Annotated in this window: 50 protein-coding genes (1 of these 50 only partly in view); 23 read left to right on the top strand and 27 right to left on the bottom strand. The window is 71.3% G+C overall.

Annotated features, from left to right (window positions below):
* Window positions 1-126 precede the first annotated feature (126 nt).
* Complete coding sequence (locus tag EJK15_RS74195) at window positions 127-252, bottom strand: hypothetical protein (protein WP_420847019.1); 126 nt, start codon at window positions 250-252, stop codon at window positions 127-129.
* A gap of 143 nt (window positions 253-395) precedes the next feature.
* Here EJK15_RS74195 and EJK15_RS05205 point away from each other — a divergent pair, with 143 nt between their 5' ends.
* Both EJK15_RS05205 and EJK15_RS05200 read left to right on the top strand, forming a co-directional pair.
* The gene (locus tag EJK15_RS05205) at window positions 396-1,148 is read left to right on the top strand and encodes a FadR/GntR family transcriptional regulator (protein ID WP_138709208.1); all 753 of its coding nucleotides are present in this window, start codon (window positions 396-398) and stop codon (window positions 1,146-1,148) included.
* Between the two features lie 213 nt (window positions 1,149-1,361).
* A complete protein-coding gene (locus EJK15_RS05200; protein ID WP_240776783.1) occupies window positions 1,362-2,333 on the top strand; it encodes a glycosyltransferase family 2 protein in 972 nt (323 codons plus the stop codon).
* On the opposite strand, the gene EJK15_RS05195 is transcribed toward EJK15_RS05200, so the two are convergent.
* The 10 genes from EJK15_RS05195 to EJK15_RS05150 form a co-directional block, all read right to left on the bottom strand.
* Window positions 2,323-3,558, bottom strand: coding sequence for a glycosyltransferase family 4 protein (locus EJK15_RS05195; protein WP_138709207.1), 1,236 nt, complete (start codon window positions 3,556-3,558; stop codon window positions 2,323-2,325). The genes EJK15_RS05200 and EJK15_RS05195 overlap by 11 nt on opposite strands.
* Complete coding sequence (locus EJK15_RS05190; protein ID WP_138709206.1) at window positions 3,555-4,835, bottom strand: lipopolysaccharide biosynthesis protein; 1,281 nt, start codon at window positions 4,833-4,835, stop codon at window positions 3,555-3,557. Before EJK15_RS05190 ends, EJK15_RS05195 begins: the two co-directional genes overlap by 4 nt.
* Entirely contained in the window at window positions 4,823-5,575 is a 753-nt protein-coding gene (locus EJK15_RS05185; RefSeq protein ID WP_240776782.1) for an NTP transferase domain-containing protein, read from the bottom strand. Before EJK15_RS05185 ends, EJK15_RS05190 begins: the two co-directional genes overlap by 13 nt.
* Entirely contained in the window at window positions 5,576-6,331 is a 756-nt protein-coding gene (locus EJK15_RS05180; RefSeq protein WP_240776781.1) for an HAD family hydrolase, read from the bottom strand.
* Window positions 6,328-7,494, bottom strand: coding sequence for a 2-phospho-L-lactate transferase CofD family protein (locus tag EJK15_RS05175; RefSeq protein ID WP_138709205.1), 1,167 nt, complete (start codon window positions 7,492-7,494; stop codon window positions 6,328-6,330). Before EJK15_RS05175 ends, EJK15_RS05180 begins: the two co-directional genes overlap by 4 nt.
* Window positions 7,491-8,273: a glycosyltransferase family 2 protein gene (locus EJK15_RS05170; protein WP_138709204.1), complete on the bottom strand. Its 783-nt coding sequence runs from the start codon at window positions 8,271-8,273 to the stop codon at window positions 7,491-7,493. Before EJK15_RS05170 ends, EJK15_RS05175 begins: the two co-directional genes overlap by 4 nt.
* A gap of 3 nt (window positions 8,274-8,276) precedes the next feature.
* Entirely contained in the window at window positions 8,277-8,960 is a 684-nt protein-coding gene (locus EJK15_RS05165; protein WP_138709203.1) for a hypothetical protein, read from the bottom strand.
* 455 nt (window positions 8,961-9,415) lie between these two features.
* Window positions 9,416-10,951, bottom strand: a complete 1,536-nt coding sequence (locus tag EJK15_RS05160; RefSeq protein ID WP_138709202.1) for a multicopper oxidase family protein — start codon at window positions 10,949-10,951, stop codon at window positions 9,416-9,418.
* An 11-nt stretch (window positions 10,952-10,962) separates the two neighbouring features.
* Window positions 10,963-11,427 (bottom strand): hypothetical protein, encoded by a 465-nt coding sequence (locus tag EJK15_RS05155; RefSeq protein ID WP_138709201.1) that lies wholly within the window; start codon window positions 11,425-11,427, stop codon window positions 10,963-10,965.
* A 196-nt stretch (window positions 11,428-11,623) separates the two neighbouring features.
* A complete protein-coding gene (locus tag EJK15_RS05150) occupies window positions 11,624-12,460 on the bottom strand; it encodes a FadR/GntR family transcriptional regulator (protein ID WP_240776780.1) in 837 nt (278 codons plus the stop codon).
* 150 nt (window positions 12,461-12,610) lie between these two features.
* On the opposite strand from EJK15_RS05150, the gene EJK15_RS05145 reads away from it, so the two are divergent.
* From EJK15_RS05145 to EJK15_RS05100, 11 genes are all read left to right on the top strand, one after another.
* Window positions 12,611-13,513, top strand: a complete 903-nt coding sequence (locus tag EJK15_RS05145) for a proline iminopeptidase-family hydrolase (protein WP_138709199.1) — start codon at window positions 12,611-12,613, stop codon at window positions 13,511-13,513.
* Between the two features lie 14 nt (window positions 13,514-13,527).
* Window positions 13,528-15,270, top strand: a complete 1,743-nt coding sequence (locus EJK15_RS05140; protein ID WP_138709198.1) for an ABC transporter substrate-binding protein — start codon at window positions 13,528-13,530, stop codon at window positions 15,268-15,270.
* Complete coding sequence (locus EJK15_RS70220) at window positions 15,267-16,304, top strand: ABC transporter permease (RefSeq protein ID WP_171074124.1); 1,038 nt, start codon at window positions 15,267-15,269, stop codon at window positions 16,302-16,304. The genes EJK15_RS05140 and EJK15_RS70220 overlap by 4 nt, the downstream gene beginning before the upstream one ends.
* The gene (locus tag EJK15_RS70215) at window positions 16,305-17,273 is read left to right on the top strand and encodes an ABC transporter permease (RefSeq protein WP_171074123.1); all 969 of its coding nucleotides are present in this window, start codon (window positions 16,305-16,307) and stop codon (window positions 17,271-17,273) included.
* Window positions 17,266-18,261 carry an ABC transporter ATP-binding protein gene (locus tag EJK15_RS05130; RefSeq protein ID WP_138709197.1) on the top strand — a complete coding sequence of 332 codons (996 nt, stop codon included), beginning with the start codon at window positions 17,266-17,268 and terminating at the stop codon, window positions 18,259-18,261. Before EJK15_RS70215 ends, EJK15_RS05130 begins: the two co-directional genes overlap by 8 nt.
* A 41-nt stretch (window positions 18,262-18,302) precedes the next feature.
* A complete protein-coding gene (locus tag EJK15_RS05125; protein WP_138709196.1) occupies window positions 18,303-19,280 on the top strand; it encodes an ABC transporter ATP-binding protein in 978 nt (325 codons plus the stop codon).
* Between the two features lie 167 nt (window positions 19,281-19,447).
* Window positions 19,448-19,756, top strand: coding sequence for an Rv3488 family transcriptional regulator (locus EJK15_RS05120; RefSeq protein ID WP_138709195.1), 309 nt, complete (start codon window positions 19,448-19,450; stop codon window positions 19,754-19,756).
* A 52-nt stretch (window positions 19,757-19,808) separates the two neighbouring features.
* Window positions 19,809-21,083, top strand: a complete 1,275-nt coding sequence (gene chrA, locus EJK15_RS05115; protein WP_206060656.1) for a chromate efflux transporter — start codon at window positions 19,809-19,811, stop codon at window positions 21,081-21,083.
* Between the two features lie 202 nt (window positions 21,084-21,285).
* The gene (locus tag EJK15_RS05110) at window positions 21,286-22,260 is read left to right on the top strand and encodes a VWA domain-containing protein (RefSeq protein ID WP_138709194.1); all 975 of its coding nucleotides are present in this window, start codon (window positions 21,286-21,288) and stop codon (window positions 22,258-22,260) included.
* A 168-nt stretch (window positions 22,261-22,428) separates the two neighbouring features.
* Window positions 22,429-23,622, top strand: a complete 1,194-nt coding sequence (locus tag EJK15_RS05105; RefSeq protein ID WP_138709193.1) for an FAD-dependent monooxygenase — start codon at window positions 22,429-22,431, stop codon at window positions 23,620-23,622.
* Entirely contained in the window at window positions 23,615-25,174 is a 1,560-nt protein-coding gene (locus tag EJK15_RS05100; protein WP_138709192.1) for a hypothetical protein, read from the top strand. The genes EJK15_RS05105 and EJK15_RS05100 overlap by 8 nt, the downstream gene beginning before the upstream one ends.
* Here the strand turns inward: EJK15_RS05100 and EJK15_RS05095 are convergent.
* From EJK15_RS05095 to EJK15_RS05075, 5 genes are all read right to left on the bottom strand, one after another.
* A complete protein-coding gene (locus tag EJK15_RS05095) occupies window positions 25,154-25,867 on the bottom strand; it encodes an alpha/beta fold hydrolase (protein WP_138709191.1) in 714 nt (237 codons plus the stop codon). The two genes, EJK15_RS05100 and EJK15_RS05095, sit on opposite strands and share 21 nt — an antisense overlap.
* A 70-nt stretch (window positions 25,868-25,937) precedes the next feature.
* Window positions 25,938-28,823, bottom strand: coding sequence for a carbohydrate binding domain-containing protein (locus tag EJK15_RS05090; RefSeq protein WP_138709190.1), 2,886 nt, complete (start codon window positions 28,821-28,823; stop codon window positions 25,938-25,940).
* 80 nt (window positions 28,824-28,903) lie between these two features.
* Entirely contained in the window at window positions 28,904-30,478 is a 1,575-nt protein-coding gene (locus EJK15_RS05085) for an extracellular solute-binding protein (protein ID WP_138709189.1), read from the bottom strand.
* Between the two features lie 28 nt (window positions 30,479-30,506).
* A complete protein-coding gene (locus EJK15_RS05080) occupies window positions 30,507-31,370 on the bottom strand; it encodes a carbohydrate ABC transporter permease (protein ID WP_138709188.1) in 864 nt (287 codons plus the stop codon).
* Window positions 31,367-32,272, bottom strand: a complete 906-nt coding sequence (locus tag EJK15_RS05075) for an ABC transporter permease (protein WP_206060655.1) — start codon at window positions 32,270-32,272, stop codon at window positions 31,367-31,369. The genes EJK15_RS05080 and EJK15_RS05075 overlap by 4 nt, the downstream gene beginning before the upstream one ends.
* Before the next feature lie 331 nt (window positions 32,273-32,603).
* On the opposite strand from EJK15_RS05075, the gene EJK15_RS05070 reads away from it, so the two are divergent.
* Complete coding sequence (locus EJK15_RS05070; RefSeq protein ID WP_138709186.1) at window positions 32,604-33,596, top strand: hydroxyacid dehydrogenase; 993 nt, start codon at window positions 32,604-32,606, stop codon at window positions 33,594-33,596.
* Between the two features lie 54 nt (window positions 33,597-33,650).
* Here the strand turns inward: EJK15_RS05070 and EJK15_RS05065 are convergent, their stop codons facing one another.
* From EJK15_RS05065 to EJK15_RS05030, 8 genes are read right to left on the bottom strand one after another with little or no spacing between them, the layout of a single operon-like run.
* A complete protein-coding gene (locus tag EJK15_RS05065; protein WP_240776779.1) occupies window positions 33,651-35,012 on the bottom strand; it encodes a glutamine synthetase family protein in 1,362 nt (453 codons plus the stop codon).
* Between the two features lies 1 nt (window position 35,013).
* Window positions 35,014-36,819 carry an IucA/IucC family protein gene (locus EJK15_RS05060; RefSeq protein WP_138709184.1) on the bottom strand — a complete coding sequence of 602 codons (1,806 nt, stop codon included), beginning with the start codon at window positions 36,817-36,819 and terminating at the stop codon, window positions 35,014-35,016.
* A complete protein-coding gene (locus EJK15_RS70210) occupies window positions 36,816-38,108 on the bottom strand; it encodes a hypothetical protein (RefSeq protein WP_171074122.1) in 1,293 nt (430 codons plus the stop codon). Before EJK15_RS70210 ends, EJK15_RS05060 begins: the two co-directional genes overlap by 4 nt.
* Window positions 38,105-39,451, bottom strand: coding sequence for a lysine N(6)-hydroxylase/L-ornithine N(5)-oxygenase family protein (locus EJK15_RS05050; protein WP_138709183.1), 1,347 nt, complete (start codon window positions 39,449-39,451; stop codon window positions 38,105-38,107). Before EJK15_RS05050 ends, EJK15_RS70210 begins: the two co-directional genes overlap by 4 nt.
* Window positions 39,448-41,202, bottom strand: a complete 1,755-nt coding sequence (locus EJK15_RS05045; RefSeq protein ID WP_138709182.1) for an IucA/IucC family protein — start codon at window positions 41,200-41,202, stop codon at window positions 39,448-39,450. The genes EJK15_RS05050 and EJK15_RS05045 overlap by 4 nt, the downstream gene beginning before the upstream one ends.
* Window positions 41,199-42,743, bottom strand: a complete 1,545-nt coding sequence (locus EJK15_RS05040; RefSeq protein ID WP_240776778.1) for a pyridoxal phosphate-dependent decarboxylase family protein — start codon at window positions 42,741-42,743, stop codon at window positions 41,199-41,201. Before EJK15_RS05040 ends, EJK15_RS05045 begins: the two co-directional genes overlap by 4 nt.
* Complete coding sequence (locus EJK15_RS05035) at window positions 42,740-44,125, bottom strand: diaminobutyrate--2-oxoglutarate transaminase (RefSeq protein WP_138709181.1); 1,386 nt, start codon at window positions 44,123-44,125, stop codon at window positions 42,740-42,742. The genes EJK15_RS05040 and EJK15_RS05035 overlap by 4 nt, the downstream gene beginning before the upstream one ends.
* Window positions 44,126-44,172: 47 nt before the next feature.
* Window positions 44,173-45,402 (bottom strand): alanine racemase, encoded by a 1,230-nt coding sequence (locus tag EJK15_RS05030; protein ID WP_138709180.1) that lies wholly within the window; start codon window positions 45,400-45,402, stop codon window positions 44,173-44,175.
* A 407-nt stretch (window positions 45,403-45,809) separates the two neighbouring features.
* Between EJK15_RS05030 and EJK15_RS05025 the strand changes: the two genes are divergently transcribed.
* On the top strand, window positions 45,810-47,903 hold the full coding sequence (locus EJK15_RS05025) for a PQQ-dependent sugar dehydrogenase (RefSeq protein WP_138709179.1): 2,094 nt from the start codon (window positions 45,810-45,812) through the stop codon (window positions 47,901-47,903).
* Between the two features lie 10 nt (window positions 47,904-47,913).
* Window positions 47,914-48,807, top strand: coding sequence for a sugar phosphate isomerase/epimerase family protein (locus EJK15_RS05020; RefSeq protein ID WP_138709178.1), 894 nt, complete (start codon window positions 47,914-47,916; stop codon window positions 48,805-48,807).
* A 109-nt stretch (window positions 48,808-48,916) separates the two neighbouring features.
* On the opposite strand, the gene EJK15_RS05015 is transcribed toward EJK15_RS05020, so the two are convergent.
* Entirely contained in the window at window positions 48,917-50,275 is a 1,359-nt protein-coding gene (locus EJK15_RS05015) for an acetamidase/formamidase family protein (protein ID WP_138709177.1), read from the bottom strand.
* 190 nt (window positions 50,276-50,465) lie between these two features.
* On the opposite strand from EJK15_RS05015, the gene EJK15_RS05010 reads away from it, so the two are divergent.
* From EJK15_RS05010 to EJK15_RS04995, 4 genes are all read left to right on the top strand, one after another.
* Window positions 50,466-50,936 carry a PPOX class F420-dependent oxidoreductase gene (locus tag EJK15_RS05010; protein WP_138709176.1) on the top strand — a complete coding sequence of 157 codons (471 nt, stop codon included), beginning with the start codon at window positions 50,466-50,468 and terminating at the stop codon, window positions 50,934-50,936.
* A gap of 94 nt (window positions 50,937-51,030) precedes the next feature.
* A complete protein-coding gene (locus tag EJK15_RS05005) occupies window positions 51,031-51,468 on the top strand; it encodes an anthrone oxygenase family protein (RefSeq protein WP_138709175.1) in 438 nt (145 codons plus the stop codon).
* Window positions 51,469-51,599: 131 nt separating this feature from the next.
* Complete coding sequence (locus EJK15_RS05000) at window positions 51,600-52,424, top strand: intradiol ring-cleavage dioxygenase (RefSeq protein ID WP_138709174.1); 825 nt, start codon at window positions 51,600-51,602, stop codon at window positions 52,422-52,424.
* A 149-nt stretch (window positions 52,425-52,573) separates the two neighbouring features.
* Window positions 52,574-53,443, top strand: coding sequence for a hypothetical protein (locus EJK15_RS04995; RefSeq protein ID WP_138709173.1), 870 nt, complete (start codon window positions 52,574-52,576; stop codon window positions 53,441-53,443).
* Between the two features lie 73 nt (window positions 53,444-53,516).
* Here the strand turns inward: EJK15_RS04995 and EJK15_RS04990 are convergent, their stop codons facing one another.
* Window positions 53,517-54,158 carry a TetR/AcrR family transcriptional regulator gene (locus tag EJK15_RS04990; protein WP_338089845.1) on the bottom strand — a complete coding sequence of 214 codons (642 nt, stop codon included), beginning with the start codon at window positions 54,156-54,158 and terminating at the stop codon, window positions 53,517-53,519.
* Between the two features lie 157 nt (window positions 54,159-54,315).
* Here EJK15_RS04990 and EJK15_RS04985 point away from each other — a divergent pair, with 157 nt between their 5' ends.
* The gene (locus EJK15_RS04985) at window positions 54,316-55,098 is read left to right on the top strand and encodes an NAD(P)-dependent oxidoreductase (RefSeq protein WP_138709171.1); all 783 of its coding nucleotides are present in this window, start codon (window positions 54,316-54,318) and stop codon (window positions 55,096-55,098) included.
* Window positions 55,095-55,811 carry a DUF4386 domain-containing protein gene (locus EJK15_RS04980; protein ID WP_138709170.1) on the top strand — a complete coding sequence of 239 codons (717 nt, stop codon included), beginning with the start codon at window positions 55,095-55,097 and terminating at the stop codon, window positions 55,809-55,811. Before EJK15_RS04985 ends, EJK15_RS04980 begins: the two co-directional genes overlap by 4 nt.
* A gap of 2 nt (window positions 55,812-55,813) precedes the next feature.
* Here EJK15_RS04980 and EJK15_RS04975 read toward each other — a convergent pair whose 3' ends face one another.
* Complete coding sequence (locus EJK15_RS04975) at window positions 55,814-56,854, bottom strand: LLM class F420-dependent oxidoreductase (RefSeq protein ID WP_138709169.1); 1,041 nt, start codon at window positions 56,852-56,854, stop codon at window positions 55,814-55,816.
* Window positions 56,855-57,235: 381 nt separating this feature from the next.
* Here EJK15_RS04975 and EJK15_RS04970 point away from each other — a divergent pair, with 381 nt between their 5' ends.
* Window positions 57,236-57,671, top strand: the 5' portion of a protein-coding gene (locus tag EJK15_RS04970) for an ABC transporter ATP-binding protein (RefSeq protein WP_138709168.1). It continues 347 nt past the right edge of the window; only the first 436 of its 783 coding nucleotides appear in the window; the start codon lies at window positions 57,236-57,238; the stop codon falls past the right edge of the window.

Here is a 57,671-nt window from a genome sequence, read left to right as displayed (position 1 = left end):
ACGCGGCAGCGTGGAAACCGTACAAGAGTGCGCCGTCTTCGCGTACCAGCGTCTTGCACGGATCGTCCGGCCGGCAGATCAGTGTCCATGAGCTGGCGGGCGCGTGGCGGAAGTCGATGGCGGGCATTACTTGACGGCTCCTGTGGTGAGTCCGGAGACGATGCGGCGTTGGGCGAGCAGGACGAGCAGCACGACGGGCAGCGTGATGAGGACGACAGCCGCGTTGATGGTTTCAAGGGTGACGATCCTCACGGGCGTCCTTTTCGGTCCAACTGGTAAGACCGGTTATGCCACGTTACGGTGAGGCATCGTCGACACGCTCGTCAAGCATGGGAAGTGTTGCGGATACATCACAGTCTGACTGGTAAGACCAATCCTGGGGCTACGGTGTGGGCATGGACAGGGGCCTCGGGAAGGACGACATAGCGGCACGACTGGAGCTGGAGTTGCTGTCCGGGCATTTGCCGGCGGGCTCGAAGCTGCAGTCGGAGCGGCAGCTGGCGGAGCGGTTCGGCGTGAGCCGGCCGATGGTCCGCGAGGTGCTGCGCACGTTGGAGGAACGGGGTCTCATCGAGGTGCGGGCGGGCCGGGGGGCGTACGTCCGCGCCGCGGGTCCCGCGGTGTCGGTACGTCCCTTCGACACGGCCTACCGGCAGCGCAAGCCGACGCCGCGCCACCTGGTCCAGGCCAGGATGATGCTGGAGCGGGAGACGGCGCGGCTGGCCGCCGAGCACGCCACGGAGGCCGACCTGGCGGCCATGCGGGCCGCGCTCGACCGCTGTGACCAGGCCCGCGACGTGGTCTCGAAGGCCCGGGCGGATCTCGATTTCCACGCCGCGGTGGCCCGCGCCTCGCGCAACCCGGTGATCGAGACGATGTTCGATTCGATCTCCCCGCTGGTGTTCGAGCTCATGCTCCGCAGCCTCAGCGATCCGGCGATCTCCCGGGAGGGCCTGCCGTACCACGACCTCGTCCTGCGGGCGATCGAGGACGGCGACCCCACGGCCGCGCGGGCGGCCATGGAGCGGCACCTCGACCTGGCGCTGACTCTCTTCGGCAACGACCTGGACCAGAGCCTCGACCTGCTCGCGCAGCGGCGCATCGAGCAGTTGCTGGCGCTGACCGACTCAGTCGAACTGAAACAGTGAGCAGCCGCCGCCAGCCTTCGAGGTCACGTGCCATGGTCACTCCCGCGCTGGTCTCACCACACAGCCACATCCGTGCAGCGTCGGGCCGCCCGCACTGAACGTCCTGAGCCGGGACAGGAAAGGTGTGCGGGCGAGGGATTGTGCGAGATCATGGTGGTGGCCACGGCGCCGCCGTCCGGCCGCAGGAGGAGCCGTTCGCGAGGGGCCGCACCCGTGACGAGAGTTTCGCTGATCGTGCCGTGCTACAACGCCGGCAAGACCCTGCGCCTGTGCCTGGAGTCCGTGCTCTCCCAGACCCGCCTGCCCGACGAGATCGTGGTGGTGGACGACGCCAGCTCCGACGGCTCCCCGGCCATCGCCGAAGAGCTGGGCTGCCGGATGGTGCGGCTGCCGGAGAACCGCGGCGTCTCGGCGGCCAGGAACGCGGGCGTGGAGCACACGACCGGCGAGGTGATCTTCTTCCTCGACAGCGACGTGGCGCTGCGGCCCGACGCGGTCGCGGGCGCCCTGGAGATCCTGGAGCGCGACCCCGGCGTGGGCTGCGTGCACGGCGTGTACGACACCGAGCCGCTCATCGACGACGGCCCGGTCGAGTGGTACCGGCTGCTCCACCAGGTCCACTGGCGGCGCCGCCATCTCGGCGAGGTCAACAGCGTGGTCTTCGCGCTCGCCGCCATCCGCCGCGAGGTGCTGCTGGAGGCGGGCAGACTCGACGAGAGCCTGCGCGACTGCGAGGACGTGGAGTACAGCAGCCGCCTGGCCGTCCGCACCAAGATCGTGCTGACCGACGCCGTCATGGGCCGCCACGACGAGGGACACCGGCTGCTGCCGGTGCTCACCGAGCAGTGGCGGCGCGCTCTGCCGCTGATCCCGCTCGCCCTGGCCACGGCCAGGCGCGGCGCGGCCAAGCCGGAGAACGCCAACAGCCGCGCCGGGATCATCGCCTGCGCGCTCGCGCTGGCCTGCCTGCCGCTGGGCCTGCTCTCCCCGGCGCTGCTGGCGGTGCCCGCAGCGCTGGTCGGATGGTTCGTGCTGGCCGATCCCGCGCTGCTGCGGTTCGTCCACCGGCAGCGCGGCGCCGGCTTCACCGCCTACTTCATGGCCGTCCACCTGGCCGTGCATGTGGTACTCGTCACCGGCCTGGCGGTCGGCTCCCTGCGGGTGCTGCGCCCCCTCAGGGCTTGACGGCCGACCGGTAGACCTCGATGGTCTCGGTGGCGGCGCGCTCCCAGCTCAGACTCTCCTGTACGAACCGCTCGCCCCGTTCGGCCAGCCCCCGCCGCAGCCGCGCGTTCGACATCACCTCGATCACGCCGCGCGCGATGTCGGCGGGCTCGCTCGCCCGTACGAACCGCACCACGGGCCGGGCCGGATCGGGCCCGAGGAAGATCCGCGAGAAGCCGTCGCCCAGGATCGTCGCCCGGCCCAGCGCCATGGCCTCGGTCGCCACCAGCCCGAACGGCTCGAACAGCGACGGGAACACGCACGCGTCGGCCAGCTCGTAGTACTCCAGCAGCTCCCGCCCCTGGACGAACCCGCCGGAGGTCAGCACCCGCCCCCGCAACCCGGTCGAGGCCACGATGCGCCGCACGCCGACCTCGTCGCCCTCCCCGACGATCACCAGGTGCAGCCCCGGCACCGCGGCCGCCGCCTCCCGCATCGCCTCGAGCAGCTGGTAGACGCCCTTCTGCCGTTCGATCCTGCCCACGAACAGCAGCACCCGGTCCCGCTCCGACAGTCCCAGCCCGCGCCGCAGCGCGGCGGCCCCGGCACGCAGCGCGTCGCGGTCGAAGCCCGGGTCGGCCAGGACCGGCTCGAACGTCCCGCCCAGCGGCACCACGTCGATCGGCGTCCGTCTCCAGCCCGCGGCCACGAGCTGGTCGCGTACCTCCGGCGTGGCCACCACCACCCGGCGGGAGATCCTGGCCAGCCACCGCTCCAGCCTGGCGAACAGGTTGAGCGGATCGGTGATGCTGCGCTGCGGCGCGACGCCGTACTCGGTGGTGTGGACGTGGAAGATCACCGGAAGCCGCAGCACGTAGTGGCAGAGCAGGCCGGACAGGAAGTTCGTCGAGTCGTGCACGGCCACCAGGTCCGGCCGCTCCTGGCGGCGCAGCCGCAGGAAGTAGCGCCAGTTGCTGGCCACGACGTTCAGCGCGAGCAGCAGGAACTCCGAGCGGCGGGTGCGGTTGAGCCTGCGCCCGCGGCCGATCGCTCCCAGCAGGCGGGTGCGCGGCCGGTGGACGTCGATGCCGCCCACCCGCTCGTCCACCGGCTGGTGGCCGTCGTTGAGCGTGTGGACCGCCAGTTCGTGGCCGCGAGCCAGGTAGGGCGTGATGAGATCGACGTACCTGCCCAGACCGGCGGTGATGTTGGGCGGGAACTGGTTGACGATGAAGGCGATCCTCATGCCGCACCCTTTTCTCGATAGCTGCGGGCGGCGGTCACTGCCACGACGGCCAGCAGGATGAGGTTGGCCAGCGCGAAGCCCACCAGCCCGCCGGCCAGCCCCTGCCACCGGATGCACGCCGCCAGCGCGGCCAGCGCGAACGGCGTGCCCACCACCAGGCAGCCGATGAGCACCTTCGCCCCCCGCACGCCGTCCATCGACAGCGCGACCGAGTACAGATTGAAGGCCGTGTGCGCGCCGATGCCCAGCGCCGACAGCGTCATCAACCCCAGCGAGTACGGATACTCGCCGCTCATCAGCAGGAAGAACACCGTGCTGACGGCGAAGGAGAACACCGCCGTGACCCCGGCGACGGCCGGCACGAGCCGGGCAATCCGCCGCATCAGCAGGGATTTGTCCGTGGTGGCCATCATGGGCAGCAGCGCCAGCCCGATCCCGTCGGTGAACACCACGCCCATCAGCCGCTTGGGGAAGCCGTTGTAGACCGAGTACACGCCGACGTCGGCCGGGGCCGCCCAGTGGTTGAGGAAGATCACGTCCACGCCGAACAGCACGCCGGTGAGCGCGGCGATGCACGTCACGTACGCGCCGTGCCGGTACAGCGACCGGGCCAGTCGCGCCGACCAGGCCCGCGGCCGCACCCCCACCGCGGCCACCGCCACCAGCGCGAAGGCCGCGTTCGTGACGATCAGCGCGACCAGGTACGCCTCGGCGTCCCCGACTTCGAGCACCAGCAGGCAGAAGCAGGCCCCGGCCAGGTACACGACCGCGATCACCAGCTTGAGCCCGGCCACGAACGCGAACCTCTTCATCCCCCGAAGGAAGCTCTCGGCGAGCTGGTTCAGCGTCATCGACAGCGCCAGCGCCAGCCCGAAGGCCAGCGTCCGCGTGTCCACGTTCAGCACGGAGGTGAGCAGCGGCGCCGTCAGCATCCCCAGCGTGGCCAGGGCGGCGCTGACCGCCAGCGTGGACAGCATCGCCGTCGTCATGAGCGCGGGCCGCCGCTCGGGCGCCGAGCGCGGCAGCTCCTGCAGCATGACGTAGTGGAGGCTGGTCAGCATGCCGACGGTGACGATCAGTGCGATCGTCAGCACCACCGTGAAGTGGCCGAACGCCGCCGCACCCGCGCCGCGCGCGATGACCAGCGTGGTCGCCGCCGCGATGCCGCTGGCCAGCGTGCTCACCAGGGTCGGTCCCGCCGCCCACTTGTGCCCGTCCACCAAGCGCGCCACCCGGTCGCGCACGCCTTCGCCCTCGCGGGCGCTCAGTCCGGGCACCGCAGGTACGCCTGCCGGGCGAACTCCAGGTCGTCGGCGGTGTTGACGCCGCGCGCCTCGGCCGGGTCGGACACGGGCACCACGGTCACCGGCCGGCCCTCGACCTGCGACAGGTGCGGCAGGAACGGCAGGAAGTTCACCTCGCCCGTGCTCGCCCCGCGTCCGGCCGCGGCCGCATACCGCTCCCAGGCCGCCCGCAGCCCGTGGGTGGCCAGGCAGAACACGCCGACGTCGCTGAGCCCGCCCGGGCGGCACTCCTCGCCCTCGCGCGACTGCCGCACCCGTACGAGCTCGCCCCCGGACAGCTCGTACTCCACGTACGGATCGGGCATCGGCACCAGCGGCACGGTCAGCCCCTTGCCCGGGTGGGCGGCCATGACCTCGCGCACGGTCGCGAGGGACAGGTTCGCCTGGTCGCCCCAGACCACCAGGATCGTCTCGTACGCCGCCCAGTGCCCGGCCGCGCCGAAGATCGCGTCCCCCATGCCGGTCGGCTCCCGTTGCACGCTCACCGACACCGCCCCGCCGTCGATCTCCGCCGCCGCCAGCTCACGGAACGGGCTCTCGCCCTCGGGGGAGACGACCACGTGGACGTGCTCGGCCCACGGCCGCAGCCGCCGGTGCAGCAGATGCCAGACGGTGACGCCGTCCGCGATCTCGATCAGGATCTTCGGAACGCCGTGGCCCAGGCGGGTGCCGCGCCCGGCCGCCGGGATCACCGCGCAGACGCGCGTGTTCACTCATCCACCTCCAAGAAGGGACACGATGTCGTGCAGGCTGCCCGCCGCCACCGCGCCGGGAGCGGGCTCGGCGGTATGGACGTGGAGGGTGGCCAGCCCCGCACCGACGGCGGAGGCCACGCCGTGCGCGGAGTCCTCCAGCGCCACGGCTTCGGCCGGGTCCACGCCCCAGCGGCGGCAGGCCAGGCCGTAGAAGCGCGGATCGGGCTTGCTCACCGGCACGTCGTCGGCGGTGAGCACGCCGCGGAAGGCGTCGCCGAGCGAGCAGGCCGTCAGCACCCGCTCGACCGATCCGCGGCTGCCGCTGGTGACCAGGTACGCCACCCGCCCGGCGGCGGCCAGCCGGTCGAGCAGGCCGCGCGCCCCTGGGAAGGGCCGGACCAGGCCTGATTCGGCGTATTCACGGTAGAGCCGCTGCTTGCGCCGCGCCAGCCGCCCGGCCACGTCCGGGTCCCCGGTCAGGCCGGCCGCCACCGCAGTGGTGCTCGCCCCGGCGTGGTCGGCGTACCGGAAGCCGGGCAGCCGGTCGGGGACGAGCTCGGCGATCGCCTGGCTGAAGGCGGCCTCGTGCGCGGGGGAGGAGTCGACGAGCGTGCCGTCGAGATCGCACAGCCACACCCGCCGCCCGGCGACCACCCCGGCCAACCCCGGGCTCACCCGCTCCGCGCCGGCAGCGCGGCCCGCGCCCGTAGCGCCGCTCGACCGGCCTGTGCCGGTAGCGCCGCTCGCCCGGCCCGCGCCCGCAGCGCTGCTCATCCGGCCCGTGCCAGCGGGGTCTCGCCCAGCAGCGCGTGCAGCGCCTCGGCCGTGCGCGAGCCGCTGTGGGTGCCGGGGCGCCCCGCCTCCTCCAGGTCCGCGCTGACCCAGCAGGCCCCGGCCCAGGAGCCGCGCTCGAGGACGCCGCGTGGCACCGCGGGGCCGCCGGACGCGCCGCGGTGGCTGAGGACGTGCGTGATCGTACGCCGCTCGTTGCCCGGATCGCCCAGGTACGCCAGCGCCCGGTCCACCAGGTCGGTGGCCGACAGCCCCTGGATGTCGTGGTCGCCCCCGATGTTGACCACGAACACCCGGGCCGCGGCCCGGCTCTCTTCGATCGCCCCGGCCACGCCGCTGGTCAGGTAGCTGGGCAGCAGCGATGAGTGCGGCGTGCCCGGGCCGTACACGATCAGATCGCTGTCCCTGATGGCCTGCAGCGCCTCCGGGTTGGGCGCGGCCGGCACGTCACGGCGCGACAGCAGCTCGCGCACCCGCTCGGCCGGCTGTCCGGCCAGCTCGGCCCGATCCCGCTCGGTCAGCGGCTCGGGCAGCAGGAACAACCCCGTGATGGCCCCCGCGTCCTGTGGCGCCACGATGTCGGCCTCGTCGGCCAGCACCCGCCCGTCCTGCTTGAGCGCGACGAGGAAGGCGTTGGTGCCGTCAGTGACGTTCAGCAGCCGCACCGGCGAGCCGAACGTCCGCGCGCACTCGCGCACCGCCGCGTTGAAGTCCTCGCCCAGCCGCAGGTACGCCCCCGCGAACACGAGGTTGCCCAGCGCGCAGTCGGCCAGGTCGAGCCCGTGCGGGTCGGCGGTAAGCCGCTCGGCGAACACGCGCAGGTCCCGGACGACCGCCTCCGCCCCCTGCGGCCCGGAGACGGCGATGCGGTCGATCAGCTCCGCCAGGTCCCCGGCCGTGGTCCCGAGCGGGAGCCGCTGCTCCAGCAGTGTCTGCCGCGGGTCGTCGCGCTCCAGGTGGAGCAGGAGGTTCTTGCGGAAGTCCGACGGGCCGAGCATGCCCGGCAGGTAGCGGCGCAGTGCCCCCGTGGACAGGCCGTTGTCGTACCCGTTGATCAGCAGGGACAGGTCCAGGCCGGACGTGCGCAGCAGGGCGCGCGCGATGCCGGCACCGCCGCGCCCGCCGCTGAACATCGCCACCCTCATCGAAGTTCCTGCAGGGAGGCCGGGACGTGCGCCGGTGGGGTCTGGGCACGCAGCACGCCGCGACGCAGCAGCCAGTGGCGCAGCCCGAGGTATCCCACGAACAGCGCCCGGTCGCGCGCCCCTCGCCAGAACCGCCAGCCCCGGCTGCCGCCGCCCCGTTCGCGATGCTCGATCGGCAGCTCCACCCAGGCGTGACCCAGCTCGGCGACGCGGGCCGTGATCTCGGTCGAGCAGTTCATGCCGGCCGACTCCAGCGGCAGCGCGCGGAACAGCGGGCCGCGCACCACTTTGAAGATCGAGTTGAAGTCGCGGTAGCGCGTACGGTGCAGCAGGTTGCTGACCGCGCCGCTGGCCGCCGACCCCCACCGGTACGGCAGGCTGTCGGCCTTCCTGATCCGTGCCCCGGCGAAGGCGGGCCCGCCGCCGGCCTGGATCCGCTCGATGAAGGGGTCCAGATTGGCAATGGGGAACTGGCCGTCGGAGTCGAGCAGCACCACCCAGTCCAGCCGCGTGCGGGCGATCGCCGCGGCGATGGCCGCACCCGCGCCCCGGTTGCGCTCGAACGTGACCACGACGAGCTGGGGGCACTCGGCCTGCAGGTCTTCGAGTATCCGCCCGGTGCCGTCGCCGCTGCCGTCGTCGCACACGACGATCTCCCACGCGCCTACCGCCGGGTGGCGCTCCAGATACTCCCGCCATTCCGTCACGGCGGCCGCGATGTTCTCCGCCTCGTTGTAGGCGGGGGCTGCCACTGAGATCTCGATGGGCGTGTTCGGCAACGGTCACCTCTTCCGAGTGGCGTTCGTGTCGGCGCCGATCCCCGTCAGGCGCCCGATCCAGCGATCCAGGGGAAGCAGGTTGATCCCGGCGATGATCGGCACGTGCGCGAGCGTGAACACGATCGCCCCGCCGAACGAGACCGGCCCGCCGGTGAACAGGTTGATGTGCGGGGCGTCGATGACCTCGGGGATCCGCACCGGATTGACCACGTGCCACATCACGTCCAGGAAGCCCGAGAACACGATCAGCACCCCGCTGGCCATGATCTTCAGGCAGCGCCCGGGCGAGCCGCCGCCGATCCGGTACGCGGCGGCCACCGTGAGCACGATGCCCGGATAGAGCAGCAGGTACAGGTGGGTGTAGAAGCTGTCGCCCTGGGCCCGCGCGCCGTCGCCGTAGTAGAACCAGCTGATCCGCGGGATCAGGTAGCCGGTCAGGAAGACGAACGGGACGTACAGCAGCCAGTGCAGGCGCGCTGACACCCAAGGGAAGAACGCGATGGCGCAGCACAGGCAGGCGAAGGCCAGCAGCCTGGCGCCCAGCTGCCAGGCCGCCTCGATCTCCCGGGTGTGCGGGGTGGCCAGCCAGACGAAGGCGAAACCGGCCGCCCCGATGGCCAGCGCGATCCACCAGATGTGCGCGGCCCACGGGCGTGGGGCGTTGAGCAGGGGGGCGGGATGATTCACTGCCGATCCTCGGGTGTCATGAAAGGCTGCGGGAGCGCTCCCAACGGAGTATGACACGCGTTCGGACAATGCCGATCTCAATATCAGATAACGGACCCGCCGGAACTTGCACCCTTGCTGACTAACAGTAGAGAAAGGGCAAAAGTCCAGGTCAGAGGAATTCAGGCGGCATATCCGAAAAAATGGAACGTTTTACAATCAAATCGCCTGGGTCCGCCTGCCTGCGATGTCAAGCCCTCATCCAAGGGCGGATGCATGGGCCCTTGGGGATTGTTGTGCCGCATTGAACTTTCAACCATACGCGTATTCGCAGGTAGAAGGCCTTGAGCGCAATTGGGAACGCTCCCGGAAACCGGAGTCAATTGGACCCGAAACCTTTGTTTCGGTAAGCCGAAATCCCGCCCGGAATGGGCGGGTTCGAGCGCCGGCGCCTTACAGGCAGAGCCCGGCGGGACTCACTCCGGTTCGTTCCCGGCCGGGCCGCCCACGGTGAACGGGGTGGTGACGCCCTCGTACATCAGGTGGGCGGTGAGCCCTTCGGAGGCGTGGGGCAGGTTGTGGCAGTGGTCCATCCAGACCCCGGGGTTGTCGGCGACGAAGGCGATCTCGTACGACTCACCCACGCCGACCTCGAGGGAATCCACCCACCAGGGGCTACCGGTGGCGGGCACACCGCCGCGGCTGAGCACCACCGCGTGGTGGCCGTGCAGGTGCATGGGATGGGCCTCGCCGCTGTTGTTGGCGATGCGCATCCGCACCACGTCGCCCTCGGCCACGTGGAACATCGGCACGTCGGGGTAGAGGCGGCCGTTGATGGTCCACCACAATCCGGGGACCCCGTCGAGGAAGCCGGGGCGGCGCCCCATGTCGTACTGGAACCGCCGGTCGGGCTTGCCGGGGTCGAAGGCGAGCGGCGCCCGGGTGCCGTACGTGAGCAGGTCGAGCGTCGCCGCCGGCCGGGAGACCGGGGGTGCGTCGTACGACTTGGAGCCGAGCACGACGCCGGTAGGGCCGCCGAGGTGGACCCGGACCGGTGAGCCGTCCTCGGGCATGGTCACCTCGATGTCGGCGCGTCCTCCGGCGGCCACCCCCACGGCCTTGTCCTGGACCGGTGCGGGCCCGTTGATCTCTGTGCCGTCGACGGCGGCGAGCCGGTACGGCGCACCGCTCACCCATGCCGGCATGACGCCGTACTCGGTGTTGATCAGCCGTACCCGCGCCCGCGCGCCGGGTGGCACTTCGACGCGGACGTCGCCCTCGAGCCCGTTGACGGTGCGGACTCCGTTGTACAGGTGCGCCAACGCCACGACGTCGGTCACCTCGCCCGTGCCGGCGGTCCTACGCGGCGCCGGCTCGACCACCAGGGCCCCGAGCAGGCCCCCTCGGACCTGCTCGTGCGACATCTGGTGAGAGTGGTACCAGAAGGTGCCCGCCTGGTCGGCGACGAACCGGTAGGTGAACTCCTTGCCGATGCCGACCGCGTCCTGTGTGACGCCGGCGACACCGTCGGCGGCGTTGGGCACGTCGACGCCGTGCCAGTGCAGCGTGACGCCCCCCGGCACCGACTCGTTGATCAGCCGAACTTGGACCAGTTGCCCCTTGGTCGCCTTGATGACCGGGCCCGGCGACTGGCCGTTGAGCGTGTAGCCCTCGAAGGCGCGGCCGGAGGGCAGCTGGAACCGCTGCTTGCGGGCGACCATGGTCACCGCCACGTCGGCCGGCAGGTCCGCGTCGGCGATCAGTCGCGTGACGTCACGCCCGGCCTCCGCCTGCCGCCCATGGCCCGACGCGCCTCCACCCGAATGCGCTTCGTGCCCCGACGAGCCGGGCGGCCCGCCTCCGTAGTCCGCGTACCCCATGTCCGCGACCGAGTACGCCTCCGGCAGCAGGCTGTCCTGCCAGAGCCAGATCAGCGGCCCCAGTACGCCCATGGTGGCGGCGCACGCGACGGCGAGCCGGACGCGGCCACCACCCCGGCGATTGCGATGCATGGGACGCGCCGTCAGCCGCGAGTCGCGAACTGCGATTCCGGCGTGACCGACGCCTTCCCGGCCGCGCCGCGACGTGCCGCGTACAGCGCCGCGGTGAACAGCAGCAGCGCGTTGAGGCCGTGCACGGCACCCACCAGCGGGATGCTGTGGCCGAGGATGCCGAAGGTGACCTGCAGCACGACGAGCAGCAGCACCAGCCCGGCCGCCTTCACGGCTCCGGGGACCTTCGCCCAGAACGAGGAGATCAGCAGGAGCAGCGCGAGGACCGGGATGGCGATCATCCCGTTGATGCCGTGGATGATGAGGCCGATGAACTCGGGAAACGGTGCCGTGCCGCTCTCGGCGAGCGTCTTGTCGACCACGCCACCCTCGTCCACCCATTTGCCGAGCCCGGCGTCACCGTAGACCATCACCGCCGCCTGCACGGCCACCTCGATCGCGACCAGGTAGGCCAAGACCTTGTAGATATTTTTCATGACATCCTCCCCTCCGAAGGCCGGCTACCGCGCGGCCCTTACCCATCGCGTGTCAGGTTAGGGAGCGCGACTTGGGGCGGAATGGTCAGCGACTTGGAACGGGCTCAGACAAGTCGTCGATCCACGGACGGCTGACATCGCGTGCCATGCGTCGACGATCCAGAGGCGCAGCGCGGCGCGCCGGTGGCCGGGAGCGTCAGGAGCGGTTCTCGCCCAGGCCGCGGGCCAGGACTTCGCGCAACGCCTCGTTGGTGATGGCGAAGTGCCCCTGCGCGATCTCGCCCGCGCGCTGCGCGTCGCCGGCCTCGATGGCGTCGCACAGCGCGCCGTGCTCGGTCAGGGCGCGCTGGTAGACGGCCGGCGCCCCGTCGTACGGCTCGATCGGGAAGCCCAGGCTGACCCGGCTGAGCAGGTCGTGGCTGAGCCGGGCGATCTGCGGGTTGCGGGTGGCCTCCACGACGGCCTGGTGGAAGGCGATGTCGGCGGCGTGCTCCTGGTGGGGTGAGCGGGCCGAGCCGTACCGGTCGAGCGCCTCGCGCATCCGCGCCACGTCGCCGGGCTCGCGCCGCTCCGCCGCCACCCGTGCGACCATGCCCTCGACCAGGCAGCGCAGGTCGAACAGCTGCTCCATCTCCGCCCAGCGGGGCAGCAGCGTCCGCCGCACCGCGTCCGCGGACGCGCTCGTCCAGCTCTCCTGCACGAACGCCCCGCCGTTGCGCCCTCGCCGGATGTCGACGATGCCCACGGCGAGCAGGCGGCCGACCGCCTCCCGGACCGTCGAACGGCTCACGTCGAGGATCTGGGCCAGCTCCCGCTCCGGCGGCAGCCGCTCGCCCGGCAGGTATTCGCCGATCGCGATGGCGGTGATGAGCCGGTCGGCCACCTCCTCCGCGGCGGTCGGCAGCCGCACCGGCCGCAGCACCGAGCCGTTGGCCGGCGCATCCTGCACGCTGGCCGTCGCATCCCGCACCTCGGCCGCCTCGTCCCGCACCTCGGCCGCCTCGTCCCGCGCGTTGGCCGTCTCGTCCTGCACGTCCCTCCTCTGGCCTCTTCGGGTCATATCGATCATGTCAGCCCGGGCGTCGGGTTTCGCCGCTGTTACTGGTGTGCAACGTTCACAAAAAGGTCTTGTGGTCAGACCTTTAATCCATACATCCTACCGAGCAACGCGAGGGAGGAACCATTGCCCATCCCAGAACCCGCCCTCACCGGCACGGTAGCCTTCCGCGGCTGGCAGACGTGGTACCGCATCACCGGCGACCCCGAGCCGGCCAAGACCCCCTTGGTGGTGCTCCACGGCGGACCGGGAGCGGCCCACGACTACACGCTGCGCATCGCCGCCCTCGCCGGGCAAGGTCGCACGGTGATCCACTACGACCAGCTCGGCATCGGCAACTCCACCCACCTGCCCGGCAAGGGCGCGGATTTCTGGACCGTCCAGCTCTTCCTCGACGAGCTGGACAACCTGCTGGCCGGGCTCGGCCTCGCCGGCGGCTACCACGTCCTCGGCCAGTCGTGGGGCGGCATGCTCGCCGCCGAGCACGCCGTACGCCGCCCGCCCGGGCTCAAGGCCCTCGTCATCGCCAACTCGCCGGCATCCATGGAGCTGTGGCTGTCGGAGGCGGCGCGCCTGCGCGCCCTGCTCCCGCCCGAAGTCCAGAAGACGCTGCGCGAGCACGAGGAGGCGGGCACCACCGGCCACCCCGACTACAAGGCCGCCGAGGCGGTCTTCAACGCCCGGCACGTCTGCCGGATCGTGCCGAACCCGCCCGAGGTGGCCGCGACCTTCGCCGCCATCGACGCGGACCCGACCGTCTACCACACCATGAACGGTCCCAACGAGTTCCACGTCATCGGAACGCTGAAGGACTGGACGATCATCGACCGGGCCGACCGCATCGCGGTGCCGACGCTGCTCGTCTCGGGCCGCCACGACGAGGCGACCGAGGCCACGGTGCGGCCGTACGCCGACCGGATCCCCGATGTGCGCTGGAAGATCTTCGAGGACTCCAGCCACATGCCCCATGTCGAGGAGGAGGAGGCCTACCTCCGCCTCGTCGGCGCGTTCCTCGACGAGAACGACTGACTGGAGCCTGCACCATGGCACCTCACCTCCCGCGCGCCCACCCGCTCATCCGCTCGATCACCGCGGTCTCCGCGGCGCTCCTCCTGGCCGCCTGTGCGAGCACCCAGACCACCACCCCCTCCGCGCCGCCGGCGACCTCCGCGGCTCCGGCCGCGGCGGCCCCGGGAGCGTTCCAGGAGGCGCACAAGGGCGGCACGCTCAAGCTGCTCGCCAAGAGCGCCGCGGGCACGCTGGACCCGCAGGTGAACTACACCCTGCAGTACTGGCAGCTCTACCAGTCCATGTACGACGGCCTCATGGCGTTCAAGAAGGTCGGCGGCGACGAGTCGTTCAAGGTCGTCCCCGACCTGGCCGAGGCGGCTCCCGAAGTGACCGACGACGGCAAGACGTACGTCTTCAAGCTGCGCAAGGGCATCAAGTTCTCCACCGGCGACGAGGTCACCGCGGACGACGTGGTGGCCTCGTTCGAGCGGCTGTTCAAGGTGTCCAGCCCCACCGCCGGCACCTTCTACAACGGCATCGTCGGCGCCGCCGCCTGCGTCAAGAAGCCGAAGTCGTGCTCGCTGGACGAGGGCGTGATCGGTGACGCGGCGGCCGGCACCGTGACGGTCAAGCTGACCGCGCCCGACCCGGAGTTCCTGTTCAAGCTGGCCGTCCCGCACGCCACCATCCTGCCCAAGGGCTCGCCCGCCAAGGACTCCGGCACCAAGCCGCTGCCCACCACCGGGCCGTACATGGTGGAGTCGTACGATCCGAGCCGCGCGCTGAAGCTCGTGCGCAACCCGCACTTCACCGAATGGTCGCGCGACGCCCAGCCGCAGGCCTACCCCGACGCGATCGACTACTCCTTCGGCCTCACCGTCGAGGCGGCCGTCACCGCCGTGCAGAACGACCAGGCCGACTGGCTGTTCGACCCGCCGCCCGCCGACCGGCTGAACGAGCTCGGCACCACGTACGCCGACCAGGTGAACGTCAGCCAGCTCACCGCGTTCTGGTATCTGACACTCAACAACAACCTCGCCCCGTTCGACAACGAGCTCGCCCGGCAGGCGATCAACTGGGCGGTCGACCGCAACGCCCTGGTCCAGCTGTACGGCGGCCCGAACCTGGCTCAGCCGGCCTGCACGATCCTGCCGCCCGGATTCCCGGCCCACGTCGACTTCTGCGACTACACCAAGGACGGCGGCGCCAAGTGGGCCGCGCCCGACCTGGAGAAGGCCAAGCAGCTCGTCCAGCAGTCCGGCACCGCCGGGCAGGAGGTCGGCATCGTCGTCCAGGACGACGCGGTCAACAAGAGCATCGGCGAGTACCTGCAGAGCGTGCTCACCGAGATCGGCTACAAGGCCGTGCTCAAGCCGCTGTCGGGCGACATCCAGTTCACCTACATACAGAACACCGAGAACAAGGTCCAGCTGGCGCTGACCCAGTGGTACCAGGACTACCCCGCTGCCTCGAACTTCCTCAACGTGCTGCTGTCGTGCGCCTCCTTCACCGCGGGCAGCGACTCCAGCATCAACATCGCGGGCTTCTGCGACAAGGAGACCGACGCGAAGATCCAGACCGCCCTGGAGACGCAGCGGAGCGACCAGGCCAAGGCCGACGAGCTGTGGGGCCAGATCGATCAGGAGATCATGAAGAAGTCGCCGGTGGTGCCGATCTTCAACCCCAAGCAGGTGAACTTCATCTCCAAGCGGGTCGGCAACTACCAGTTCAGCAAGCAGTTCTACATGCTGGTCGGCCAGCTCTGGGTCCAGTGAACGAGCCGTCCGAGATCGATCCGGGGCGCGCGGCCGGCACCGTCCGCGCGCCCGCCGGGCCGTGGCGGGCCGGGCTCGGCCGGCTGGCGCGCGACAAGGCCGCGATGGCCGGCCTGGTGGTGTTCCTGGTGGTCGCGGTGGCCTGCCTGCTCGCCCCCGCGTACGCCGGCCAGGTGGCGGGGACGCACCCGTTCCGGTCGAACATCTCCGGCACGACCGTGGTGGACGGCCGGACCGTGCCGGTGCTGGCGCCCAGCAGCACCGGCCTGGGCCTGGGCGTCACCCCCATCGGCCCCACCTGGGACCCCGAGCACTACTTCCTCGGCGCCGACAACCAGGGCCGCGACGTCATGGCCCGGCTGCTGTACGGCGGGCGCAACAGCCTGCTCATCGGCGTGACCTCGGCGCTGCTGTGCTGCCTGGTCGCCACCACCGTGGGCGTCGTCGCCGGGTACGCCGGCGGCGCGGTCGACGCGGTGCTGTCGCGGATCCTCGACGTGCTGTGGTCGATCCCCGTCTACCTGCTGGCGATCTGCCTGTCGGTGGTGCTGCTCACCGGCGGGCTGCGGGTCGGGCCGATCAGCGTCGAGGCCGGCAGCCTCTGGGTGCCGATCGGCATCATCGCCGCCGTCTACGTGCCGTACGCGGCCCGCCCGATCCGCGGCCAGGTGATCGCCCTGCGCAACCGCGAGTTCGTCCAGGCGGCGATCGGCGTCGGCGCGTCCGACCTGCGCATCATGCGCAAGGACCTGCTGCCGAACGTGCTGCCCACGCTGATCGTCCTGCTGCCGATGATGACGGCACTCGACATGCTCATCGAGTCGGCGCTGTCGTTCCTGTCCATCGGCGTCCAGCCGCCGGACGCGAGCTGGGGCACGATCATCAACGACGGGCTCGGGCTGCTCTACACCCGGCCGGCCGTGGCCCTCGCGCCAGGCCTGCTCATCGCCGTCACCGCCGTCGCGCTGAACGTCTTCGGCGACGGCGTCCGCCACGCGCTCGACCCGGGCGCCCGGCTGCGCGGTGGAGTGTAGATGGCCGGCTTCCTGCTGCGCCGCCTGCTCTCCGCCGGCCTGGTGCTGTTCTCGATCAGCGTCCTGGTGTTCCTCATCTTCTTCGCCACGCCCGGCGTCGACCCGGCCGCCCGCATCGCCGGGCGCAACGCCGACCAGGAGACGCTCGCCCAGGTGCGCGCCTCCTTCGGCCTCGACCAGCCGCTGCCCGTCCGGTACGCCATGATGATGGGCCACCTGTTCGTCACCCGCGACCTGGAGTCCTACGTCAACCGCGGCGCGAAGGTGATCCCGCAGGTGCTGCAGGCGGCGCCGGTCACGCTCTCTCTCGTGCTCGGCGCGGCCCTCATCTGGATGGGGCTCGCCGTGGTCATGGGCACCACGGCCGCCCGGCTGCGCGGCACGATCCTCGACCCGATCATCATGCTGCTCGGCGTCATCGGCATCTCGCTGCCGGTCTACTGGCTGGGCGAGGTGGTCAACCTGCTGACGCAGAGCCGGCTGCGCGAGAGCCTGTTCTCGTGGGTGCCGCCGCTCGGCTACGTCCCCTTCGGCCAGGATCCGCTCCAGTGGGCGCTGCATCTGCTGTTCCCGTGGCTGACGCTCGCCGTCCTGTACGCCGGCATCTACGCCCGGCTGCTGCGCGCCGAGCTCGTCACCACCCTTGAGGAGGACTACGTGCGCACCGCCCGGGCCAAGGGCATCTCGGAGTGGCGGATCCTCATCCGGCACGGGTTGCGCTGCTCGCTCATCCCCATCGTCTCGCTCTTCGGCCTGGACTTCGGCGCGCTGGTGGGCGGCGCCGCGCTGCTCACCGAGGTGGTCTTCGGGCTGCCGGGCGTCGGCAGGCTGACGTACGAGGCCCTGCAGAAAGTCGACCTGCCGATGATCATGGGTACGGTCCTGTACGCCGCGTTCTTCGTCGTCCTCGCCAACGCGGCGGTCGACCTCCTTTACGCCCGGCTCGACCCGAGGGTGCGCCGTGGGTGAGCCGCTGCTGGAGATCCGCGACCTGCGGGTCACCTTCCGCACCCGCACCGGTCCCGTCACGGCCGTCGACGGGCTCTCGGTCACCGTCGAGCCCGGCCAGGTGCTCGGCATCGTGGGCGAGTCCGGCTCCGGCAAGAGCGTGTCCATGCTGAGCCTGCTCAAGCTGATCCGCGATCCGAACGTCCGCGTCACCGGCACCGCCCTGTTCGACGGCCGCGACCTGCTTACCCGCACCGACCGGGAGCTGCGCGCCATCCGCGGGCGCGACATCGCGATGATCTTCCAGGATCCGATGACGGCGCTCACCCCCGTCTACACCATCGGCTGGCACATCGCCGAGCAGCTGCGCGCCCACCGGCCGCTCAGCCGGCGGCAGGCCCGCGTCCGGGCCGTCGAGCTGCTGGAGGAGGTGGGCATCGCCGACGCCGCCCGCCGCGTGGACGACTACCCGCACCAGTTCTCCGGCGGCATGCGCCAGCGCGCCGTCATCGCGCTGGCCCTGGCCTGCGACCCGCGCCTGCTCATCGCCGACGAGCCGACCACCGCCCTGGACGTCACCACGCAGGCGCAGATCCTCGACCTCATGCGCCGGCTGCGCGAGCGGCACGGCTCGGCCATCGTCCTCATCACCCACGACATCGGGGTCGTCTCCGAGCTGGCCGACCGGGTGCTCGTCATGTACGGCGGGCGCGCCGTCGAGCACGGGCCCACCGCCGAGGTGCTGCGCCGGCCCCGCCACCCCTACACCTGGGGACTGCTCGGCTCGGTGCCCCGGGTGACCGGCCCCCGGCCGCGCCGGCTGGCCGCCATCCCGGGGACGTCCGTGTCGCCGTACGACCTGCCGGAGGGATGCGCGTTCGCGCCCCGGTGCGCGTACCGGCTTCCTGTTTGCGATGACAAGCCGCGGCTGACGGGCGCGGCGGGCCACGAGGACGCGTGCTGGCTCCCGCTGGAGGGCCGCTCGGACCTGAGGCAGGAGACGCGATGAGCCCCGGCGCTACTGCGATCGGACCTGAGGCAGGAGACGCGATGAGCCAGGTGCTGCTGCGAGCGGCCGATGTCGTCAAGCACTTCCCGATGGGCCGCTCCCTGCCAGGGCGTCCCCGCGACGCCGTCCGTGCCGTGGACGGCGTCTCGCTCGAAGTCCACGCGGGGGAAACCCTCGGCCTGGTCGGCGAGTCGGGCTGCGGCAAGTCCACCCTCGGCCGCTGCCTGGTCCGCCTGACGGACCTCACCGGCGGCACCGTCGAGTTCGGCGGCCGGGACATCACCCGGCTGTCCCGCCGCCGGCTCCGCCCTGTCCGCCGCGAGCTGCAGCTGGTCTTCCAGGACCCGTACGCCTCACTGAACCCGCGCCGCCGCGTCGGGGACATCGTGGCCGACCCGCTGCACGTCCACGGCTACGGCTCCGCCTCGGAGATCCGCCGCCGCACCGCGGAGCTGCTCGACGTCGTCGGCCTGCCCGCGGCGTACGCCGACCGCTACCCGCACGAGTTCTCCGGCGGCCAGCGCCAGCGGATCGGCATCGCCCGGGCGCTGGCCACCGAGCCGAGCCTCATCGTCGCCGACGAGCCCGTGTCGGCGCTCGACGTCTCCATCCAGGCCCAGGTGCTCAACCTCTTCGCCGACCTGCAGGAACGGTACGGCCTGACGTACGTCTTCATCGCCCACGACCTGGGCGTGGTCCGGCAGGTCAGCACCCGCATCGCCGTCATGTACCTGGGCGAGATCGTCGAGACGGCCGATGCCGAGGCGCTGTACGCGGGCCCCGCCCACCCGTACACGAGGGCGCTGCTGTCGGCCGTGCCGCGGATCGACGACGGCACGGCTCCGCGCCGCGAGCGCATCGTCCTGGCGGGCGACGTGCCGAGTCCCGTCCGCAAGCCCGCCGGCTGCGCCTTCCACCCGCGCTGCCCGCACGCGCGCGACCTGTGCAAGCTGGAGCGACCCCGGCTGCGCGAGGTGACTCCGGGCCGGCAGGCCGCCTGCCACTTCCCCCAGACGTAGGCGCGCGACCGGCCCCCAGAGGGGGCCGCCGATGCGATAGGGGACGAACAGGAGATGAACAGTCCCGCCGCCAGGTGCCGAGGTGACAGAGCGCGACATCGGCAGCCGATATCGGTTTCGTCATAAGCTGAGCGTGCGGCGAAGTCGAGTCAGGACGGTGACGGAGGATGCGGGAGTTCCTGCGCGGGGCGGTGCGGCTGCACATCCTGCATCATGCGGCCGAGCAGGACATCCACGGGGCGTGGATGGCCGAAGAGCTCAAACGGCACGGGTATGCGATCAGTCCCGGCACGCTGTATCCGACGCTGCATCGGCTGGAGGCCGACGGGCTGCTGGTCTCCCGTCAGGAGGTGGCCGACGGCCGGGTGCGGCGGATCTACACCGCGACCGAGGCGGGCCGGGCCGCGCTGGCCGAGGACCGCGCCGCGCTGGCCGAGCTGGCCCGCGAGGTCCTCGGCGACGAGATGGGGTCATAAGGACGCCGCCGGAGGCCCCCGATCCCCAGGAGCCGATCCGCGTCTCGCTATCGTGACCCGATATCGGCATGCGTGGCGGCGTGCTCCCAAGGCCACCTTCCCCACCTACGAAGGGACGACAGCAGTGGACGAGCACCACACCGGCGGCCAGGCGGACGATCCCGACCACGGCGTCCCGCGTTCCTCCTGGCGCGCGACCCGGGAGGTGGCGTTGCTGTTCTTGAAGCTGGGCACCATCGCCTTCGGCGGCCCCGCCGCGCACACCGCGATGATGCGTGATGAGCTGGTACGCCGCCGCGGCTGGGTCAGCGACCAGCGGTTCGTGGACCTGATGGGCGCCACCAACCTCATCCCCGGCCCCAACTCCACCGAGCTGGCCATCCACCTGGGCTTCGATCGTGCCCGCGGGCGCGGCCTGGTCGCCGCCGGGGTGTGCTTCATCCTCCCGGCCGCGCTCATCGTCACCGCGCTGGCCTGGGCGTATGTCACCTACGGGAGCACGCCCGCGGCGGAGGGCATCCTTTACGGCATCGTCCCGGTGGTGATCGCGATCATCGCGCACGCCCTGTTCGGCCTGCTCCGCACCGTCATCAAAAACGTCTGGCTGGGCGCGCTGGCAGTCGCCGCGCTGGCCGGCTACGTGCTGGGCGTCAACGAGCTGCTCGTGCTGGCCGCCGGAGCACTGCTGGCCGCCGCGGCCCACCTGCTGCGCCGCCCGCCACGCCCGGACCGGCTGCGAGGAGTGCTCGCCGCGCCCCTGCTCACCCTCGGCGGATCCCCCGTGTTCGCCGACCCCACCGGCGGCCAGCTCGCCCAGCTGTTCGCCACCATGATCAAGATCGGCGCAGTGCTGTACGGCAGCGGGTACGTGCTGCTGGCGTTCCTGCGCGGCGACTTCGTCGACCGGCTCGGCTGGATCACCAACCAGCAGCTCATCGACGCCGTCTCGATCGGGCAGGTCACCCCCGGCCCGGTCTTCACCACCGCCACCTTCCTCGGCTACGTGATCGCCGGTCCGCTCGGCGCGTTCCTGGCGACCGTGGCCATCTTCCTGCCCTCGTTCGTCTTCGTCGGCCTGCTCACCAAGCTCACCGACAAGCTCCGCTCAAGCGAGTGGACCTCCGCCCTGCTCGACGGCCTGAACGCCGCCGCACTCGCCCTCATGGCCGGCGTGTCCTTCCAGCTCGGCCAGACCGCGATCATCGACCCGCTCACCGCCGCCATCGCCCTGCTCACCCTGGCGCTGCTGTGGAAGACCAAGCTCAACAACGCCTGGTACATCGCCGCCGGCGCCGTGATCGGACTCGCGCACACACTGCTCGGCTGACACCGCCGGGGACCTATGGGATCGGCGGCTTGCCCGCGGTGAAGCCCGCGTCGCGTCGGCCGGCGCCCTGAACCAACCGGCGTACTCCTCGGCCCCGGCCCGCTTGAGAGGCCTCGCGCGTCCTCCTGCGCCCGCTCCAGGGGCGCGGAACTAGACTCGGCGTGTGACCCCCCGAGCGCCGCTTGGGTCCTGGGGAGGACGCATGACCTTTCAGGCCGCCGGCTGGCTCTGGTTGTTCGCAGTGCTGACCGTTGCCGTGGGCGGGTACATCGCCGCTCAGTTCCTGCGGCCCCGCTATGTCGCGCGCTTCACGGACCTGCGGATGCTCGACCTGATCGCGCCCGCCCGGCCTGGCTGGTCGCGGCATCTGACGGCGGTGCTGTTCACGCTGGTGATGGGGATGCTCATCGTCGCCGCCGCCCGCCCGGTCTCCTCTGTTCAGGTGCCCCGGGATCGCGCCACGATCATCGTGGCGATCGACGTATCGCTGTCCATGGTCGCCACCGACATCCCGCCGTCCCGGTTGCAGGCGGCCAAGTCCTCGGCCAAGAGGTTCATCACGCGCCTGCCCGAACGGTTCAACGTGGCCCTGGTGTCCTTCGCCCGATCCGCGGCGGTGCTGGTCTCGCCAACGGTGGAGCACACCGCGGTCGTACGGGCGATCGACGCGCTCCAACCGGCGCCCGGCACCGCCATCGGCGAGGCGGTCTTCTCCGGCCTGGAGACGATCCGCTCCTTCGACCAGCAGGCGGCAAGCGACCCGCCGCCGGCGGCCATCGTGCTGCTGTCCGACGGCGACAACACCTCCGGCCGGATCGTGTCCGAGGCCACGCGGGAGGCGGCCCGGAGCAAGGTGCCGGTCTCCACCATCGCCTTCGGCACCCCGGAGGGCACCGTGGAGCTCGACGGCCGCCAGATGCCGGTCCCGCCGAACGCCGAAACGCTGCGCGCCCTCGCCGACGGCACGGCCGGGCGGGCCTACGACGCCCAGACGGCCAGCTCGCTGGATGAGGTGTATCAGAGCATCGGCACCTCGCTCGGCACGATGACCAAGACCGAGGAGGTGAGCCATCTGGTGCTGCGCTGGGCCCTGCTGCCGGCCTTCGCGCTGGCCGCCCTGTCGCTGCTGGCCCCGATCAAGCCGGCCTGGCGGCGTCCTGCCATGCCAGGACCATGAGCCTTGACGATCCCCCGCAGGTCTCGTGCCCGGCTGTACACCTGCGACCTGTGACATGTGCCGCGGATCGCAGCCCGTGCAGCCGATCATGCAGTTGAGCAATCGCTCAAATCCCCCTATCGTACGTTTTAAGCAGTCGCTCAAGAAACGATGCCGGGGGTGCTGGTCATGCCTGCTGCGGTTGTGGTCGGTGGAGGGATAGGCGGGCTGGCGGCGGCGATCGCGCTGCACCGGATCGGGTGGCGGGTGACCGTGCTGGAGCGGGCCGGGGAGTTCAGCGAGATCGGGGCGGGCCTGGCGCTCTGGCCGAACGCCATGCGCGCGCTCGCCGCGCTGGGCCTGGCCGAGCGGGTACGGGCGATCGCCGGGGTGGAGACCGTGGGCGGCGTGCGGGACCGGGCCGGGCGGTGGCTGTCAAGGACGGACAACGCCGGCGTCGCACGGCGGCACGGGTGGCCGCTGCTCATGGTGCACCGGCCCGAGCTGATGCGGGTGCTCGTGGCGGCGCTGCCGGCGGAGCTGCTGCGGGCGGGCAGCGAGGTGCGGGCCGTGCGGCCGGACGGCGACGGGATGGTGGCCGAGCACCGGGGCGGGCGGACGCGGGCGGACCTGGTGGTGGGCGCTGACGGGGTACGCAGCCAGGTGCGGCGGCAAGGATGGCCGGAGGCGGCGGCTCCCCGGTATGCCGGGTGCACCGCGTGGCGGATGGTGACCGAGCCGCTGCGCGGGCGGGGCGACGAGGGGGCGCTGTTCTGGGGACGGGGCGAGCGGATCGGGTTCGCGGCGCTGCCCGGCGGGAGGTTCTACTGCTTCGCGGCGGCCCGGGTCCCCGAAGGCGGCGGAGAGGACGCGTACGCCGGGCTCATGCGCAGGTTCGGCGGCTGGCCCGATCCCGTCCCGGAGCTGCTGGCGGCCGTGCCCGAGGAGGCCGTGCTGCGGCACGACGTGTACGAGGCGCCGCCGCTGGCCTCCTACGTACGTGGGAGGGTGGCGCTGCTGGGGGACGCGGCGCACGCGATGGAGCCGACGCTGGGGCAGGGGGCGGGCACGGCGCTGGAGGACGCGGTCACGCTCGCCGCCTGCCTGCGGACGGCTCCGGACGTGGACGCGGCGCTCGCGCGGTACGACCTGGTGCGGCGGCCGCGCACTCAGGCGATCGCGCGCCGGTCGGCCCGGCTGGGGACGGCGGGCCTGGTGGCGTGGCCGCCGGGGGCGTGGTTGCGGAACCTCGCCGCCCGTCTGGTGCCGCCCGGGGTGCTGCTGCGGTCGATGGATCCCGTCCTCGGGTGGACGCCGCCCGAGGTGCGGGAACGGGGAAGGGCGCCCCTCGGGTCGGGTGGAGGGGCGGGGACCGATGCCTGACTGGACGTACCAGCCGCTGCGGGGGATCGCGGGGGCGCTGCTGGGCGTGCGGCGGTCGCGGCGGGCGGCGCTGCGGGTGCTGGCCTGGACGGGGTCACTCCCCGGTGGCGGATGGGCGGTCGCGCGGCTCCTCGGCCACCGGCATCCGCCGGCGCACCTGGCGGGCGCGGTGGGCGGGGTTCCGGTACGCAGCCGGTTGGGGGCGGCGGTGCCGCCGGCGGTGGCGCGGGACGCCGTACGGGCGCTGCCGCCGATCGGGGCGGGGCTGATCCTGGTGGATCCGGTCGGGCTCGCGGACGTGCCGCTGGTACGGGAGGCGGCGGCGGGCAGGCGCGCGCCGGTGCTGGTACGGACGGAGGATCCGGCTGTGGCCGCCGCCCTGGCACCGCACGTGGACGCCGTCCTGCCGGCAGGCGGCGGCCCGGACATCGTTCGTCTCGTCTCCCCATCCGCCGACCTGGCCGCCCGTACCATTGCGAATCCCGCCAAAGCCGTACTCGCCACCCCGGCCCTGCTGATCGAGGCGGGACCCGGGTGGTTCGGGCGGGTGATGGAGGCGGCGACCCCCACCGCGCCGGCCCCCTCGCCGCGGGACGCCGGCCGCGATCCCCGCCGGTGGCCCGCCTGGTGGTGGGGGCTGGTGACCGGCGCCGTCATCGCGGTCGCCGGGCTCGTGGCCGCCGCGGTCGCGCTCGGGCCGGTGCTGCTCTGGTACGACCGCGCCTTCCTCGGCATGGACCGGGACGCGCTGCACGCCGTCAACCACCACCTGGTCCACTTCCTGCGGCACGACCGGATCACGCTGGCGGGCACGATGGTGGCCGTCGGCGTCCTCTACGCGGGCCTCGCCGCCGGGGGCATGCGCCGCGGGTGGCCGTGGGCGCGCGAGGCGTACCTGGTCTCCGGGTGCATCGGGTTCGCCGCCGTTTTCTACCTCTTCGCCCACGGGTACGTGGAGCCGCTGCACTCCACGCTGGCCGCCGCGCTCTTCCCCATGTTCCTGGCCGCGACCCGGCGGCGCCCGGACCGCCCCCGGTGGACGTCCCGCCCGGAAGGCCCGGAACGCGAGCGTCATCGGGCGCTCACCGGCCAGCTCCTCATGGTGATCATCGGGACCGGGCTGTTCGCCGGCGGCGTGGCCGTGTCGGCTGTCGGCCTCACCGGGATCTTCGTCCCGAGCGACCTGGAGTTCCTGGGAACCGGGCCGGACGTGCTTCAGGCAGCCAACACGCGGCTGCTGCCGTTCATCGCGCACGACAGGGCCGGGTTCGGCGGGGCGCTGATGGCGGCCGCCGCGGCGATCACCCTGCTGAGCGCCTGGGGATGGCGGCGCGGCGAGTCGTGGGTGTGGTGGACGCTGGCGCTCGCCGCCGTGGCAGGGTTCGTGCCCGCCGTCGTCGCCCACCTGGCCATCGGGTACGTCGACCTCTGGCACCTCGCGCCCGTCCTGGCCGGGATGGCCCTCACCGCGACCGCCCTGACGCTCTCTCGCCCGTACCTGTGTGCCGCGCGGACCGTAGGAGTCGTCCTCTCAGCAGCCCCACACAGATAGCACCAAGTCCACAAATCTCGCTGGATGCTCCACGTGAAGGAAATGCCCGGCCTCCGGCCACACCACGCTCGTGGAGCGCGGATGCGCCGGCAGCCCGGCCTCCCACCGCGCGGCTTCCGGCACGTTGTGTACGGCCAGCACCGGGCAGCTCCGCCTGGCCAGATAGCGCTCGGACTCCCGGCGCGCCCCGAAGGCCCCGGGCACGGTGTACATCCCGGCGTAGCACTCGGCCAGCACGTGGCCCGGTGTCGCCAGCAACTGCTCGGCCACCGGCGCGGGCAGCGGCCCGAGCTGCCGCAACGCCGCGGCGGCCCCGTCCGCCCGCAGCGCGGCCAGGCGGCCGGGGAGGAGCCGCTCCTCGGCCTCGTCCGCACCGTAGGCCGGGGCGACGACGACCATCGCGCGCACCGACGGCGGGTGCTCGACCGCCAGCGCGGTGACGACCTGGGCGCCCATGGAGTGCCCGATGGCCACCACCGGCTCGTCGATCGACGACAGCAGGTCGCCGGCCAGGCGGGCGGGGGTGTAACCGGTCTCCGGAGCCGGGGACTTGCCGTGACCGCGCAGGTCCACGGCGATCACGCGGCGCTCGCCGAAGTCGAGCGCGTCCCACACCCGGTGATCGCCGCCCCACCCGTGCACCAGGAGCAGCGGCGGGCCGCCGGATCCTCGCGTCCGAACGTGCAGCTTCATGCGATCTCCAAAGGGGTGACTCCTGCAGGAGGGCCTCCTGCAGGGTCTCGGCGAACCACGAACAGAGGCGTCAATCCTCCAGGTAGAGAACCACGGTGCTGAGCGGGTCGACCTCGATCGAGCCACCGAGCCGGAGCCGCCGGCCGGTGACGAGATCGCGGGCCTGGCCGCCGCCGGTGGTGTACAGGCGGCGGGAGCGCTCGCTGTCGGTGTTCATCCCGATCAGGTACCGGCCGTAGGAGCAGCGGTAGAACTGCGCCTTGCCCACGAAGAGCTTCTCGACGCCGGGGAAGTCCACGCCGAGCGCCGGGTCGGGCACGTCGGCGGGGTGCGGCGCGACCTTGAGCACCTCGCCCGCGAAGGCCTGATGCACCTCGGCGCCGGGCGGCGGGAAGCCGCCGGGCGGGATGTGCGAGGCGGCCGGGTCGTTGATGGCGAAGTTGAAGCAGACCCAGTCCTGCTCGGTCCAGGTCTCGCCCGTCGGGGTGACGGAGCACTGCTGGCGGAGGGTGGCGACCCGGTGGGTGTCGGGGGTGATGTGGTGGACCCTGGCCAGATTGTTCACGGCCTGCCGGGCCCGCCAGTAGAGCGAGGCGTAGAGGATCTCCTGGCCGTTCTTGATCGCGACGACGCCGTTCTCCTCGTCGGCGAAGACCGAACCGGGCGCGTCCCAGTCCATCGGGAAGCTCTGTGGCCGGGCCGTACGCGCGCTGAAGGCGGGCCAGTCCCGCAGGAGCAGGCGCAGGGCGACCACCCCGACCCGCGACCACGAGTGGGTCTGCAACAGGTCGAGGCTGCCGAAGAACTGGTTGTCGGCGACCATGCGCTGGCCGCGGCCGACGATGGCGGGGTCGTCGAAGACCCCAGAGGCCATGAGCGGGTGGCCGTCCCAGTCCACCCGCTGGGCGTAGGTGACGATGCCGGGATAGTGGTCGTCACGCCAGCCGACCGCCGCCTCCAGGCGCATGCTGCGGTAGCCGTCTTCGTCGACCTCGGGGTAGCGGAAGACCGCCCGCGCGTTGATCATCTTGACCAGCTGCGCCTCGAGGTCGGGGTCCTTGACGCCGTCGAAGCGGGTGACCGCCTCGTACAGCTGCACCAGCCAGCCGGTGACCTCGCCGTAGCTGCCGACGTAGCCCAGCTCCTTGGTCAGCCCCTTCTTCGTGGTCTGGTAGAAGTGCTCGCCCAGTGGCTTGCTGGGGGTGCCGGAGGCGTCCTCCTTGCCGAGGAAGGGCTTGAGGCCGACGGCCTGGTGGATGTAGTCGCGGGCCTTCTCCTCGGCCAGCGGCGCCTGATCCGGATTTATCAGCATCAGACCGCGGTTGCAGCGGTAGATGCCGAGCGCACAGATCTGCACCTGGTTGCTGTAGTGCGGCATGTGCTGACGCCAGTACGAGATGGACTCGGTCATCATCTTCGTGTAGGCGGCGCGCCGGATCGGCAGCTCCCCCTGGTCCGGCTCGGTGGCCCCGTCCAGCGGGGTGACCTCGACGTCGTCGTACCAGGCGGTGCCGCCGCCCTGGACCCGCACGTCCAGCCGGAGCTCGGTGGCGGTGGCCGGGGTGGTCAGCTCGGCGGTGATCTGGGTCCAGTCGTTGGTGCCGGTGGGCGCGTAGAACTTGTTGTCGGTGCCGACGATCTTTCCGGCGGAGTCGTAGAAGAGCACGTCGAGGTAGGCGCCGGGGGCGACGACGCTCTCGGTCTTGACCCAGACGCTGTAACGGTGCTTGCCCTGGCCGATCAGCGTGCGGTTCTGGGAGGTGCTCCACCCGGCCGCCGCGCCCGCCTCGGTGACGATCTTGACCGAACGGGAGCCGCTGCGCTTGACGGTGTCGTCCCAGAGCCAGGTGGCCGTGCCGGCCCATCTGGCGGTGGTCCAGCCGGCGGGGGCCGTACCGCCGCGCTCGAAACCGGGGTTGGGCGCGCCCACGGTCCGCGCCCCGATCCGCTGTTCCAGCCGGTCGCCCAGCACGTCCTTGAGCAGGACCAGCACGTGGCCCACCTTGCCGAAGCCCTCCCACTGCTGGTCGGAGGAGGTCAGCACGGCCGGGTCCGTCAGCCACTTGGTGTAGCGGGCGTCGATGGCGCCCAGCACCTGGTCGATGGTGTCGGGGTTCTGGTAGGCCGGGCTGCCGGGGTAGAAGTAGCCCTCGGCCAGGCTCAGGTAGGCCCAAGAGTCCATCGAGGCGGCGCTGCCGCCCAGCCAGTTGCGGTGCTCGTTGAGGACCCTGGTCTTGATCTTCTCCAGGATCTCGGGCCCCGGCTCGGGCCGGATGGTCACATCAGGCGCGGGGCCCTGGATGTCGTCTCCGGGGAAGTACGGCTCCGCGTGCGTGTAGATCCGGTAGAAGGGGCGGGTCGGCTTGTTCAGCGTGCGGTAGAACTCCGCGGCGTTCTGCCCGTAGCCCCAGACCCGGCCCATGCCCCGGATCTCCAGCGTGACCTGCTCCTTGTCCTTGGTCATCGCCTCCGGCAGCGGCAGGGTGTGGTAGTGGAAACGACCCGGCGAGTGGGCGTCCAGGCTGAGGATGTCCAGCGGGTCGACCGCGCCCAGGTGGTAGTGGCCGACCTGCTTGCCCTCGCAGAACAGCTGCAGCCGGGACTGGTCGGCCTCGGTCGGGGCGCGGTCGCCGCCCCAGAGCTTGATGGTCACGTAGGTGGTGCCCTCCGGCACGCACTTGACCGTGCAGGCGACGGTGCCGCCCCAGAAACTCGCGGGCGTCTGGGGGTTGAGCACGCGGGCGCTCTGGCCGAGCGCCCCCGCCACCACGTCGGACGCCGTCGGGGTGACCGCGTGGGCGGCCTCCGACGCCGCATCGCCGAAGATCACCACATCCAGCGTCCGGCCGGCTTGGGCGGCCGCCGCGGGCTCGGCCAGCCAGTTCCAGCTCGCGGCGACCGCGACCCCGGCTCCGGTCGCGCGCAGCACGGCACGCCGGGACAGCTCAGGCTTCATGGGAGGTGCGTCCTTTCTAGGTGTGAGATCCCCCGAACGGCAGCCGAGCCGCTGCCCCGACGTGCTGTGCTCCTACGCTCCTACTGGCCCTTGAGGTAGGCGTCGGCCTGCTTGGCCATCTCCGCCTGGAGCTTGGCCAGGCCCGCCCGGTCCAGCGCCTTCTTCAGCTTGTCCAGGCCCTGGTCGACGTCCACCGCGCCGATGAACAGCGGGTTGGCGAACTGCGTCAGGGCCGCGGTGACCTGGGTGTTCTCCCGCTTGACCGGCTCAGGGTCGGGGACGAAGGCGGCGTACGGGTCGACGGTGAAGTTGTTGATGTCCTGCGCCCAGTCGAACCACTTGGTCTCGGACTCGGTCATGTCCTTGATCCGGCGCTCCAGCTTGGCCCGCCAGGCGAGGGCGAACCCGGGGAAGGTGTAGGTGGAGACCTTCTCGTACTTGTCGTCGCCGATCGGGTTCCAGTCCTTGCCGGGGAGGCCGTAGTTGATCAGGTCGTGGTTCTCCTTGATCGAGACCCACTCCTGCAGCTGCATGGCCTTCTCGTTGCTCTGGCCCTTGGCGTTGAGCACGACGAAGTTGTCGCTCTGGAAGGTCTGGTACGGCTTGGCGTTCTCGCCGCCCTTGAGCGGCATCACGTTCGCGATCATCGCACCCGGCACGTTCTTGGTCAGCTCCGGCAGGGCCGTGGAGGACAGGCCGTCGGTCATGGCCCAGCCGGTGGCGACGCGGCCGGCCTTGAACTGGGAGTCCAGCGCCTTCGAGTCCAGGGTGAGGGCGTTCTTGTTGATCAGCCCGTCCTGGTAGTACTTCCGGATCAAGCGCAGCGCGTCCACCATGCCCGGGGCCTCCCACCACGGGATCGGGTTGGACGAGCCGCTCGTCTTGCCGTCGGCGGCCAGGACGAAGTTGAGCGAGTCGCCGGTGAAGGAGGCGATGCTCATGGTGGGGTTGTCCCACATGTAGGGGTTGAGCCAGCCGACCGGGTTCCACGCCACCAGCAGCTTGGGCATCCGGGAGCTGATCCCGATCGGAGTGATCCCCTTGTCCTTCTGCTTGACGTCGTACCAGAACTTCTCCAGGCCCGCGAAGTCCGTGATGTCGCTCGTGCCGTACTTCTCGGCCAGGTCCTGGCGGATGCTGAAGTGGTGGAAGCGAGCGACGGAGTTGATCTGGGGCAGGCCGTAGAGCTTGCCGCTCCACCGGTTCAACTCAATGATCTTCGGGTCGATCGTGGCGGTCAGGTTGGGGTACTTGCCGCTGGACATCAGGCTGCTCAGATCGACGATCGAGCCGCTGGCCGCGAGCTGGGTCATGTTGAGCCAGCGCGCCTGCAGCGCGGTGTCGAACTTCTCCCCTGCGGTGAACTTCAGCAGCGCCTGCTGGCCGTAGCTGGTCCACGGGATGAACTGCGGCTTGATGGTGAAGCCCAGATCGGCCTGGAGCTTCTTGTTGACCTCGGCCAGGACGGGGTCCCAGCCGACCGGCACGTCGCCGGGCAGCAGCAGGCTCAGCGCGAGCGCTTCGGCGGCCGCGCCGCTGCTCTGGGCGGCTTTCGGCGTCGAGGAGTCGTCGGAGCAGGCGGCGAGGAGGGCGGCGAGGGACAGGCCGCCGCCGGCGGCCAGCAGGCCGCGCCGGGACATCATGGGGTTGGACACGGTTACTCCTGAGGTGGCGGGAGCGGAATCAGCCCTTGGTGGCACCGAGGGTGATGCCCTTGACGAAGTAGCGCTGGGCAAAGGGGTAGGCGAGCAGGATGGGGCCGATGGCGACGGTGGTGAGGGCGAGCCGGAGCTGGTAGACGGGGGTGGCCGACTCGGCCAGCTGCGGCAGCATCGCCGTGAACGAGATGTTGGAGATCAGGTTCTGCAGGACCAGCGGGAGCGGGAACTTGTGGACGTCGTCGATGAACAGCAGCGCCATGAACCAGTCGTTCCAGTAGTGCACGGCGTAGAAGAGGCCGACGACGGCCAGGATCGGCTTGGACAGCGGCAGCGCGATCGTGAAGAAGATGCGCAGCTCGCCCGCACCGTCGATCTTGGCCGATTCGAAGATCGACTCGGGAAGCTGACGGAAGGAGCTGACCTGGACGAAGACCAGGAACGGCATGACCAGCAGCGGCAGGATGACCGCGAAGTAGCTGTTCTGCAGCTGCAGATACTGCGTCACCAGCAGGTAGAGCGGGACGAGGCCGCCGGAGAACAGCATCGGCAGGTAGGCGAAGATGGTCAGCGGCCGGCTGATGCCGGGCAGCCGGCGGGCGATCACCCAGCTCAGCCCCGACGTCACCGCCAGGGACAGCGCCGTGCCCACGACGGTGATGAAGAGGCTGGCGATATAGGCGTCGAGCACCGCGGGACCCGTGAAGATCATCTGGTAGGCGGTGAGGTCGAAGTCCGGGAAGAAGCTGTAGCCGGTCGTGGCCAGCTGGGTCTCGCTCGTGAACGACCCCGCGATGATCATCCAGAAGGGGACGGCGCAGGCCAGCACGGCGAGGGAGACGCCGACGATGCTGACGATGGTGAACGGCTCCAGCTTTCTGCTGCTCATAGGATGCTGGTCTCCTTCGAGTACTTGCGCTGGATGAGCACCGCGATCACGACGAGGATGAAGCCGATCACCGACTGGAACAGGCCGATCGCGGCGGTGGTGCCGAAGTCACCGAGCTGGCGCAGGGCGCGGAAGACGTAGGTGTCGATGACGTCGGTGTTCTCGAAGAGGGTGCCGTTGTCCCCGATGATCGCGTAGATGGTGCCGAAGTCGCCGTAGAAGATCCGGCCGACGCCCAGCACCAGCAGGACCGCGGCGGTGGGCTTCAGCAGCGGGAGAGTGATGCGCCAGGCCATCTGGGCGCGCGAGGCTCCGTCGATCATCCCGGCCTCGTAGACCTCCTCGGGGATGCCGGTGATCGCGGCGAGGAAGATGACGCTCAGGTAACCGCCGAGCTGCCAGACCTTCACCACCGTGAGGATCCAGGGCCACGGGCCCGGTTCGGTGTACCAGTCCACCGTGGGCAGGCCGAAGCCGCTCATCGCGTCGTTCACCGCCCCGCCCCCGCCGGACGCCCCGGCGAGCAGCACCTGCAGGATGATGCTGATCACGACCGGCGAGACGAAGTACGGGAAGAAGATCACCGACTGTGAGGCCCGCTTGAAGAAGCGCCCGCGGATCTCGTTCAGCATGATCGCCAGGAGGATCCCGGCGGCCAGCGTCGCGGCCAGGAACAGGATGTTCAGGAAGAGCGTGTTGAACAGGATCCTCGCCGCGTCCCCGGACTCCAGGAAGTAGGCGAAGTTCTCCAGCCCGTTCCACGGGCTGTCGAAGATCCCCAGGCCGACGTCGAACTCCTTGAACGCCACCACCAGACCGGCCATCGGCAGGTAGTTGAAGACCAGGAAGAAGACGACCGCCGGCAGCGCGAGCAGCCCGACCGACCAGCTCGCGCGGGTCACCGCGCTCCGGCGGCGCCTGCGCCGGGGCGGCCCGGAGGGCGGTCTCGTCTGAGGCTCTTGCCTCGTCTGTAGCGTGCTCATCACCGAAGTCCCGTCTGAGGCGTCTGCTCGCCAAGTTGGATAGAAACCGGTAGCTGCGAACGCTACGACTGAGCGGCATTGGCCACAAGATGGCGTTACGGAGACGTTACAGAAGTCATGCCGTTAATCACGGAAAGCGCTTGCATACTGGCCAAACGCCCGTGTTTCATCAACCAAAGTGCACCGTTGACCATCATCGGTTGTGCTTCTACGGTTAGAAACCGATCCCTACGAACGGAAGGCCATACCCGTGTCCCCACGCCCGAAGGCGCTGTTCGCCATGAGCGAGGAACATCTCGCTCTGCTCTTCCCCGCGCCCTTGCTGCGGCGGCTGGACACGCTGGCCGACATCGACGTGACGCTGGTCGCCGAGGGTTTCGACGATCCGAGCCTGGCCCTCGCCCTCGCAGAGACCGAGATCCTGATCAGCAGTTGGGGCTGCCCGCCGCTCGACGAGGCGGTCCTGTCGGCCGCGCCGCGCCTGCGGGGCGTGCTGCACGCCGCCGGCTCGGTGAAGTCCCTGGTCACGCCCGCCTGCTGGGAGCGCGGCCTGCTGGTCTCCTCTGCCGCCGAGGCCAACGCGGTCCCGGTGGCGGAGTACACGGTCGCCGTCGTCCTGCTGGCCGGCAAGGGAGTCTTCGCGCTGAACGAGCGCTACCGGCGCGAGCGCGCGTTCACACTCGCCCAGATCCAGCCGTCCATCGGCAACAACGGCCGGACGGTGGGCATCGTCGGCGCCTCACGCATCGGCCGCAAGGTGATCGAGCTGCTCTCGCCGTACGACCTGGACCTGTGCCTCTACGACCCCTACACCGTGGTTCCCGGGATACGGCAGGTATCGCTGGACGAGTTGCTGCGCCGCAGCGACATCGTCAGCCTGCACGCCCCGGCCACCGCGGAGACCAGGCACATGCTGGACGGCGAGCGGCTGGCGCTGCTGCCGGACGGCGCCGTGCTGATCAACACGGCCAGGGGATCGCTGGTCGACACCGACGCCCTCGTCTCCGAGCTGAAGTCGGGCCGGCTGTCGGCGATCCTGGACGTCACCGAGCCGGAGCCGCTGCCGCCGAGCTCGCCGCTGTTCGACCTGCCCAACGCCTTCCTCACGCCGCACATCGCGGGCTCACACGGCAACGAGCTCTCCCGGATGGGCGCCGCCGTGCTGGACGAGCTGGAACGGCTGGTCGCCGGGTTGCCGCTGGCGCACCAGGTGACACCCGACGACCTCGAAAGGGTGGCCTGACCCGGCCGTACGCGAGCCGGGCGCCCAGGCCGTGGAACGAGACGATCGAGGTGCCTAGAGCCGTTCGAAACCGCGTACCCGCTCCCAGTCCGTGACCGCCGTCTCGAAGGCCGCCAGCTCCGCCCGCGCGGCCTGGGCGTAGTGGCCGAGCACCGCGTCGCCGAAGGCCTTGGCCGCGATCTCGCTGGTCTCCCAGCGGCGCAGCGCCTCGGTCAGCGTCGTGGGGAGCCGCGGCACCGACGGGTCGGCCAGCGCGTTGGCGGCGTGCGGCGCGGGCAGGGGGAGCCGGTTCTCGATGCCGTGCAGTCCAGCGGCCAGCACGGCGGCGACGGCAAGGTAGGGGTTGGCGTCCCCGCCGGGCACGCGGTGCTCGATGCGCAGCGACGCGCCCGCGCCGACCACGCGGATCGGGCAGGTGCGGTTGTCCCTGCCCCAGGTGATGCCGGTGGGGGCGAACGCGCCCGGCTGGAGCCGCTTGTACGAGTTGATGTTCGGGGCCATGAGCAGTGCGAGCTCGGGCAGGCAGGCGAGTTGCCCGGCCACGAAGTGCCCCATCAGCTCCGACATGCCGCCGTCGTCCCCGGCGAACACCATCGAGCCGTCCCTGCCGGAGCTCGCGCGCAGCGACAGGTGGATGTGGCAGGAGTTGCCCTCGCCCTCGTCGAACTTGGGCATGAAGGTGAGCGCGACGCCTTCCTGGGCGGCGATCTGCTTGGCGCCGTTCTTGAAGAACACGTGCTTGTCGCAGGTCGCCATGGCCTCGTCGTACCGGAAGACGATCTCGTACTGGCCCGCGTGGCACTCGGCGCGGGCGGTCTCCATGGTGAGCCCGGCACGGACCATCTCGCGACGGACGCGGCGCACGACGGGCTCGATCTCGGTCAGTCCTTGGAGTGAGTAGTCGACGTTGTAGCGGGTGCCCGTGCGCAGGCCGTGGTAGCGGCCCTCCCAGGCGTCCCGGTAGCTGTCGCGGAAGACCAGGAACTCCAGCTCGGTCCCGGCGTACGCGGTCAGCCCGCGCTCGGCCAGCCGGTCGAGCTGCGTGCGCAGCACCTGGCGCGGGGCCACGTCGACCGGCTCGCCGGAGCTCGCGCCGGGCCACACGGCGTCGGCGATGACGAGCGCGGTGCCGGGGTCCCAAGGGAGCGGGCGCAACGTGGCGGGGTCGGGGCGCAGGACGAAGTCGCCGAAGCCGGTGTTCCAGGCGTCGATGGCGTAGCCGGGCCCGGTGTCCATCTCGACGTCGGCGGCGAGCAGGTACACGCAGGCGCCGAAGCCCTGCCGGGCCACCTCGTCCAGGAAGTACGGCACGGCCAGGCGGCTGCCCTGCAGACGGCCCTGGAGGTCGGGAAGACTGACGATCACCTCCTCGATGCGCCCTGCCTCGGCCTCGGCACGCAGCCATTCGTAGGTCATGTCAGCTCCCGCTGTGTTCATCGGCCTCACTCCGTGAGGCGGGCCCGTTCGGCGGCTCGGTCGCGAGCGGGTTGGGTACGGTGCCGTGGACCACGTCGAAGCCCTCGTCGCGCTCGGAGCGGTCGTGGAAGCCGCCGCCGAGCAGTTGCTCCCGGTTCAGCGCCACCCGGTCGAACTCGGGCGCGAACAGGCCGAACGCCTCGAACCTGTCCGCGAGCTCGGGGAAGCGGGCGTGGTACCGCTCGATCTCGGCGCGGACCAGCCCCCAGAACTCCGTCTCCGGCACACCGAGGTGCTGCTCGGCCAGCGGGGCGAAGAACCGGAAGTGGCCCGCGAAGACGGCGCTGAGCAGCGAGTGCGCCAGCTCGCCCGGCGGCCAGCGCAGCAGCACCGCGTCGGCGCGCGGGGACAGGCCCTTGTACTCGGGACGGGGCTCCGGCAGCAGGTTGACGTCCTCGGCGAAGTCCTTGACCGCGATGCCGGCGGGGATGTCGGCGGCGTCGTAGAGGATCACGGTGTTCTCGCCGTGGGGGCAGTACGCCACGCCGTACCGGTAGAGGTAGTGCAGCAGGCCGGGCAGCAGGGCGGAGAAGAGCCTGGCCAGCCAGGCCCTGGGGTCGAGCCCTGAGCGCGCGACGAGCTCGGCCGCCAGCGCGCGCCCGTCAGAGCCGACCTTCAGCAGGGCCGCCATGGTCCTGGCCCGCTCGCCGTCGCGCAGCAGCGCCGCCACCGGCTCGCGCCACACCGCGCCGAGCAGCTCGTGGTAGCGGTAGGGAGCGTCGCGCACCTCGTCGTACAGCGGGTGGCGCACGGCGACGGCGGCCACCTCGCCGAGCGGGTGGAAGCGCAGCTCGTCCCGCAGGTACGGGTCCCCGTCACGGAGCGCGTGCAGCCAGGCGGTCACGTCGGGCGCGGCCCTGGTCGGCTCGGTGGACAGCCCCCGCCACACCAGCGTGTTGCGGATGGCGAGCGGCACCTTGACGTTCCTGCGCCCGGGATGGTCCAGGTTGGCCAGGGTGCGGATCGACTGCAGCGGCCGGTAGCGGTCGGGCCCCTCGCCGAGCGGGACGATCCGGCCGTCTGCGAGGTAGGGGGCGAAGAGGGTCTCGACGGCCTCGTCCCAGTGGAAGGGGTGGACGGGCAGCCAGACGTACGCGGCCGGGTCCGCCAGCAGGTCGGCGAACCGCTTGCGGGTCTCCTCGTCCAATTCCTCGGCCAGCAGCGTCTCGGCGTCCAGCCCTGGGACGCCGGAGTAGTCGGCCAGGGAGGTGTGCACGGCCGCCCACCGCAGCCGTACGGCGCCGGCCGCCTCGGGGGCGTAGGCCGCGGCGTCTGAGGCGGCGAAGCCCAGCCTGCCCTTGTTGAGCAGCATGCAGGGATGGCCGTCCTGGTGCGCCTCCAGCTCCAGATGGTCGAGGTCCGCGAGCTCGGCGGCGGTCAGCGCGCGCGAGATGAGCTCCGCCTCCGCCCTGCGGGTCGCGGTGAGCTCGCGCAGCACCTCGGCGGTGGTGGGGCCGTCCCAGCCGAGGATCGTCCTGGCGTCGAGCAGCAGCCGCTCGGGCCCGGCCTCGCCGTCGCCGGGATGCCGCCGCAGCGTGCCGTCCGCCAGCCGCCAGGTCCCGAACGTGCCGCGGGTCGCGCGAAACGTCCAGTGGACGCCGTCGCCCAGCTCCAGCCGGTAGGCGTCGGGACCGGACTTGGGGTCGGGCTCCGGGCGGAACAGCTCCTCGTAGGCGAACTCCTCGACGGCCTTGGTGAGCAGGCGGCGGCCGGCCTGCTGCCAGGCGTCTTGGGCAGGTCGGTTCATCGGGGGATCTCCTCGGAGTAGGTGAGGGCGGGTTCCGGCCGGGGGACGGGGAGGCGCCGCAGGGACAGGCCGGTGGCCAGCAGGTGTACGGCCGCCGCGACGGCGATGGGCAGCGCGAGGTCGTACGAGACCGCGGTCGCGGCGGCCACCGGCGCGGCGAGCAGGCCCGCGGACCGGGCGGTCTCCACGACGGTGAACGCCGGCCCCGCCGTGCCGGTGGCCCGGAACGCCCACAGCTCCACGGCGACCTGGCCGAGGCCGAGGCCGACGCCGAACAGCAGTCTTCCCCCGGCCAGCCCCGGCAGTGAGGACGACAGCGCCTGCCAGGCGAGCCCGGCGGCGCCGACGGCCAGGGCCAGCGGCAGCAGCCGGTCGCCGAGCAGGTCGTGAAAGCGGCGCACGGCGGGCAGCACGGCCAGCGCGGCCACGCTGGGCAGGAAGAACAGCACCGCGGACCCGGCGGAGCCGCTGCCCAGGTCGTCGGCGAACTCGGTGAAGAAGGGCCGCGCCACGTTGACCGCGAAGTCGAACGCGACCCCGATCAGCGCCGCCTGGGCCAGCACCGCCAGCCCCACGCCGCGCCTGCGCGCACCGGCGTCCCGGCCCGCCGCAACGCCGTCACCACCCGCTGCGACGACCGCGCCGGCCGCCGCCGCGCCGCCACTGCCCGCCGCGACGACCGCGGCATCCGCCGTACCGGCGTCGCCGCCTGCACGGGTGGGAGCGCGTCTGCCCAGCACGCGGTAGGTGAGCACGGCGAGGAGCGCGTCCAGCACGGCGAACGCGGAGATGCCGACCCGCGGCTCGGGCAGCGCGAGAACTCCGGCCCCCACCATCGTCGCCACCACGACCGACAGGTGGAAGACCACCACGATCGAGCAGATCCCGGCCAGCCGGGCTCGCTCCCCGCCCGCCGGGTCGGCGTCGTGCTCGGCGATGAACGCCGGATAGGCCAGCAGCATCGCGCTGTTGGTGGCCACCACGGCCGCCGACAGCACGGTGTACGCGGCGTAGCTGGGCGCGAGCCCGAGCAGCAGATCGAGCACGGCGGAGCCGCACAGCCCGGCCAGGACCAGCCGGTGCAGCGGCCACCGCCGGGCCACCAGCCCCCACAGCGGCAGCGCGGCCAGCCCGACGATGCGGCAGATCCACAGGTAGAGCCCGGTCGCGCCGGGCTCGTCGACGGCGTACAGCCGGTCGAACAACCGCGGCAGGAAGGGGGTGAGCGCGGTCTCGGCGACCAGGTGCAGCCCGATCACCGAGATGAGCACGACCTTGGCGCGGCTCACCGCAGCGAGCCCACCGAGCGTGGCGCGTCCAGGCCGGCGGCCTCGGGAGCCCGGGGCGCGCCGAAGGTCGTCCAGGCCACCCGGTCGGGGACGGGCAGCAAGGTGCGCCCGGCGACCGCGTTGAGGATGGTCGCGGCTCGCCACGCGCCCAGTGTGAGGTCGGGTGCGCCGACGCCGTGGGTGTGGAGTTCGGCGTTCTGCACGTAGAGGCGCCCGGACACCCGTGGGTCGAGGGCGACCCGGTAGGACCCGTCGACCTGGTAGCGGCCCCTGCCGTCCCAGTCGACCAGGTCGGACAGCGGCTCCAGGAACGCGGGGCGGGCCGCCGCGTAGCCGGTGGCCGACACCACGGCCGAGGTGCGGATCTGGAAGACCGCCTCCTGCGGGCCGTGACGGCAGGTCAGCGTGTAGCCGTCGGCATCGGCGCCGGCCGCCGTGACCTCCACTCCCGGGTGCAGCGCGGCGGGCGGCTCGGCGCCGCCGATGGTCCGCTCGTACAGCTCGTCGTGGATGTCGGCCAGCGTCTCCGCGCTGACCCCCTTGTAGAGCTGCCACTGCTCGCGTACGAGCCGTTCCCGCTCGGCCTCCGGGAGCCCGCGGAAGTACTCGATGTAGTCGGGGGTGAAGTGCTCGAGGCCGATCTTCGAGTACTCCATGGGTGCGAAGGCCGGGGTGCGGGCCAGCCAGCGCACGTACGGACCGCCCGCCCGCAGCAGATCGAGCACCACCTCCGCCCCCGACTGGCCAGCGCCGATCACCGTGACGTCGGGCCTGGCGGCGAGCCGGTCGCGATGGGTGCGGTAGTCGGCGCTGTGTAACACGTGGCCGGCGTGCGTCTCCGTCATCAGCGGGCGCAGCGGTCCGGGGACGACCGGCTGCGTCCCGACGCCCAGCACCACCTGCCGGCCCAGGACGCGGGTGGCCGCGCCGGAGGAGGAGCGGTACGTCACCGCGAAGGCCGCAGCCGTCTCGTCCCACTCCAGCGCGGTCACCTCGGCGTCGAACCGGCAGGAGGGCAGCCGCTCGGCGACCCAGCGGCAGTAGTGGTCGTACTCGCGGCGCGGGATGTGGAACCGCTCGGAGAAGAAGAACGGGAACATCCGGTCGTGGTGGCGCAGGTAGTTGAGATATGACCAGGGACTGGTCGGATCCGCCATGGTGACCAGGTCGGCGAGGAACGGCACCTGCAGGACGGTCCCCTCCATCAGCAGCCCGGGGTGCCAGGAGAAGGCGCGCTTGCCGTCCAGGAAGAGCGCGCGCAGCCCCGGCACGCCGTCGCCGAGCGCGGCCAGGGACAGGTTGAACGGGCCGATGCCCACTCCCACCAGGTCGTACGTGGTCACCGTGGTACCTCCGTAAGAGGGTTGGGAAGGTCGATGTAGACGGACTGGGTGCGCACGTCCCCGACGAGCTCGTCGCGGCCGTCCACGCAGGTCAGGAAGTTGCCCTTGCAGCGCAGCAGCGGCGCGTCGAGCAGCAGGTCGAGCAGGCCCTTCGCGCCGGGCTCGGCCGCCCGCAGCCGCTCCAGCGCGGCCCGCAGCACGCGCAGCAGGTCGCCCTCGTCGGCGAGCCCCAGCGCCCCGAACGCGCCCACCAGGCCGAGCAGGTTGTTGACCCCCAGGTAGTAGGCGACCCGCTCGTCCACGAGATCGTCGTCGAAGACCAGCTCCAGTCCGTCGGCCAGCTCGGGCAGCAGCCGCTCCAGCTCGCCCGCCCTGGAAGCGGCCACGTAGTAGCCCTGGCTGTCCCGGTACCAGCCCGCGCGGGGCAGGCCGTCGCCGTCCAGCGCCACCAGGGTGTTCTGGTGGTGCGGCTCCAGCGCGATGCCGTACCGCGACTGAAGCCTGATCAGCGGTACGGCCAGCACCTCGAGATAGCGGGTCAGCCAGCGGGCCGACGCCTCGGCGAGGGAGACGCCGTGCGCCCGGGCGGCGCGGGCCGTGGCGGCGGACAGCAGGGCGCGGTGCCGGGGCGGCGTGCCGTCGCCCGGACCCGTACGCTCGGCCAGCAGCCCGGCCACGCACTGCCCGTCACCCTGCCCATCATTGGGGCCGCCGCGGAAGGGGTTGTCGCGGATCGCGGTCTCCAGCCCGGTCTCCGGCCCGTCGGCGCCCGCCGAGACCCAGGCGAAGTCGCGCAGGATCCCGAACTCCGGGTGCTCGGCGCGCAGCCACTCCCCCGGGCCCGCGCCCAGCAGGCGGGCGGCTCTGACGCCGAGGCGCAGCTCGCCGCGCAGGTTGTTCCTGCGGGAGTTGGTGATCCGCATGCCGAGGGAGAGCTTGAGCATCACGTCGGCGTCCGCCCGGTGCACGGTGCGCACCGAGGAGGTCGGATGCCACGCCGGCCCCGCCGCCCCGAGCGGGCGCAGCAGCCCCGCCTCGACCAGCGACGCCACCTCGGGACGGCCCAGCACCTCGCGGGCCTGCCAGGGATGGGCGGGAACGGGAACCATGCCCGCGGGCAGCTCCAGCCCGGCGGCGATGTCCCGCAGCAGCTCGGCCGGAGCCCGCCCGTCCGCGCACTCCCCCACGACGATCGCGGGGTCGGCGGCGAACCAGTGCAGCCGGAACGAGCCGCGCAGCTCGGGCGAGTAGGCGTCGAGCTCGCCGTCGGACGCCTCCTGCCTGCTCTTGGGCGCGGGATGGAACGGATGCCCGAGCAACAGCGCCTGCTCGGCCTCGAGGAACGGGATCGCCCCCGATCCCCCTTCGGCGCGCCGGCGCGCGAGATGCGTCCCGGTACGGCGGGCCGAGTCCAGCACCCGGGCGACGGCATCGGACCCGAGATGATGGGGCAACCGCCGCCGCACGACGGACTCGCGCATCGCGGCCGCGGCCACCAGCGCGGCACCGGCGGGCTCGGAGACGACGCGGGGCTCGCCGAAGCGGTGCCAGCCGGTCGCCGACCGGTACCGCACCGGGACGCTCAGCCGCAGGCCGCTGGCGGGGAAGCCGAGCACCAGCTCCTCACCGGCGGGCGGGACCGGGGTCTCCGTCTCGCGCACATAGGCACGCAGCAGCGTCTCCGTCGCCGCGGCCTCCCCCGCCCTGAAGGGATCGGGATGGTCGAGGGGGTCCGGCCGGGGCTCGCTCACAGCGTCGTCTCCTCGGCCTCGCCCGCGGCGGCGACGAGGCGGACGAGCCGCTCCACCTCGGCGGTGGTCGTATACGGGTTGAGCAGGGTGAGCTTGAGCCGGACGCGGCCCGGCCCCTCTCCCGGGAGCTCGGTGCGGCCGACGACGGCGCGTCCCTCGCGCAGCAGGCGGCGCCTCAGCCCGGCGTTCACCCGGTCCGCCGGCGCGGGATCCGCGGGGACGTACCGGAAGAGGAACGCCGTCAGCACGGGGTCGGCGTGCAGGTCCAGCCGGGGATGGGCGCGGACCGCCGCCGCTCCGGCGCGGGCCAGGTCGTGGCAGGCGTCGACGAGACGGCCCAGTCCGTCCCTGCCGAGGGTGGCGAGCGTGACGGCGATCTTGAAGGCGTCGGGGCGGCGGGTGGTGCGCAGGGAGTTTCCCAGCAGGCTGGCGTAGCCGGCGTCCTCGTCGTCGGCCGGGTTGAGGTAGGCCGCGCGCCGGGCCAGCGACGCGTACGCCTCGGCCTGCCGTACCAGGAAGACGCCCGCGGCGGCGGGCTGCCAGCCCAGCTTGTGCCAGTCCAGGGACACCGAGTCGGCCCGTTCGATGCCCGCCAGCAGGGGCGCCAGCCGGTCGGAGAGCAGGGCGCCGCCACCGTAGGCGGCGTCCACGTGCGACCAGGCCCCGTGCTCGGCGGCCAGGGCCGCGCAGGCGTCCAGCGGGTCGATCGCCCCTGTGTCGGTGGTGCCGGCCGTGGCGACCACGGCCATGGGCAGCTCGCCCCGCCGTACGCATTCCCGCAGCGCGGTGGCCAGTCCTTCCGGTTTCATCCGCAGCTCGCGGTCCACGGGGACGGTCACGACCGCGTCCTCCCCCAGGCCCAGCAGGGCGGCGGCGCGGCGTACCGAGAAGTGGGCGGCGGCGGAGGCGAAGATCCTCGCCTGCGGCGGGTTCGCCGGCAGGCCGCACCGTTCGATCCTGCGCCCGGTCGCGCGCCCCAGCACCCGATCCCTGGCCAGCATCAGGCCCATGAGGTTGGATTCGGTGCCGCCGGAGGTGAGCACCCCCGCGGCCGTGGACGGGTATCCCACCAGCTCGGCCAGCTCGCTCAGCAGCAGGGTCTCCAGGGCGGTGGTCGCGGGGGCCTGGTCCCAGGAGTCCTGTGACGGGTTGAGCGCGGAGATCGCCAGGTCGGCGGCCACGGCCACGGCGAGCGGCGGGCAGTGCAGATGCGCGGCGCAGTTCGGGTCGGCCGGGTCGGCGCTGCCGGCGGCCACCAGCTCGGTCAGCCGGCGCAGGGCGTCGTCACCGGCCGCCTCGGCGAGAGTCCTGGCGACCCGGGTGAAGAGCGCCCCCGGTGTACCGGCGGGGATCGGCCCGTCGCGCCTGGCCGAACCCTCGGCGAGAGCGGCCAGCACTGTGCGCAGCATCGGCTCCAGGGCGGCGGCGCCGGAGACGCCGCCGGACAGGGCGGCGGCACCGGACAGGGCGGGCGCGACGGTGGCGGTCATGCCCGTCGCCCCGTGAGCCCGGGAGCCGTCACCCGCGGTTGTCGCCGTCATGCCCGTCGCCCCGTGAGCCGGGGCGCCGTCACCTCGGCGATCGCATCGGACAGGCGGTCCAGTACGGCTTCCACCTGCTCGTCCGTGATGATCAGCGGGGGCAGCAGGCGGACGGTGGAGTCGTGGCGGCCGCCCAGCTCCACGATGAGGCCGCGGTCCAGGCACGCGGCGCGCACTTCGGCCGCCAGCCGAGGGGCCGCCTGGCGGGCGCCGCAGGAGTCGGGCTCGCCTTCGGGATCGACGAGCTCGACGCCGATCATCAGGCCGCGCCCGCGGACGTCGCCGATCGCGGGCAGCTCGCCGCGCAGCCCGTCGAGCCGGGCCGTCATCCGGGCGCCGACCGCGGCGGCCCGCTCGGCCAGCCCCTCGCGGGCGACGTACCGCAGGGTCGCGGTCCCGGCCGCCATGGCCAGGGTGTTGCCCCGGAACGTACCGGTGTGCGCGCCGGGCCGCCAGCCGTCGTAGTCCTCGTGGTAGACCACGACGGCCAGGGGCAGGCTTCCGCCGATGGCCTTGGACATCACCATCGCGTCGGGAACGATCCCGCTGTGCTCCACCGCCCAGAACGCGCCGGTCCGGCCCACGCCGGTCTGCACCTCGTCCACGATCAGCGGGATGCCGCGCTCGGCGGTGATCCGGCGCATCTGGCGCAGCCAGGAGTCGGGGGCGGGCACCGCGCCGCCCTCGCCCTGCACCGCCTCCAGGATCATCGCGGCCGGCGGCACCACGCCCCCGGAGGGGTCGTCGAGCAGCCGCTCGGTGTAGGCCGCCGACAGCTCCGCGCCCCACTCCCCGCCGATGCCGAACGGGCAGCGGTAGGAGTAGGGGTACGGCAGACGGGTCACGTCCGCGGCGATCCCGGCCACCGGCTCCTTGACCGCGACGCTGCCGGTGACGGCCAGGGCGCCTGCCGTCATGCCGTGGTAGGCGCCGGTGAATGCCAGCAGCCCGCGCCTGCCGGTGGCGGTCTGCATGAGCTTCAGCGCCGCCTCCACCGCGTCGGTCCCGGCCGGCCCGCAGAAGTGCACGCGCGCGCGCTCGGCGAAGGCAGGGGGCAGGGTGGCGAACAGGGCCTCGGTGAACTCGTCCTTCTCCGGCGTGGCCAGGTCGAGCACGTGCAGCGGGGCCCCGCTGTCCACCGTGCGCCTGATGGCCTCGATCACCACCGGATGGTTGTGGCCGAGCGCGAGGGTGCCCGCGCCGGAGAGGCAGTCGAGGTAGCGGCGGCCGTCGGCGCCCTCGATCGTCATGCCCTCCCCGCGTACCGGGACGACGGGGAACGAACGGGCATAGGTCCGGGCCGAGGACTCGCGGTCGCGTTGGCGCCGCAGCACGGCGTCGATGCGGACGGCGGGGTCGATGTCGGTCGGATGCAGACTCATTCACGCTCCGGTTGGCAGAGAGGGACGACGGTACGGCCCAGCGGGGCTCAGAGAAGGTGCCGTTCGGCGATGGGATGACCGAGGAAGGAATGCATGGCGAATTCCCACCCGTAGGAACCCGCGTTGGGGAAGACGACCAGGTCACCGGCGCGCACGCGGTCGACCCGGACGTCGCGCAGGAGGGTGTCCTCCGGCGTGCAGAGCTCGCCGACGACCGTCACCTCGGCGTCCTCGGCGGCGGGCCGGGGACAGCCGCCGGGCCAGCGCTCGACCGGCAGCACCGCGATGTTGTGCACGATGTCCCAGGACGTGGGGAGCTGGAAGTGGTTGATGCCGCCGCGCAGGATGACGAACCGCTTGCCGTACGAGGTCTTGACGTCGGTCACCTCGGCGGCGTACCAGCCGCAGTCGGCGACCAGGAACCGGCCGGGCTCCAGCAGCACCCGCACGCCCGGCGGCGGCTCCGCTCGCGCGGCCAGCTCTCCGAAGCGGGCGACGTCGAAGGGCTTCTCGTCCTCGAACGCGACACCGATGCCGCCGCCGATGTCGACGTGGCGCAGCTCGACGCCGTTGTCCCTGGCGGTCCGCACGCTCCACTCCAGGCACCAGCGCAGGTACGCGGCGTGGGATTCGGCGTCCAGGTTGCCGGAGGCGGCGTGCACGTGGAAGCCGATCAGGTCCAGGCCGGGCAGCCCGGCGGCCTCCCGCAGCACCTCGGGCACGTCGGGCTCGGCCACGCCGAACTGGGAGGGGACGCCGCCCATGTGCAGGGAGCCCGTGACCGGGATCTCGGCCGGGTTCACCCGCAGCGCCACCCTGGCCGTGGCGCCCTCGGCGACCGCGATCCGGCTGATCCGGTGGAGCTCGAGCGGGCTCTCGGCGTTGATCGCCTCTACCCCCGCCCTGACCAGGGCGGTCAAGAGGGGGACGGACTTGGCGGGTCCCGCGGCGACGACGCGTGCCGTATCGGTGAGGCGCAGGGCGAGGTCCAGCTCCGACCTGGACGCGACCTCGAACCCGGCCACGTGCGGCGCCAGGGCCGCGACGACGCCGGGGAAGGAGTTGGCCTTGACGGCGTAGTAGACGGCCGCCCACTCGGGCAGCGCCGCGCGTAACTCGCGGGCCCGCTCGGCGGCCACCGCGCCGTCGTACACGTAGGCGGAGACCGGCGTCCCGGTCCGGGTCAGGTCGAGGAGACGATCCCGGACGGGAATGGGAAGCACGTCCACGGGGTAGGCAGAGCGAGGCGCAGCGGACGGCGGAAGCTGGATGGACATGGCTTCTTCCTCTGAAGGAACAGCGAGAAGGGGCATGCCTCCAGGACGAGGCGCTTGCTTAGGCAAGGCTAACCTAAGCTTTCTCTTTGTCTCACGCAAGTCGTCTTCCGGTGTGATCTCTTGCGATCGGCCGGCCTACGCGTGACGACGGCTGCGGCGAGCACGCGCCGCCCCCGCAAGCCCATGAGCACGGAACGCGAACGGCCGGGCTGTTCATCGCCTGATGGATCGACGCGGCCCTGACCGCCCGAGTTCGCGCTGTCACGGTGGAGATCAGCACTTAGTCCGATAAGACGCGAAAGATGCTCAGTCATCCGTGATTAGGCCCTCCTCTATCGGCGTAACTCGGGTTACATTCACGTTAATTTGCCCTCTCTTATCCCCCCGAGTAGACCGAAGGGAGAGGCATGAGAGCGAGAACCGCGATCGCGGCCATGACTGCTGCGGCGATCCTCATGCCGGCCGCCGCCGTACAAGCCGCCGGTGCCGCGTCCCCGCCACCCGACGACGATTTCCAGAAGGTGACCCTCAACGACAGCCCGGGCGAGCCGATGGACCTGGCGGTGTTACCGGATTCGAGGGTCCTGCACACCACCCGGCCCGGCGAGGTCTGGTTACACGATCCGAAGACCGGCCTCAACACGCCGGCCGCACGGCTCGACGTCTACCAGCACGACGAGGAGGGACTGCAGAGCATCGCCCTCAGCCCCGGCTTCGGCAAGGGCTCCAGGCAGGACGACTGGGTCTACCTCTACTACTCCCCGCCGCTGGACACTCCGGTCGACGACCCCGCGACGCCGGACGTCAACGAGGGCGACGCCCCGCTCACCGGCACCCCGCAGGATTTCGCGCCCTTCAAAGGGCTGATCCGGTTGTCCCGGTTCCGCTTCACCGGCGCCACGATCGACCTGCGCAGCGAGCAGCGCATCATCGACGTGCCGGTGGACCGCGGCATCTGCTGCCACGTAGGCGGGGACATCGTCTTCGACGCCGACGGCAACCTCTACCTGTCGACCGGCGACGACACGAACCCGTTCTCCTCCGATGGCTTCACCCCGATCGACGAACGAGCCGACCGGAACCCGGCGTTCGACGCCCAGCGCAGCGCCGGCAACACCAACGACCTGCGCGGCAAGATCCTTCGCATCAAGGTACGCGAGAACGGGTCCTACTCGATCCCGCGAGGCAACCTCTTCCCGCCCGGCACGGCGCGCACCCGGCCGGAGATCTACGCGATGGGCCTGCGCAACCCGTTCCGCATCGAGATCAACCGGTCCACCGGGGATCTCTACGTCGGCGACTACTCGCCGGACGCGCGAGCGGCCGATCCCGAGCGCGGCCCGGCGGGGACCGGCAAATGGACGACGATCCGCAGACCGGGCAACTACGGCTGGCCCTACTGCGCGACCGCGCGGCTCCCGTACGTCGACCACGACTTCGCGACCGGCTCGTCAGGCGAGGCGTTCGACTGCGCCGCGCCCGTCAACGAGTCCCCGCGCAACACCGGCCTGCGCAAGCTGCCGGCGGTGGTTCAGCCGGACGTGTGGTACTCCTACGGGCCGTCGCAGGAGTTCCCGCAGCTGGGCACCGGCGGCATCGGCCCGATGGCCGGCCCGGCGTACCACTTCGACCCGCGCGACACGCACGGCCGCGCGCCCGTGGCCTGGCCCAAGTACTACGACGGTGTCCCGCTCTTCTACGAGTGGACCCGTGACTACGTCAAGGCGTTCCACCGTGACGGGCGGATCGAGGACGTTCTGCCGTCGTTCGTCTTCGACAACCCGATGGACATGGAGTTCGGCCCCGACGGCGCGCTCTACGTGCTGGAGTACGGCGACGGCTACTTCCAGGAGAACCCGGACGCCCAGCTCTCGCGCTTCGACTACATCGCCTACACCGGCAACCACTCTCCCGTCCCGGCCGCCGCGGCCTCGGTGACCGCCGGCCACGCGCCGCTCACCGTCAACTTCACCAGCACCGGCACGACCGACCCCGACGGCGACAGGCTCCGCTACGCGTGGGACTTCGACGCCGACGGCAGAGTCGACTCCCGCAGCCCCGAGGCGTCGTACACGTTCAAGGAGAACGGCCTCTACAACGCGACCCTGCGGGTCACCGACGACGGCGGCATGTCCGCGGCGGCGTCGGTGCGGGTGGTGGTCGGCAACGCCGCGCCGGTCGTGGAGCTGATCCGGCCCGCCGAGGGGCAGGCGTTCTCCTTCGGCGACGTCGTCGAGTTCGAGGTACGCGTCACCGACGACCAGCAGGTGGACTGTGCCGACGTGACCGTTGACTACGTCCTCGGCCATGAGGATCACGGCCATCCGCAGACCACGGCCCGCGGCTGCTCTGGCTCCATCCAGACCACCGAGCCGAGCGGGCACGACCCGGAGACCGACCGCCTCACCGGCGTCTTCGTCGCGAGCTACACCGACCCCGGCGGCGCCGGGCTGCCCCCGCTGACCGGTAGCGACGAGGTCATCCTCGAGCCCACACGATAGGAGATCCCCCATGTGTTACGGCTACGGCCCCAGCAGGCGGTCCTTGCTCACCGCGGGCCTCGGACTCGGGGCGGCCGCCCTCGCCGCCGCCTCCCCTGCCGCCGCGGCGACGCCGCACCACCCCGGCGGGGACCGCGTCCCCCCGGACCAGATCAGCATCCAGCTCTGGACGGTACGCGACGACCTCGCCCAGAACTACGACGCCACTCTCGCGTACCTGGCCGAGATCGGCTACCCGAAGGTCGAGCTCGCGCTCGGCTACTTCGGCCGTACGGCCCAGCAGCTCCGCGCGTTCCTCGACGGGATCGGCATCCGCGCCAGCTCCAGCCACGACGGCATCAGCGCCGACGACGCCGCGCTGGAGACGAAGATCGCCAACGCGCTCGCCCTCGGCCAGTCCTACATCGTCGTCCCCTACCTCAACTCCACCAGCGAGGACGAGTGGAAGGCGTGGGCCGAGCGCATGAACGTCGAGGCGGAGGCCGCCCGCTCGGCCGGGCTCCGGTACGGCTACCACAACCACGCCCACGAGTTCACCATCGACCTGGGCGGCGGAAAGACGCCCTGGGACGTGCTGACCTCCGAACTCGATCCACGCCTGGTCCACCTGGAGATCGACATCTACTGGGCGGTCACCGGCGGCATCGGGCGCGGCGTCGCCGACCCGGTGCGCTTCACGCTCGACGTCATCCGCAAGGCGCCGCAGCGCGTGCTGCAGTTCCACGTCAAAGACCGCCACCTCGACGGCGACATGGCCGACCTCGGCACCGGGACCATCGACTTCCGGCGGATCTTCGACAAGCACCGTGTGAAGGAGTACATCGTGGAGAATGACACCCCCGATGTGACCCCCCGGCGTACCGCGGAGGTCGGATATCGCTACCTGCGGAAGGTGAGATTCTAAGGATCCCTGCCCGGCTACTGATGACCTGCCGGCGGCGACCGCCGCGCATCCGCTCACGGACGCGGAGGCCGGGGTCGCCGCCGGACTGAAACGACGTTCAGCCCGCGGCTCAACGGGAGAAGTGCTCCTTGACGATGACACCGTGCACTCCGGTGGTCCGGTCGACCACCTGGGACACCTCGAAATCGGTGGCGGCGGACAGGTAGGCGTACGCGACGGCACGGTCCATGCCCTGGTCGTGCTCGAGGAAGTCGAGCGCGTTGACGACCGCCCGCCGCATGGCAGAGTCGAGGTCGTTCACCTGCCCGTTCTGGGACCCGTCGGGGTCGGACAACCCGATCGGCACCCATGCCTCCGAGGTCTCGGCGAACGGGTAGCGGAAGGCGACCGAAGGGGCGTCGCCGGACCCGGCCTTGCAGACGGTGAGCCGGAAGGTGGCCCGCAGTGAGCCCTCCATCGCGGTCAGCGCGACCTCGCCACCGCCCATCGCGTGGTGCGGGTCGCCGGTGTAGAAGAGCGCCCCTTCGGCGAACACCGGCAGGTAGAAGGTCGCGCCCGCGCCGAGCAGGTTGATGTCGATGTTGCCGCCGCCCAGGGTAGGCGGGATCGAGTTGAGCGCCGGGTCGGTCAACTGGCCCGCGGACGCGAACGCGACCCCCACGATCCCCATGAACGGGCGCAGCGGGAAGGTCACCTCGCCGGAGGCCCCGCGCTTCATGACGCCGCTCGGCGCGCCCTTGCGCCCGCGGCGTACCGGCGTGAACACCGACACGTTGCCGTAGCGGGCCGGGTCGCCGGTGGGCCGCCCGTCGGTCGCCACCGGCGGCATGACCTCACCGAGGGTGATCCCGTCCGGCGCGCCGCCGCTGGACGTGCGGGCCAGCGCGCCTTTGCCGTGCCGGCTCGATACGACGCCGTACGGTACCCGCGGCAGCAGCGAGAGCATCTCGACCTTGAGCACGTCACCCCGCCGCGCGCCGTCCACGTAGATCGGCCCGGTCACGACGTGCGGCCCGTCGACGTCGAAGTTGCGGGTCGTGCGCGAGTAGTCACGGGCGATCGCGATCGCGTCCTGGAGCACGTTCGTACGGGGAACGCCGTGCTCGCCGAAATAGGCCACCGGGTCGCGCCCCTGGTCTTCGAGGATGCCCTCGTGCGAGACGGAGTCGATGGTGACCGTCTCCCCCGATCTCATCCTGAGCACCGGCGAGCTGCCGACCGCCGGCACGTACCCCCACCGGACCTGCTCGACCGCCGACGGCAGGTAGTGCCTGCCGTGGATCGGGCCCTTGTGCGGCTGGAGTATCTCCCGGGGCAGCGCCGGCGTGGTCGCGGCGGAAGCGGATGCCGAGCCCAGGAGCCCGCCGCCCGCCCCGGTGACGACCGCGGCCGCACGCAGGAAGTTCCGCCGCCCCAGTCTCGTGATCAGTGCGTCCCGCACGTCGCCCGGGCTCTTCGGCACCTTCATGATTCTCCTGACCGGAATGTGACGGGGGATGGACCCAAACCGATCCTGTACGGCACCTGTTACATCGCTGTTTGCACGAGGTTTCCCGGGACGGTCCTGAACTCATGCTCTCCACGGTGGTCAGTCAGGCTCGGTCCTGGCCTCGCGGGATGAAAGGATCAGACCTCAGTGCGACCGAAAGGCATATGAGATGGCTCCGAACATCGCGACCGCGCGCCACGTCGAACTGCCCGAACTGCTCGAGTTCCTCCGGCCCAGGCACCACGGTCTGCTGGCGACCACCCGCAAGGACGGGCGGCCGCAGCTCTCGCCGGTCTCCTGCGGCGTCGACGAGAGCGGCCGGATCGTGGTCTCCACCTACCCCGACCGAGCCAAGGCGCGCAACGCCCGCCGTGACGAGCGGGTGTCGATCTGCGTAGTGTCCGACGACTGGAACGGCCCGTATGTCCAGATCGACGGACACGCCGAGGTGCTCGACATGCCCGACGCCCTCGACGCGCTCGTCGAGTACTACCGGAGCATCTCCGGCGAGCACCCCGACTGGGAGGAGTACCGCGCCGCCATGCGCCGCCAGGACAAGTCGCTGATCCGGATCCACATCGACCGCTGGGGCCCCATCGCGACCGGCGGCTTCCCCGCGCGCCTGATGCCCGATCAGTGACACCCGGCGCCCCATTGACGCCGTAGACACTTGCGTATGCGATTGAGTGGACCAGGCATGGACCGTCTCATCCGGCGCGGGTCACCATATGACCATGTTGGTACTGCCTCTTGTCGCACTCGCGTTGCACGGCGCCCTCACGGGCCTCTTCTACACCTTCTCCATGTCCGTCATGCCGGGCCTGAACGCCATCGAACCCGCCCAGGCCGAGGCGGCGATGCGAAGCGTCAACCAGAAGATCCTCAACCCATGGCTCTACATCCCGTTCCTGGGGGCACCGCTCGCAGCGCTCGCGGCCGGACTCGTCACGGATGCTCCGGCCGCCCTCTGGTTCTTCGCCGCCGCCGCGGTGAACTTCATCGGCTCGTTCCTGGTCACCGTGGCGATCAACGTACCGATGAACAACGCACTCAACGCGGGCACGATGTCATGGAAGAACTACTCGCCGAGGTGGACCGCCTGGAACACGCTGCGCGCCGTGGCCTCCACGGCCGGTCTTGTCCTCGTCGGAGCCGGCCTGGCCGGCCTGTAAGGCACAAAGCAGACTTATGTTACGGAACGTGACAGTCGATACGTCAGCTGCTTAGATGGGTCACCTTCCATGCGCCGACTCCCCTCGCCGAGTTGGTTCAGCAGCGGCGCATGCCCAGCATGGAGTAAGAGATGCACCACGACGACGACCTCTTCGACAAAGGGCTGCAGTTCGACATGTCGACGCTGCTGGAACGCCGCCGGGTCCTGGGGCTGTTCGCCGGCGCGGGCCTGGCGACCCTGGTCGGCTGCGACAGCGACTCGACCGGCACCGCGTCGACCGCGTCGTCCTCGTCCACCGGCTCGGCGAGCACCGCGGCGACGAGCGGGAGCTGCGCCGAGATCCCGGAAGAGACCGCCGGCCCGTTCCCGGGCGACGGATCGAACGGGCCGAACATCCTCACCCAGAGCGGCATCGTCCGCAGCGACATCCGCTCCAGCTTCGGCTCGGGCTCGGGCACCGCCGCGGGCGTTCCGCTGACCATCGAGCTGACCATCCAGGACACCTCGGCCGACTGCTCGGCACTGTCAAGCGCCGCGGTCTACCTGTGGCACTGCGACCGCGACGGCAACTACTCGATGTACTCCGAGAGCGTCACCAGCGAGAACTACCTGCGCGGAGTCCAGGAGACCGACAAAAGCGGCAAGCTCTCCTTCACGAGCATCTTCCCGGGCTGCTACCCGGGCCGGTGGCCGCACATCCATTTCGAGGTCTACCCGAGCCTGGCCAAGGCCACGACGTCCGACAACAAGATCGCGACCTCCCAGATAGCGCTGCCCAAGGACGCCTGTGACTCGGTGTACGCCACCGACGGCTACAGCCAGAGCGTGCGCAACCTGAGCGAGATCTCCCTGGACAGCGACAACATCTTCAGCGACGGACACACGAGCCAGCTCGGGACGATGACGGGCAGCGTGCCGTCGGGTCTCACCGTCACCCTCACCGTCCCCGTTTAGCACCCGGCCGCCCCATGCGCCGCCGCACTCGTGTGCCCACGAGATGGCGGCTGAATCATGGCGCCGGTAATCGGCGTGCAACCGCCGCGCAAGCGCTCAGCCGTTACCTGTCCACGTACGCACAGGACCGGCGAGTAAGGAACGCGCTGATGATGCGAAGCGGAAAGCTGCTCCCGGTCGGAGTGGTGGTGGAGGTGATCGGCCTCGTCCTGCTGACGGCAGGGGTCGTCGGGATGCTGACGTGGCCGATGCCGGGGTGGGCGAGCGCCGCCTTCGCCGTCGGCATGACGCTGACGATCCTCGGCGCCTTCCCGATCGCGCACGCCATGACCCACCGCGCGATGCGCACGGCCATGTCGGCCTTCGACGGAGCCGGGCCGAAGAGCGGATCCGGCGGGCTGTTCGGGATGATCAACGACCTGGCGGGCGGCAACCGTGACCTCCTTGTCAACGGAGTGCCGGCGACCGCCGCCATCCTCTCCATGAGCGACACGGGCATGACGGTCAACGACCTGCCCATGGTCGCGTTCGACCTGGAGGTCCGGCGCGAGGGCGCGGGCGCGTACCGCGTCGCCCACCGTGAATCGATGCCCCGCCTTCTCGTAGGCGCCATCCTCCCCGGCGCTCGCCTCCCCGTCCGCGTCGACCCGAGCGACCACAATCGCCTCACCATCGACTGGCAGCACGCTGCGGAGTACGCCTCCCCGCCGGCCGGACAGCGGGTGTCCGCCGCCGACATCCTCGCTCGGGGCGTGCCCGCCATGGTCACGGTTCTCGGTACGTTCTCGACGAACGGCATGACCGCCGACAACGGCGACCCCATCCTGGGCCTGCTCCTCCGCGTGACCGGCCCGCACGGCTCGTACGAGGTGCGCCTCGCGCACCGAGTCCCGCCGCACCACCTGGCCCGCGTCCACCCCGATGCGCGGTTCCCCGCCAAGATCGCCCCTGAGGACCCCGAGAAGGTCGCCATCGACTGGGATCAGGTCCACCCCATCCCTCACGCTCAGAGCCTCTGATCCGTTGTTCCGGGGGTCAGCGGCGCGAGCCCCCGCGTGAGGTTTCGCGTCCTGCGATGACCATCCGGCCAGGTCAAGCGGCGCCCGGCCCGCCGAGGATCCTCTCCAGACCATCGAGGACCAGGTCGAGCCCGAACGCGAACTCGTCCGCATAGGCGTAACCCGGTCGCAGCGCGTGGTCCGCCATCATCTCCGCGAGGTGGGGGTACGCGCCGGCGGGCATCTGCCGGGCCATCCCTTCCGCCACGTCCTCGAGCTCTTGGGTCGTGGCGAACGGCAGGCTCGACTCCTGCAGGACGAACCCGTACACGTAGCTGTCGAGGGCGGAGAACGCGTGAGCGGCCATCGCGATCGAGAACCCCGCCGCGCGCAGGCTTCCGATCACTGAGTCGTGGTCCCGTAGCGTCGCGGGGCCAGGGTTCCGCCGGGACTCCATCAGCCCGAGCGCCCAGGCGTGGCGCGAGAGCGCCTCGCGCACGGAGAACGCGCGCCGGCGCATGGCGGTCTTCCAGCCGGCCTCGCCGCCGGGCAGCTCGATCTCCGTGAAGACGAGGTCGACGATCCCATCCAGGATCTCCTCCTTGCCTGCCACGTGGTAGTACAGCGACATCGCCTCGACCCCGAGCTCTTCGGCCACCTTGCGCATGGTGACCGAGGCGACGCCCCCCTTGTCGGCCACGCGTACGGCGGCCTCGAAGACACGTTCCTTGCTCAACGAAGCACGGGGCGTTCGATCTCGGTTGGGGCGTGCCGGCATCCGCGTACTCCTGTTGTCCGCTCGGGGCTTGACTACCTTACGGCCGTAAGGATAGCGTCCGCCTTGTACCTTACAAGTGTAAGAATCACCCGCGACCGGGGTGGAAGGACAAGGCATGGACGTACACGAAGGACGTGACCAGGGCAGCGGCCTGAAGGTCTGCATCGTCGGAGCCTCTGGGAAGCTCGGGCGGTACATGATCCAGCACGCCCTGGACCGGGGCCACGAGGTGGTGGGCGTTTGCCGCGAGCAGAGCGTCGGGAAGCTCGCGGAGTTCGACGGGCGCATCACCGTCGTCCCGGGGGCGACGGATGACCGCGAGGTCATCAGGCGCGCGGTCGAAGGATGCGACGGGGTCCTCACGGTGCTGGTCCCCTGGGGTATGCGGGGATACTCCACCGGGACCGCGCAGGCGGTGCTGGACCACGCGCGTCCGGGGGCGCGACTGGTCTTCTCGTGCGGGTGGCACATCACCCGCGACGGGCAGGACGTGTACTCGCTCAAGCTCCGGGCGTTCGTCAAGGTCTTCCGCTGGGTGGCGCGGCTCGCTCGCATCGCGGACATCGACGACCAGGTGGAGGCGTGCCGCCGGGTGTTCGCCAGCGACACCCGCTGGACCGTCGTGCGAGGCAGCGATCTCGAAGAGGGTGAGAGCCAGGGGCTGCCGGTGTGGAGCCGGCACGTCGGCGACCCCGTACTCAAGAGCAACAGCACCCGGCGGGTGGACTTCGCGCTGTTCATGGTGGCGGCGCTCACCGACGACGAGCTGATCCACGAGGCCCCGGCGATCGTCGGCCGCCAGACACCCTCGGCTCGGAGCGCACACCCGGCCACCGCGACCCCGGCTCGGAGCGCACACCCGGCCACCGTGACCTCGGCGCCCGAAGAGTCGTCATGACCGCCGGCACGCTCGACGCGGCGCCCGCCCGCCTCGCCCGGATCACCGGCGGACTGCTGCTCGTCATCGCCGCGAGCGCGCTGTTCGCCGAGTTCTTCGTCCGCTCCACGCTCGTGATCCCGGGCGACGCGCCGGCCACCGCCCGCGCGATCCAGGCGTCGCCGCAGCTCTTCCGCCTCGGCTTCCTCGGCTACCTGCTCGCCTTCGTGTGCGACCTGCCGGTCGCGGTGCTGTTCTACGTGCTGCTCCGGCCCGTGAACCGGACCTTGGCGCTCATGGCAGCGAGCTTCCGGCTGGTCTACACCGCCATCGTCGCCGCCGCCCTGCTGCCGTACGCCGGGGCCATGATCCTGCTGGGCGGGACCGGCTACCTGTCAGCCGTCGGGACCGATCAACGGCACGCGCTCGCGCTGTTCAATCTCGACCTGTTCACGCACGGGTTCGGCGCGGCGCTGGTGTTCTTCGGGGTGCACCTCGGGCTTCTCGGCTGGCTCCTCTTCCGGTCGAGGCGGATACCCGCCGTCCTGGGCATCCTGGTGTCGCTCGGCGGCCTTGCGTACGTGATCGACGGCATCACGCGCTTCATCGCACCGTCACTCCACGCGACGATCGTGCCCGTGCTCGGAACGCTGGGAATGGCGGAATTGGTCCTCGCGATCTGGCTGGTGACGAAGGGGATGCGACCAGGAGCCCCCGATCCGACGGGCCCCTGACCTCAGGGCATGAGATCCCGTAGCTGCTCGATCACGGCGACCCGGCCGGCGGCGCTGTCCGCCAGCGGCTTCACGCTGACCGTGGTGACGCCGCACGCGGCGAGCTCGGCGACACGTTCGGCCACGTACTCCTTCGGCCCGATGAGCGACGTGGCGCGCAGCAGGTCCTCGGGCACCGCGGCCTGCGCCTCCTCCTTGCGCCCCGACAGGTAGAGCTCCTGGATGAGCTCGGCCTCCCGCTCGTAGCCGTAGCGGCGGGTGAGGTCGTTGTAGAAGTTCTTGCCCCGGGCGCCCATCCCGCCGATGTAGAGCGCGAGCTGCGGGCGCGCCAGGTCGAGCAGGTGACCGACGTCGTCGCCGATGGCCAGGGGCATGGTGACGACGATGTCCAGCGGGCCCAGGGCCGGGTCGCGGCGGGCCTGCCCGGCGTCGAGCGACGGGCCCCACACCTCGCGCAGCCTCCCGGGGTGTACGAAGATCGGTAGCCAGCCTTCCGCGATCTCGGCGGCGAGCTGCACGTTCTTGGGGCCGATGGCGGCCAGCATGATCGGGATGCGGTCGCGTACCGGGTGGTTGATGAGCTTCAGCGGCTTGCCCAGGCCGGTCCCGCGCTCGGCCGGCAGCGGCAGCTCGTAGTGCGCGCCCCGGTACACGACCGGCTCGCGGCTCCACACCCGGCGGCAGATCTCCACGATCTCGCGGGTCCTGGCGATCGGCGCGTCGTAGGGCACGCCGTGGAACCCCTCGACCACCTGTGGTCCTGACGCACCGAGGCCGAGGGTGAACCGGCCGTCCGACACGTAGTCCAGGCCGGCCGCGGTCATCGCGAGCAGCGACGGCGTACGGGTGTAGATCGGCAGGATCGCCGAGGCCAACTGCATCCGGTCGGTGGCCGACGCGAGGTATCCGAGCTGGCTCACGGCGTCGAAGGAGTAGGCCTCCGCCACGAAGGCGATCTCGACTCCGGCGGACTCGAGGTCGCGCAGGCCCGCGGCGGCCTGCTTGAAGCCACCGCTGTAGGCGAGGGTCGTACCGATCCGCATGGCAAACCTCCAGGATCAGATGGGCGGGCGGGGCGTCCCGTAACCCGCTCCGGCCGGGCCCGGCTTCTTCACGAACCGCTCTGGCCTGGGCCCGCCGGAGTGTTGACGTATGTGACGACGCTCACTTACATTACGCGTACTTAACGAACGATCGATAGTGGCAATCGGAACTTAACGAGCGATCGACGCATTGCACGGCCCGCGAGGGAGTGCCGTCGCCCGGAGGAGCGGCGGGAGCGTAGCGACCAGAGCGGGGCCGCGAGGGAGTGCCGTCGTCTGGAGGAGCGGCGGGAGCGAAGCGACCAGAGCGGGGGAAGGCGGCGGCATATGACGACCGAGCCGCCGAACGCAGTGAGGCCATGAACACAGCTAGGAGGCCGGATGCTCGACATCGAAGGGCTCGTCGTCCGCTATGGAGCGCGAGAGCCGGTACTTCACGGAGTGAGTCTCGAGGTCGCCGAGGCCGGCGTGGTCGCGCTGCTCGGCGCCAACGGTGCGGGCAAGACCTCCCTCATGCGCGCCGTTTCCGGCACGTTGCCGTTACACGGAGGGTCGGTCGCCGCCGGGTCGATCCGCTTCCTGGGGCAGGAGTTCGCCGGAGCGAACCCGGCGGCCGTCGTGACCGGCGGGCTCGTACAGGTCCCCGAGGGGCGGCACGTGTTCGGCGCGCTCACCGTGGACGAGAACCTCGACGCGGGCGCCATCACCGTCCGGTCCCGCGAGACCCGGACGCGCACCCGCGGTCAGGTGTTCGAGATGTTCCCCCGGCTGGCCGAGCGGCGCCGGCAGCGCGCCGGCACGCTGTCCGGCGGCGAGC

Origin of the sequence: Nonomuraea basaltis (genome assembly GCF_005893125.1) — a bacterium.
Lineage (GTDB): Bacteria > Actinomycetota > Actinomycetes > Streptosporangiales > Streptosporangiaceae > Nonomuraea > Nonomuraea basaltis.
The sequence above is the reverse complement of the archived record's forward strand: the minus strand, read 5'-3'. Positions and strand labels throughout refer to the sequence as shown.

What these genes read in the sequence shown, in the direction of transcription:
- EJK15_RS05090 (WP_138709190.1), bottom strand. Translation starts at nt 28,823, where the DNA reads ATGAAGCCTGAGCTGTCCCGGCGTGCCGTGCTGCGCGCGACCGGAGCC.
- EJK15_RS05065 (WP_240776779.1), bottom strand. Translation starts at nt 35,012, where the DNA reads ATGACCTACGAATGGCTGCGTGCCGAGGCCGAGGCAGGGCGCATCGAG.
- EJK15_RS05000 (WP_138709174.1), top strand. Translation starts at nt 51,600, where the DNA reads ATGCACCACGACGACGACCTCTTCGACAAAGGGCTGCAGTTCGACATG.
- EJK15_RS05105 (WP_138709193.1), top strand. Translation starts at nt 22,429, where the DNA reads ATGCCTGCTGCGGTTGTGGTCGGTGGAGGGATAGGCGGGCTGGCGGCG.
- EJK15_RS04980 (WP_138709170.1), top strand. Translation starts at nt 55,095, where the DNA reads ATGACCGCCGGCACGCTCGACGCGGCGCCCGCCCGCCTCGCCCGGATC.
- EJK15_RS05175 (WP_138709205.1), bottom strand. Translation starts at nt 7,494, where the DNA reads ATGAGGGTGGCGATGTTCAGCGGCGGGCGCGGCGGTGCCGGCATCGCG.
- EJK15_RS05010 (WP_138709176.1), top strand. Translation starts at nt 50,466, where the DNA reads ATGGCTCCGAACATCGCGACCGCGCGCCACGTCGAACTGCCCGAACTG.
- EJK15_RS05020 (WP_138709178.1), top strand. Translation starts at nt 47,914, where the DNA reads ATGTGTTACGGCTACGGCCCCAGCAGGCGGTCCTTGCTCACCGCGGGC.
- EJK15_RS05120 (WP_138709195.1), top strand. Translation starts at nt 19,448, where the DNA reads ATGCGGGAGTTCCTGCGCGGGGCGGTGCGGCTGCACATCCTGCATCAT.
- EJK15_RS05100 (WP_138709192.1), top strand. Translation starts at nt 23,615, where the DNA reads ATGCCTGACTGGACGTACCAGCCGCTGCGGGGGATCGCGGGGGCGCTG.
- EJK15_RS05160 (WP_138709202.1), bottom strand. Translation starts at nt 10,951, where the DNA reads ATGCATCGCAATCGCCGGGGTGGTGGCCGCGTCCGGCTCGCCGTCGCG.
- EJK15_RS05205 (WP_138709208.1), top strand. Translation starts at nt 396, where the DNA reads ATGGACAGGGGCCTCGGGAAGGACGACATAGCGGCACGACTGGAGCTG.
- EJK15_RS05035 (WP_138709181.1), bottom strand. Translation starts at nt 44,125, where the DNA reads ATGAGTCTGCATCCGACCGACATCGACCCCGCCGTCCGCATCGACGCC.
- EJK15_RS05040 (WP_240776778.1), bottom strand. Translation starts at nt 42,743, where the DNA reads ATGACGGCGACAACCGCGGGTGACGGCTCCCGGGCTCACGGGGCGACG.
- EJK15_RS05005 (WP_138709175.1), top strand. Translation starts at nt 51,031, where the DNA reads ATGTTGGTACTGCCTCTTGTCGCACTCGCGTTGCACGGCGCCCTCACG.
- EJK15_RS05060 (WP_138709184.1), bottom strand. Translation starts at nt 36,819, where the DNA reads ATGAACCGACCTGCCCAAGACGCCTGGCAGCAGGCCGGCCGCCGCCTG.
- EJK15_RS05095 (WP_138709191.1), bottom strand. Translation starts at nt 25,867, where the DNA reads ATGAAGCTGCACGTTCGGACGCGAGGATCCGGCGGCCCGCCGCTGCTC.
- EJK15_RS04995 (WP_138709173.1), top strand. Translation starts at nt 52,574, where the DNA reads ATGATGCGAAGCGGAAAGCTGCTCCCGGTCGGAGTGGTGGTGGAGGTG.
- EJK15_RS05110 (WP_138709194.1), top strand. Translation starts at nt 21,286, where the DNA reads ATGACCTTTCAGGCCGCCGGCTGGCTCTGGTTGTTCGCAGTGCTGACC.
- EJK15_RS05195 (WP_138709207.1), bottom strand. Translation starts at nt 3,558, where the DNA reads ATGAGGATCGCCTTCATCGTCAACCAGTTCCCGCCCAACATCACCGCC.
- EJK15_RS04975 (WP_138709169.1), bottom strand. Translation starts at nt 56,854, where the DNA reads ATGCGGATCGGTACGACCCTCGCCTACAGCGGTGGCTTCAAGCAGGCC.
- EJK15_RS05080 (WP_138709188.1), bottom strand. Translation starts at nt 31,370, where the DNA reads ATGAGCAGCAGAAAGCTGGAGCCGTTCACCATCGTCAGCATCGTCGGC.
- EJK15_RS05030 (WP_138709180.1), bottom strand. Translation starts at nt 45,402, where the DNA reads ATGTCCATCCAGCTTCCGCCGTCCGCTGCGCCTCGCTCTGCCTACCCC.
- EJK15_RS05015 (WP_138709177.1), bottom strand. Translation starts at nt 50,275, where the DNA reads ATGAAGGTGCCGAAGAGCCCGGGCGACGTGCGGGACGCACTGATCACG.
- EJK15_RS70215 (WP_171074123.1), top strand. Translation starts at nt 16,305, where the DNA reads ATGGCCGGCTTCCTGCTGCGCCGCCTGCTCTCCGCCGGCCTGGTGCTG.
- EJK15_RS05140 (WP_138709198.1), top strand. Translation starts at nt 13,528, where the DNA reads ATGGCACCTCACCTCCCGCGCGCCCACCCGCTCATCCGCTCGATCACC.
- EJK15_RS04985 (WP_138709171.1), top strand. Translation starts at nt 54,316, where the DNA reads ATGGACGTACACGAAGGACGTGACCAGGGCAGCGGCCTGAAGGTCTGC.
- EJK15_RS05025 (WP_138709179.1), top strand. Translation starts at nt 45,810, where the DNA reads ATGAGAGCGAGAACCGCGATCGCGGCCATGACTGCTGCGGCGATCCTC.
- EJK15_RS05125 (WP_138709196.1), top strand. Translation starts at nt 18,303, where the DNA reads ATGAGCCAGGTGCTGCTGCGAGCGGCCGATGTCGTCAAGCACTTCCCG.
- EJK15_RS05155 (WP_138709201.1), bottom strand. Translation starts at nt 11,427, where the DNA reads ATGAAAAATATCTACAAGGTCTTGGCCTACCTGGTCGCGATCGAGGTG.
- EJK15_RS05180 (WP_240776781.1), bottom strand. Translation starts at nt 6,331, where the DNA reads ATGAGCAGCGCTGCGGGCGCGGGCCGGGCGAGCGGCGCTACCGGCACA.